Genomic DNA, 57,671 nt, shown 5'->3' on the forward strand with positions numbered 1-57,671 from the left:
CAGTCAGAATCAAAAGGTAATAAAATCCAGACTGGTTTACCTAATGCTCCTGCCAAATGTGCCACTGCTGTATCTATACTAATTACTAAATCTAATTGTTTTATTGCTGCTGCTGTATCAGCTAAATTCTTAAAAGATGAACCATTATTATATACTTTAGTTTGAGAGTTCAGCCATTCTAAATCTGCTGGCAATACTTCCTTTTGTAAAATATAAAAATTAGCTTTACCTATACTGAGAATTTCCTCTAAATATTCAACTGGGCAAGAGCGTTTTTGGCTAGTGTTAATGTTACTCTTTGTTTGCCAACATATGCCGATTTTGAGATTTTTTTCTGGAGCAGGTGGCATCTGAAAGTCAGTAGATTCAGGAACAGATAAATAAGGAATTTCAGCAGGTATAGTTTCTAAGGTAGTTGCCAAAATTTGAGGTAGACTCATTAATGGAATTTGCAGGTGAAAATCTGGTAAAGTTTCACCTTTAACAAATAATTCATCTATTCCTGAGACAGTAGTAAATAATAATTTTAGTCCTGCTTGATTACATTCAACAATTACCCGCCCTCCTAGTTTTTTCACTAGAGGAATATAGCGGATAAATTGAATGGAATCTCCCAAACCTTGTTCAGTATAAACTAACAAAGTTTTGCCCTGAAAATTTGAGCCCTCCCACAAAGTTTGAGAGAAATTACGAGAGCTAATATCTTTCTTTTGCCAGCGCCATTCATATTCATTAAATCCTTGAATAAAATTTCCTTGTTTCAGCAAGATACTTGCCAGACCAAAGTGAGCATTTGCATGATTTTTATCTAATTTAAGAGCTTGTTGATAATATTTTTGAGATTCTATAAGCTTTCCTAGCTCTAAAAATATGTTCCCTAAACCGTTATATGCTTCAGCATAATTTGGCTTAAGTTCAAGGGCTTTTTGATAATATTCAATGGCAGCTTCAAGTTGAGATTCTGTAAGTTTTCCTAGCTCTAAAAATATGTTCCCTAAACCGTTATATGCTTCAGCATAATTTGGCTTAAGTTCAACGGCTTTTTGATAATGTTCAATGGCAGCTTCAAGTTGCTGGCTATCCTTCAGTGCTAGACCAAGATTACTATGAATTTCGGGATTATTTGGATTTAGTTTCACAGCTTTACTGAGGTAGGAAACTGCTTCTTTTGGTTTCCCTTCTAAACCAGCAATAACCCCTAATAAATTCAGCAACTGCCAATTTTCTGTATCTCTTTCTAAGATTTGATGGCAGAATTTTTTCGCTAATTTTAAATTTCCTTTTTGATAATTCTTTACTGCGGACTTAAAAATATTTTCTAATGTCTTATTTTCCATAAATTTAGCCTACTTATAAAATTGTTGATTCAAATTAGTTAGAGTAGCGGAATTAAATTTTTAAATTTGTAGCTATTATTATAGTAGTCCTATTTTGGTTATGTAAAAAATAACGTTGAAAAACGCAACAGCTCTGAAAGACAATATACAAACGGAGTAACAGCTTCAGAGTTTTTATCTATTTTTTGAGTTTTTACAGCCTATTTAGAATTGCTATAGAGTCTTTCCAGATGGACAATTAATAATGTTGATTTAATCAACTATCTCCTGTCGTTAAGTTTTGCAGAATTACCCCATACCTAAGAACTATAATTTAAGACTTAAAACCTACTATACTTTAAAAATATGTCGCAACCTACTCAAGGCATTCCCAATATTCCCGATCTTACTCATCCCCAAGAATTAATTGAATTTGGCAATCACATTCTGAAAGTATCTCTGATATTAATTATTCTCATTGGTTTCTTTGGTTTAAGTATAGCTATTATCAGTTTTACTCTCCGTAATCAAGAATCAGAAGCAAACATTTTTATTAATGAATTAGTGTCTCAATATTAAAATTTACTTAAAAAGTTGCCACATCTAATTCTAGTTTTAATTTTGTTAGTGGGAGGATTTTTTCTTGGTTCAACTCTTAGTAATCGTTATCATCATTGGGAACAAGCAAAAATCGTAAAAATTGTTGCTGGTGTAGCAGGCGATCGCCTCGAAAAAATGGCTCCAAAAGTTCGTTATATAGTAGAAGAACCATATACATATTATCAGTAGATTAATAATAAACAGGTGGAACTTCAAAGTACGAGAAATTTCGATAAATATCTCAGAATAAATTCCTCAGAAATTGAAGTAAATATTAACCAAGCTAAAGACGTTCAAAATCTCAAGGCTATTTATGTTGTAGATTTTTCCGCAGAATATCAAATTACTAACAAACTTCAAGATATCCAGGATTTTTTCTTTGAAATTCGTCCTCCTTATGGCTATTCTTTACTTCAAAACTTTCCCCTTGAACAAAACAATCAAAGATTAATTCCTACTAACCCTGGAAATTATAGTTTTCCCTTTAATTTATCCCCTGAAAAAACCATCAATTTCAAAGTAAACTATCAAGCTCAAGGCAGACCCCGTTGGATTTATAATGCCAATAATCAACTATTATCAAACTTCCGATTAACAGCATTAGCAAATTTTCTCAAAGCAGACTTTGCTAGTAGCATTGTTCCCACTGAAACTATCGAATCAATCAAATCAAATTAGGGTCGTAAATTTACTTGGATATTTGATGATAATGTTTCTGTCAAAAATCCTTTTGGAGTTTTTACCGCCACAGACCCAGTTAAAAATACAGGCATTTTACCCCGTCTATTAATATTAGCTCCCCTATTATTTTTATGGTGGTTAATTCTCTTATATTTTTCCCTACCTTTGAGTTGATCCAAAAATTGGGTTTAAAGCCTCCCCTTTTAAGGGGATAATAAATAAAAAATTTCATGATTAGTCAATCCTCTTCTTTTCAAGGAGAGGTAATTCTAAATTCTAAATTCTTAATTCTAAATTCTTGAAGAGACCTGGCAATATTAGGCGGAATTTTCTTTGCTTGTTTATTGACTTTGACTTACTGTACTCGCTTAATTGATGCAAAATTTGTCTGGAGTTTAATGTCTCCTATTATTAATTGATAATTGATAATTGATAATTAGGGCTTACCGATCTAATCTAAAAGCATTGACATATAAATACTTTAGCCTTTTTGTGGTCGAAAAAAGTACCTGGTTTTAAGCTCTTGATGCTCAAAAAATTAGTATTTTAGGCAATAGTTGAGCAGAAAAATCATTCTTACAATTCTTACTCCTACCTACTCTACATTCCCCGTTCCTCCTGTCTCCTGTCTCCAGTATAGCTGTCTCCTACCCCACCAATTAGTTTCCTATAGTGGATTAACTTTAAGTATTGCCGGATTACTTTCTGTTATTTGGTTAGTAACTCGTTATTGGTATCGGTGGGATATAATTAATAATTAATAATTAATAATTAATAATTAATAATTAATAATTAACAATTAATAATTAACAATTAACAATTAACAATTAACAATTACTTCTTCTTTTTCTTCTTTACCTGTTGAGAATACTCAGCTTTTTCACCCTTAATATAATCTCCGAAGGCAATGGTTTATTTTATTAATTGATAATTGATAATTGATAATTGATAATTGATAATTGATAATTAGGGCTTACCGATCTAATCTAAAAGCATTGACATATAAATATTTTAGCCTTTTTATGGTCGAAAAAAGTACCTGGTTTTAAGCTCTTGATGCTCAAAAAATTAGTATTTTAGGCAATAGTTGAGCAGAAAAATCATTCTTACAATTCTTACTCCTACCTACTCTACATTCCCCGTTCCTCCTGTCTCCTGTTTCCTGTCTCCAGTATCGCTGTCTCCTACCCCACCAAAAAGACTTTCCATACGCAAACCCTAATTACCTCTGGTTAAAACCGTTACCGAATTGAATATAAGGAAATATTATTTCTTCTCTTGGTCGATTGGATATAACTCCGAGACCCGCTCTTATCAGAGCCGCTCCGAATGGCGCCATCCATCGACCGCTTTTTTACCCTTAAAAGGATCAGCTTTAAACCAGAATTATTGAATTATTAATTATTCGGTAAACCCAAAGGTTAATATCTACAGGAAATTTAAGTTTTTTCTTGCTTAATAGCCTTTCTCTCTCTTCCCTATTCCCTCTTCCCTCTTCCTTCTTCCTTCTTTCTTCTTACTTTAATTGATAACTAATTCCTGCATCTTTCATTCTTTTTAATGCTGCATAAATCCGTTCTTCTTCCACTGTTAACGCAATACGAAAAAACCCTTCTCCAGAAGCACCATATCCATTTCCAGGAGGCACGATAATGCCACATTTGTCTAGCAAAAAGTTAACAAATTCTTGAGATGTATAATTTTTCGGAACCGGAACCCATACATATAAACTTGCTAAATTAGGTTGAATCGGCCACCCTAAAGATTGTAAACCTTCTATTAGAATATCTCTTCGCCTTTGATAAACAGCTACTAAACTTTGCAACTCTTCTTCAGTAGTAGAAAAAGCAGCGATCGCCGCTTTTTGAATTGCTTTAAATACTCCAGAATCTACATTAGATTTAACTTGACTTAATCCCTTAATTCCCAAACTATTTCCTACCACAAAACCAATCCGCCATCCTGTCATATTGTAAGACTTAGATAAACTATGAAATTCAATTGCTACATCTTTTGCACCAGGAATTTGTAATACACTAGGAGGTTTATAACCGTCATAAGCCATTTCAGAATAAGCATGGTCGTGACATAGTAATATGTCATAATGGCGACAAAAATTTACTAATTCCTCAAAAAAATCTAAAGTAGCTGTGGCACCAGTTGGATTATTAGGATAATTCACCCACAATAATTTTGCTTTTTGAGCCACTTCTTGAGGAATAGTCTTTAAATTTGGCAACCAATTTTCAGTCTGGAGGTGCATTGGATAGGGTTGACCCTCCGCAAAAATTGTTGAGGTGCGATAAACTGGATAACCAGGGTCAGGAATTATGGTATAATCCCCTGGATCTACAAAAGCTAGGAAAGTATTGTGAATTGACTCTTTAGAACCTATTGAAGAAATTACTTCTGTTTCTGGATTTAAATCTTCAATGGCAAACCGACGTTTCATCCAATCTGCTGCTGCTTGTCTATATTCTTTTATACCTTTGTAGGGAGGATAATGATGATTGGTGGAGTCTTTAATTGCCTCATGCATTGCCTGAATAATATGTTTTGGTGTTGGTTGGTCTGGATCTCCTACACCCAAATTGATGATGTCAACTCCTCTTTCAATTAATTCATTCCGTTTACGGTCAATTTCGGCAAAGAGATAAGGTGGTATTCGTTCTAACCTTTTGGCAAGCTGCATAGTAATTTCTATAGACTCCTAAACTAAATTAATTTACAATAGCAAAGTGTATCTTATCAAATTAAAAAGGAGTCAGGAGTTTTTCAAAGTCAAAAGTAAAATTTTTTAAATGTTCAGATTTTTCCGTTGTAGTTTTAGTTAAAATCCCGGTCTAAAAAATTATTATCTAGTAAAAGCTTTTAGCAATTCAGCATTCAGCATTCAGCATTTTTTCACAGGATGCTCCCCAAACAACTTATATTTCTTCTACTGAAACCAAGAACAATACAATTTCAAAGAAATGTCTACCCAAGATGTTAGCTGAAAGCTATTTAATAGTGAATTATTCTAGTTATTAATATCTTGATAATTTCACTGTAGTTAACGCACTTGCTCTGCCAACGCTATATTCACAAACCAAAGAAAAACCATCATTTTGTGAAGCTCAAAAAAAACGGCAAGGTATTTCCTCTTGCATCTTCAAAAAGCGAGTGTGTAATTCCGAGGAGACCTCGGAATGAAAGACACACTCAAGACAAATCGTGATACCATTTAACCATTGGGTGTAACTCGCACCTATGCATGACTTTTTATTCAACCCAAAAACAGCATTTCGCCACTGAATATATATAGAGATACAGAGATACTCACACCATCAAAGCACCAGAAAATTTTCATCTTGTGAAGCACTCAGATAAACAAGTAGCAGACGCACAATTTACCCGCCCCATCAACACATTCATATATTTACTCATGTAGAAGCCATCGCTATATTCACAAACCAAAGAAAAACCATCATTTTGTGAAGCTCAAAAAAAACGGCAAGGTATTTCCTCTTGCATCTTCAAAAAGCGAGTGTGTAATTCCGAGGTCTCCTCGGAATGAAAGACACACTCAAGACAAATCGTGATACCATTTAACCATTGGGTGTAACTCGCACCTATGCATGACTTTTTATTCAACCCAAAAACAGCATTTCGCCACTGAATATATATAGAGATACAGAGATACTCACACCATCAAAGCACCAGAAAATTTTCATCTTGTGAAGCACTCAGATAAACAAGTAGCAGACGCACAATTTACCCGCCCCATCAACACATTCATATATTTACTCATGTAGAAGCCATCGCTATATTCACAAACCAAAGAAAAACCATCATTTTGTGAAGCTCAAAAAAAACGGCAAGGTATTTCCTCTTGCATCTTCAAAAAGCGAGTGTGTAATTCCGAGGTCTCCTCGGAATGAAAGACACACTCAAGACAAATCGTGATACCATTTAACCATTGGGTGTAACTCGCCCCTACGCATGACTTTTTATTCAACCCAAAAACAGCATTTCGCCACTGAATATATATAGAGATACAGAGATACTCACACCATCAAAGCACCAGAAAATTTTCATCCTGTGAAGCACTCAGATAAACAAGTAGCAGACGCACAATTTACCCGCCCCATCAACACATTCATATATTTACTCATGTAGAAGCCAACGCTATATTCACAAACCAAAGAAAAACCATCATTTTGTGAAGCTCAAAAAAAACGGCAAGGTATTTCCTCTTGCATCTTCAAAAAGCGAGTGTGTAATTCCGAGGTCTCCTCGGAATGAAAGACACACTCAAGACAAATCGTGATACCATTTAACCATTGGGTGTAACTCGCCCCTACGCATGACTTTTTATTCAACCCAAAAACAGCATTTCGCCACTGAATATATATAGAGATACAGAGATACTCACACCATCAAAGCACCAGAAAATTTTCATCCTGTGAAGCACTCAGATAAACAAGTAGCAGACGCACAATTTACCCGCCCCATCAACACATTCATATATTTACTCATGTAGAAGCCATCGCTATATTCACAAACCAAAGAAAAGTTATCATTTTGTGAAGCTCAAAAAAAGCGGCAAGGTATTTTCTCTTGCATCCTCAAAAAGCGAGTGTGTAATTCCGAGGTCTCCTCGGAATTACACACTCAAGACAAATCGTGATACCATGTAATCATTGGGTATTACTCGCCCCTACGCATGACTTTTTATTCAACTACAGAAAAACTTATATTTTGCGTTGATACTTAATCCAAAAATCATTACCACTCAGCAACGCCCAAATCAATACTTTTGACTTTAAAATGCATGACTTTTAACTTCCGCGTAGCAGCACTAGCTATTTGTAGCAAATATTTATCAATTTGCTATAAGAACTCCATAAGCAATTTCCCTTTTCCTAGATCATGCTGCACAAACAACATAGCTGCCTTCTTCAATGAATTTGACTAAAGTTATCAAAATAACATGGGTCTAAAACCCCGCTTTTAAGGTGAAATATTTTTGGAGAGTTGCTCAAATCCCCGTTACAAAAATAACTGTCTTGAGTGTGTCTTACATTCTGAGGGGACCTCAGAATTACACACTCGCTTCTGACTTCTGACTTCGTTAAAGCACTACACATTAAGGTGTTTGACATGAATAGAAACTGTTTGCGCAGCATTCCGTAGGAAAACCCTTTTGTATTTCCCTGTTGCCTTGCACGCAGCACTATAAAAGTAATTAAACATTTTAATTAAAACTTATAAAGTTTAGATATTGTGTTAATAATGTAGAAAAGAAAGCCTGAAAAGAATAAATAAATAATCAACACTAAAAATCTAAATCTAAACCTAAGAAACTTCACTTGTGCCTCTTAAATTTATCTCCAACCAAATCAAAAAAATCTACTTCAAAAATTCTATATCAAATATCAAAGTTATATACAAAACCCAGATTTATGCACCCTAAAAAAATAGATCATTATAATTAAACTTCATCACTAGATTCAGATACAATCTCAACTAAATAATTGTACCAATTAATATTCACTTTCCAAAGACCAAAGCTATTTATCAAAAGTTCATATATACTACCAAAAACCAACAATTGATAGATATTTAGATATCAGTTAAATATCTGAAATTTTCAACCAAAATAAAGTTAAAACGATTTGCAGTTTATACACTGGGAACAAGCTGAACTCTGCCTGCATCCATCTCCTCCATTAATAATTCTAAAGCTTCATAATCTACATCAGAAATATAGCCAAGTCGTGTCAACTCAAAGTTGATTTGATTTTCGATTTCAGGAGTCAGTCTGCGAAAATAAAGAGCTTTAGATACAAGTTTCTGAATCATACATTTTGGTTCCATTGCTAATAGAAAAACCCTACATAATTAAATTCTCTGCTAAATGCTTACTCTTGTAGGTGATCCAATCCCAGATAAAAGAGTGATATTAATCAAGTTGGACTATAAATTAGGAGTAACTTGTCGTCGTGAATCAGAATTTCAAAGTATAAGTTTTTGATGCTATCTTGAAATATGGGCATTGCTGATTTGAGGTACGATATCGTGTCAGGATAAGAGCGCGAGTAAAAAACTTCCTCCTTCTACTACTCTGTTTCTTCTTCTTTCTTCCCTCCTGACTCGGTTTTTCCCCTCCTGGGAGGAGTTAGGGGTGGGTTGACTCCTCAGTAATTAAGATTAATATCATACACGCGCTTCAGCAACGCCAAAATATGTGTGTCCAGAAAATACAAATTAGGTACAAATAGTGGTAGTAGCAGCAGAGAATTTACTAACATCAGAAATCTTAAAACCTGCTCGTTACCTTGGTAATGAGTTGGGAGCTTTCCATAAACCTTGGGACAACCCTCAAGTCCGCTGGGTACTAACCTATCCAGAAGTTTATGAAGTAGGAGCTTCTAATTTAGGACATATAATTCTTTATAACATCTTAAACTCTCAACCAAGACAACTATGCGATCGCGCATATTTACCAGCTCCAGACTTAGCACAGAAATTACGAGCTACAGACACCCCACTATTTGCTGTTGAATCAAGGCGACCGCTCACTGACTTTGATATTCTAGGATTTAGCCTCAGTTATGAATTAGGAGCCACAAATATTTTAGAAATGCTAAGTTTAGCAGGTATTCCCCTAACTTGGCAAGAACGAAAATTAACCTCCCACTCTCCTCAAGCACAACAAACCTATCCCTTAATTTTTGCAGGAGGCCAAACAGCAACTTCAAACCCAGAACCTTATGCAGACTTTTTTGACTTTATTGCTTTAGGAGATGGAGAAGAGTTACTACCAGAAATTGGACTAATCGTCGAACAAGGGAAAACTAATGGACTAACTAGAGAAGAATTACTCTTAGATTTAGCCCAAATTCCAGGGGTGTATGTGCCACAATTTTATGAAATGGCTAAAGATGGCTCTGTATTCCCCATTCGTGAGGACGTGCCAAAAAGAATATTGCGCCGAGTGGCCGCACCTATGCCAGCTTATTCTATAGGTTTAGTTCCTTATGTAGAAACAGTCCATGACCGACTGGTAATAGAAGTACGACGTGGTTGTACCAGAGGATGTCGCTTTTGTCAACCAGGTATGTTGACTCGACCAGCAAGAGATGTAGACCCAGAAGAAATAGTAGATACTATCGAAAAGGGTTTGAGAGTTACCGGACATAATGAGTTTTCTTTACTTTCCCTAAGTTGTTCTGATTATCTGGCATTACCAGCAGTGGGCACTGAAATTAGAAACCGCCTCAAAGATGAAAATATTTCTCTATCTTTACCCAGTCAAAGAGTTGATAGATTTGATAAAAATATTGCCAATATTATAGGTGGTACGAGGCAAAGTAGTCTGACCTTTGCTCCAGAAGCAGGCACCCAAAGAATGCGGGACATTATTAATAAGGGATTGACAAATGAAGAACTGTTGCGAGGAGTCAAAACCGCTTATGAACAAGGTTGGGATAAAGTTAAGCTCTATTTTATGATTGGTTTACCTGGTGAAACTGATGCGGATGTGTTAGGTATTGCAGAAACAGTTAATTGGTTACAACAAGAGTGCAGAGCTAAAGGTCGCAAGAAACTACAGGTGACTCTGACAATTTCCAACTTTACTCCAAAACCTCATACACCTTTTCAGTGGCATTCTGTCTCAGTAGCTGAATTTGAACGTAAGCAAGAATTACTGAAGACAGAATTTAGAAGAATGAAAGGTGTAAAGGTAAATTATACCGATGTTCGTATCTCAGCAATGGAAGACTTTCTGGGTAGAGGCGATCGCCGTCTAGCATCTGTAATTCGCCGTGCTTGGGAACGAGGAGCAGGAATGGACTCTTGGTGGGAAAGTTTGGATAGAGCTTTTGCTGCATGGAGTGAAGCTATTGCAGAATCAGACTTAAGTTGGAAATATCGCCAAGTAGAAAATGGTGAGTGGAATGTATTTAAAAATACAGAAAATTCTACTGAAATTAGTTCTGCTCAAAACTTATCATCTCTACTTGACCAACCTCTACCTTGGGACCATATAGAGACTGGAATTGATAAAAATTGGCTAAAAGAAGATTTGCATAGAGCTTTAGCAGCAATAACTGTTCCGGACTGCTTTTTTGCAACTTGTTCTCATTGTGGTGTATGTGGTCCAGATTTAGGTCATAATATTGTAGTTCCGCCTTTGCCTATTCCAGAATTTGATGGTCAGTTTGTGCCAAACCAGAATAAGGTACAACGTCTAAGAGTTTGGCTAGGAAAGTTGGGAGAAATGGCTTTGGTTAGTCATTTAGATTTAGCTCGACTATTTGCTCGTGCAGTTCGTCGCAGCTCTATACCCATTGCTTTTACCGGAGGATATCATCCAAGTCCACGAATTATTCCGGCTAGTGCTTTATCTCTTGGAACAACTAGCACAGGGGAAATTGTGGATTTTGAGTTGACAGAACCAATGGATGTGGTAGCATTTCAAAATAAACTGGGAGCTGCTTTACCAAAAGATATACCTATATATAGGGTTGAAGAAATAGAGGTAAAGAGTCCTTCTGTATCTCAGATATTGGAGAAAGCAGAATATATTCTGAAGGTCCGGAAAATAGCTGAATCTTCAGAAAATTTAACAGAAGATTTCTACAATCAAAGAACAGAAGAAAAGCTAAATTGGCAAGGTTGGGTAGAGGCAATTAATAATAGTGAATCAATTCTGTGGGAACAAACCACAAAATCGGGTAAAGTAAAAGTTATTAACTTACGCGATCGCTTATTTGAGTTGGAGTTTATAGAGTACCCAACCACTGATATTTTTTCTTTAGAAACGAAATGGGATGCTAAAATAGATGGCATTATTCGTTATGTAGGAAGTTATCAGAATGATGGAACTTTACTACGACCACAACATATAATTTATATGCTGGAACAAGTAAGCAAACAGGAATTTGAATTACTGCATTCTCACCGGAAAAAGTTATTTTTGAGGTGATGTAAATTAAATAAGAATCTTATAGATAGGTTTTTGTTTGTAAGTGTCAGATTTGAAAAAATTACTCGAAAAAGGAGGAAAAAAGTCAGAAAGTATAAGCTTGAAAATAAATTTCATAAATAACATCAATAAATGGAATTTTGGAAACCTTTACTATCTTACTTTGTACCTCTAAAAAATATTTGTTACCGAGATTAACTAATGAATTTATCTACCCTCCACTGTAGAGTTGACAGCAAAAATGTACCAGATAATTTATGACTAGCAAAGCTGACATAATGTATTTTTTTTGGTAGTGAAAAGTTCAGAAAGTTAATTCAAATTACAAAAATGTGAATCGAAAGCAATATAATTTTAGATTAATGTGGAAATGTATCTTCATAAACTTCAATAGTATGTAGATTTCAAAACTTTGACAAAAAAAATGTCAAATTGTGTCTCAAATAATAATTGATGACGCTGTTCATCTAAGGAAGATTTAAATAAAATAATGTGGAATTTAAATATTACAGCTTGATTAGTTGCAATAACCTATCCTGACAATAAAATTTAATTTATCTAGTTCTAAGTAAGTTCCTAAAAAATTAAATATTTTAAACTATAGCGCTATGCGCTAGGGAATAGGGAACAGCAAACTGTAAAATGGTTTTAGGATTGAAAAATGTACTGACCAATTCTTGTAGTGCTATATTGAATAGAACAGATCGAAAAATGAAGATTTGTAAAAAAATTGGATGATTTTTAGTGTTAAGAATTGAAAATACCGTAATATATAATAATTTGGTGGAACTATTCAAATTGGTAAGGGTAAACTGAAGCTTAACATACTCCCCGGCGTAAACGCGCGAGGATTCTCCTGAAACCAGGATTCTTAGTTTGCTGACGCAAGGCTACGCCAACAATGAGTCCACTTAAATGAAACACCTTGCGACATCTAATCCAGAGATGGTTCTCTCCCCAAGGGTTTGCTCTATTCTAAGAACCTGTTCCCCTATGACCTACGGTACAGTTCAAACCTTAAAAAAACTTTGGTGTTCTGGTACTTGTTGCTTAGAGCAATTCCTAAGTACAAGCATTACTGTACAAAACCCCATAACTCTTCTCTTGGTCAGCATTTCCTTGCGTCTGACGGCGACGCGGGGTCTGACCGCAGTTTTCAAGGTTCAAACGCTACAATTTACGTAGCTATAGGTTTTTAGAGCAGTTGAATACCTGATCCGCTTTTTTTAGCATAGCACAAAGTCCCCCTAAAAGAGGGAGGCTTTAAACCCAATTTTTCGGTAAACTACTCAACACCAGACCAAGCATTATCAAAAAAAAAGAAGAAAAGTTCACACAAGCATTGTAGTAAATATTCAAGATTACAAATAACCTAAATAACACCAAAGGTGACTTACATCTATAGCGCCACATTTTTATAAAGCAATTGAGGAAATTGAATGCCAAAGCAAATAATTATTGCCGAGCAACATAGAATTGCTGCGGTATTTTCTGAAGACCAAATACAAGAACTTGTCGTTGCTACAGGTAGCCATCAAGTTAGTGATATATACCTAGGAGTTGTAGAAAATGTACTACCTGGGATAGATGCAGCATTTGTAAATATTGGAGACCCCGAACGCAACGGATTTATTCATGTTAGCGACCTAGGGCCATTAAGATTAAAACGGTCTTCCGGTGCAATAACAGAACTACTGACACCCCAACAAAAAGTCCTAGTGCAAGTGATGAAAGAACCCACTGGTACAAAAGGACCACGCTTAACAGGCAACATAACTCTACCAGGCCGCTATTTAGTCCTCATGCCTTATGGACGGGGAGTCAACCTATCCCGACGTATTCGTTCTGAAAACGAAAGAAATCGCCTCAGAGCATTAGCGATTTTAATCAAACCAGCAGGTATGGGACTATTAGTCCGTACTGAAGCAGAAGGAATGGAAGAAGAAGCAATTCTAGAAGATTTAGAACTGTTGCAAAAACAGTGGGAAACAATCCAAATGGAGGGCAACTCCAACAGAGCACCTGCACTACTAAATCGTGATAGTGACTTTATTCAAAGAGTGCTGCGAGATATGTATAGCACAGATGTAAATCGGATTGTAGTAGACTCTAGTGAAGCAGTGAAGCGAGTCAAAAAACACCTGCTTAACTGGAGCGGGGGCAAACCACTACAAGTTTTAATAGACTATCATAGCGATCGTATCCCTATCCTAGAATATTTCCGGGTTAATGCAGCCATTCGAGAAGCTCTTAGACCTAGAGTCGACTTACCCTCTGGTGGTTACATTATTATTCAACCGACTGAAGCATTAACCGTGATAGATGTCAACTCCGGTTCTTTCACACGCTCCGCTACAGCTAGGGAAACAGTACTTTGGACAAATTGTGAAGCAGCTACAGAAATAGCCCGTCAGCTACGCCTGCGTAATATTGCTGGGGTCATTATTGTGGACTTTATTGATATGGACTCACGGCGAGACCAATTGCAAGTTCTTGAACACTTTAATCAAGTTCTCAAAGCTGATAAAGCAAGACCTCAAATAGCTCAGTTATCAGAATTGGGGTTAGTTGAGTTGACTCGTAAACGCCAAGGTCAAAATGTATATGAACTTTTTGGTCACACTTGTCCTAGCTGTAATGGATTGGGACATTTAGTTCGTTTACCAGGCGAATCAGAAATTCCCATGGAGGAAGTTAATTTGCCTGTGGTTAGTCGTACCCCAGAGGTCGAAGAAACTATGAGACCAACTATTGCTCCTCCAACTTTGGTAACAGCAACTCAAACTTCTACTGGGGAGACTACACAAGGATATCAAGAAGTAGAGTCTACTCATCATTCCTCAGATTTAGAATTGTTGAATCACCCTAGTTATCAAGAATCTAACCGACGGCGACGACGGCGACGAGTAGGAGTCGGTGAAACAATGCAAGATGAATCATTAGAATTGCAAGAAAGAGAAATGGGCACAGAGATGGAATATCCTATGCTTTCAGAAGGATATCCACTAACAACACCCAATAGACGTCCGGGAAGAGAGATAATTAGACCTATTACTGAACCTCCAGAAATAGTGACAGTAGAAATGACACCTGATGAGCAGGATGTCTATGCTTTGATGGGTATTTCTCCAATAACTCTTTTAGAAGAGGGAACAGTTAAAAATTCCAAATCAGTCATTATTTCTATTCAGGAACCTGGGGATAATAGTATTAGAGAAACAACAGAAAAAAAAGAAGATGTTGACCTTGAGTCAGTAGTAGAGTACGAAGAGGAGAATAACGATGAAGATCCACAATTAGAAGATCCACAATTAGAGGAGGTTGACTCATCAATGTCTTTAGAGGAAGAGGATCAAATTAATTTTGATAGTGAAGATGAACATGGTCAGTACGAGGCAGAATTGAGTGATTCAGATGTCGATCTAAGTTCAGATAGCAATGACTCTGATGACTCAGGGCCAATTCGCCGTCGTCGTCGTCGTTCTTCAGCAGCTACAGAAGAATAAACAGAATTTATATTCATAGCAGGTAAAAGGGAACAGTTTTTAACAACTAATAATTAGGGTTTGCTTATAGAAAGTATTTTTGCTGGGGTATGGGGTATGGGGTATGGGGTAGGCAGTAGGCAGTAGTTAGGACGTAGAATAAATGGGAATTACAGAGTCAGTGGCCAAAATGATAGTAAGAGTGATTTTTCGGCTGCGTGCTTCGGTGAAAATCCTCACTTTTTTAACCTGAGCTTCTCAAAAGCTCATACTTTTTCCAGACATAAATTGCCTAAAAGCAATATCAGTCAATGCTTTGATCTTTAATCAGCAAGCCCTAATTAATAATTAATAATTACTTCTCCTTGAAAAGAAAAAGATTGACGCAGAGCGTGAAAATTTTTCTCCTTTAAAGGAGAGTAAAATCTTTTCTCTGTCTCAGGTTCATCATCAATCTCTGTCAAACACCAACTCGTTCCTTGCTATATCTATAACCTCAGTTCTGTAATACCAATGTGAAAAAAAATGCTACGCTTAAGTGAAACTTCAATTATTAAGTAATTAACATATAATGAATAATTTTTTGATAATTATTAACCAGTTATTGTTAATTATTCCCATGTTTACTTCTCCCCCACTCCCCTACTCCCCCACTCCCCCACTCCCCTAGTCAAGAATAAATGGTATACCCTATAGAGCTAATTAAGTCTACATCTTTACCTCTCACTGCTGGTGTGGATGAAGTGGGACGTGGAGCATTATTTGGACCTGTAGTGGCAGCAGCAGTAATTTTGCCAGAAAAAGTTTTGGATGACTTGGCATCCCCCCTAGCTTCCCTTAATAAGGGAGGCGAAATAATAGATAGTAAAAAATTAACACAAAAGCGTCGTTGTCATTTGGCTAGTCAGATTCAAACTATAGCTTTGGACTGTCAAATTGGTATAGCTTCCGTGCGCGAGATTGACCGTTTGAATATTTTACAAGCTTCTCTATTGGCTATGAAGCGAGCTGTTCTCAGGTTGGAGTATCGGCCAAGTTTGGTTTTGGTTGATGGGAATCAGCAAATTAAAGATTTATCTATACCTCAGAAGGTCATTGTTAAGGGAGATAGTAAATGTTTGGCGATCGCTGCTGCAAGTATTGTGGCTAAAGTTTGGCGAGACACATTAATTATACGTCTGGCAAAGAAGTATCCTGTTTATGACTTGACTAATAACAAAGGTTATGGTACAAAAAAGCACAAGCAAGGAATATTAAATTATGGGCGATCGCCTCAACACCGTATGTCATTTAGTCCTTGCCAGCTTTCCCTATTTACTATTTAGGGTTTGCTGATTAATTCTCAAAGTATTGATAAATAAAGGCTAAAGCCTTTTTGGGGTTCAAGGGGGTGCCAGCTTTTCGGTGCAAAAAGCTCATGCATGCTAGTATTTTCGGCTGACTATGGTAGAAAAATCCCAAATTGACAAAACTTAGCTCCTACCTCCTCGCTCCCAAGCCATTTCTTCTGTCTTCCCCTCCAGGGAGGGGGAGGGGCGAGGGGTGGGTTGTCTCCTGTCTCCTGTCTCCTACCTCAGTAAAAAGACTTTATGAGCGCAAACCCTATTTAGTTCTAGAAATTATACACAACTAAAGCAAACATCAAGTCCCCCAGCATTTTTCTGGATAAATTTAATTTCACCTTCTTCAATGGCCTTTTGAATAGCTGTAGCTTTTTGAGTTTAATTTCTATTCTGGCAAAGTTTGAGCATTTTTTCCAAAGCAACATTTAAGAGTGGTTATTCCACTACTAATATAGGTCTTGCTACATTGCCTGATGAAAAATAAATTGTTATCAAGATACAATAATCAAGGAGATAGAGTCTTCAAAAATTTAAACAATAACGAACGACAGCAAATAGGAAAAAACCTATTTTAAGGGAATAGCAAATCAAAAAATTCAAGAAAAGATTAGATTTAAGACTATCACATGGTGGTATTTATTAAGAGTAATAAAGTTGCTCGTTGCATACAAAAAGTAAAGAATAATTGAAAAAATTGGGCATTAAAAGGGGATAATGATTTTGAAAATCATATTTACCACGTCAATTTTTTACATAAAAAGTAGCACAAATATCAGTGTGTTATCGGTATTTATAGTCTATAAATAATCATAATTTAACTGATACGGAAGCCAAATTAAATTGAATAAATCAAGCATAAATATTTGATGGAGTCAGATAATTAGCCAGGGTGATTCCCTACTGACTAATGTACATCGCCAATCCGACTGCTCCCCTAAATGACTACTGACTACTTGCCATTTATACTAAGTTTTGAAGTGCGGAATGTAGGTTAAAAATTTTAGACAAAATAGATGGTAAAATTTGAATCAAAAAGTCTCAATAAAGTGATGGTTAAAATTCAAAAAAAATTGTAAATAGAGGTAAGTAAAGATACAATAAAAAGAATTATCAAAAAGCTGAATATGAAATGGAAAATAATTAATATAGGAATAAGTAAGACTCCTAATCAATAGGAATAATCAGAAATAATAACTTTGAAAAGTTGCTAAAGATTAATGAAATTTCAGGAATCAGGGAAAAAGGGAAGATATGATTTAACGCAAAATAAATAAAGCGCGTCTATACTAAAAATCAGTATCAAGAAAAGAATACGATGATTGGTCCTAGTTCTGATGGTTTCTCTTATTTATTAGATAACAATCCTAATAACTTTACTGTATCCGTAAATTTACTGACTCCATACCCAGAAGGTCTACAAGCTCTAGATGGTAATGATACAGTAATAGGCTCATCAAATCCTGAACTAATTAATGGTAATAAAGGCAACGATAACATATTTGGTGGGGGTGGTTCGGATACTTTACGAGGAGGTAGAGATAATGATTTGATTTATGCTAATCAAGGTAACGATCTAATTTATGGAGAAATTGGTAACGATACAATTTATGGAGAAATTGGTAACGATACAATTTTTGGGGGTAAAGAAAACGATCTTTTATTAGGTGAAGATGGTAACGATCTAATATCTGGAGATTTAGGAAGAGATACATTAATTGGAGGAGCAGGCAATGACACATTTGTGCTACGAGAACCTGAAAATAATAGTATAGATACGGCAGATATTATTGATGATTTTGATGCTAATTTTGACAGAATAAAAATACCAGAAAACTTAACAGAAAATGACATCTTATTAACGGCAGATTCTTTATCGGGGGATACATTAATTCAGGTTCAGACAAATGGTTTAATTTTAGCAAGAGTTAAAGCAATATCTGACACACAACTTGTTGAAAGTCGTTTAATTTTTGGGAATAGTATAAGTATAAATGGAGTTCCACAAACAGCTAGTTCTATACAATCAAGCTTTAACAGTACTTTTGGATATGGTTTAGTTGATGCCTCAGCAGCAGTGGCCAATGCTATTGGAGCTGCCCCTTTTCCAGATATTCCAGATATTGGCGGAAATCAGTGGGGACTAGATTTAGTCAAAGCACCAGAAGTTTGGAATCAAGGTTTTCAGGGAGAGGGTATTGTAGTAGCTGTCATTGATAGTGGTGTGGATAATACCCATCCTGAATTAACAGGCCAAATGTGGAGTAATAGTGGTGAGATTCCCAACAATGGTATTGATGATGATGATAATGGTTATATAGATGATACCTGGGGTTGGGATTTTGTCAATAATGACAATGACCCAAGGGATGAAGAAAGTCATGGAACTCATATCGCAGGTACAATTGCTGCGAAGAGAGATGGAGTAGGAACAACTGGAGTAGCTCCAAATGCTAAAATTATGTCTCTCCGGGTACTAAATGATGAAGGAGTCGGTAGAGTTAGCGATGGAATATCAGCTATTCTCTATGCTGTTGACAATGGAGCAGATGTAATTAACTTTAGTTCTGGTGGGAGAAATTTAGTTAGGAACGAACTTGATGCTATTCGTTATGCTGCCGATCAAGGTGTTGTATTTGTTTCTGCGGCAGGTAATGGTGGTTTAAGTAGTCCTGATTATCCAGCAAGATTAGCTAATGAATATGGAATTGCAGTTGGGTCAGTAGATCGAAATGCCAGGTTTTCTTCTTTCTCTAATAAAGCTGGAGGTGAACTGGATTATGTCGTAGCCCCAGGAGGAGATGGTTTTCCTGAAGATGCAGGAGATATTTATGGACCTGTAGTTCCTTCAATAACAGGTAACTTATATAGTTTCTTTGCTGGTACTTCTATGGCAACACCCCATGTTGCAGGTGTAGCAGCTTTAATTAAACAAGCTAATCCTAGTTTATCTGCTGAGGCAATTGAGAATATAATTATTGATACTGCTAATTCTACGACTGTTAGTGTTTGACCTATGCCAGATGTAGAATATCACACCATAGCACTACGCAAATAGAGCGCGGAGATTCTTCTATTTGCTATAGATACTTTGATATTTTTGAGGGTAAAAATAGCTCAAACCAATACAGGACAAAGGAAATACATCAATAAGCTCAAAATTGCTCTTTGGGTGGCATGACCGAGGAAAACCTAGATAGATCGACAAATAAGCTAATTTTACGTTAAATTCTTGCTACGTAAGCTTTTGAGACTATTTTTCAGATGTTTTTTACTACAGTCTCCCTATTCTCAACTCCCAACTCCCTGCTCCCTATTGCCTTTTCACTCAAATTTATTGTCCTAACCAAAGAACGTACTGCTATACTTTCATGTTGCAATAGATTGAACTTGAATTTTAACTACTGACTATTTATTATTACCGATTGACTGGTGATATTAACTAAGTAGGTATAGTAAATATCTAATATGAAATATAAGAAAGAATGATACGAATAATTTAACTGGTTAAAAAACTTTACCCAGAAATGTCGATTTGACTAAAAACAGAGTTTTACTCTAATAAATGATATGTAGGCTATTCCTGGTGACTCATGACTTCTAATTTATGCCTCCTGACTCCTTGAAATAGCCTAAGTATTTGTAGCAAAAATTTTAGTATTTCATATAAATATGGGACTATCATAATCCTCATGGTTAATCTTGAGATTAATACAAATCTTTGATTTGTATTAAATATATGAATAGAGGCACCCAAGTATCCGAAGCGAGAGCCAAATAATTGTCCTTTTCCAAAATTAGTCATCTTTTTCGTAACTAAATTTGCCCTCTATTTCGCTATAAGCTTTATGATCAGGACTGTGTGTGGTGTGAAGTGAAGGAGTAAGATGACTGCCGATAGCCAATTCATCTCTGGCAAGGTAATTAGAGGGTTTACAGGACACGGTTTTCAACCTTTCCTCCCCAGAGATAGACAAAAAAGTCGATTTCTAGGGGGCCTAGAGGTAGGATTTTATAAACGATTATTTGATATCCTGTTTTCTCTGTCGGTTCTCATATTGTTTGCCCCTGTTTACCTGTTTATAGCTTTACTAATTGTCTTTAGCTCACCAGGATCTGTTTTTTATGTTCAAGAAAGAGTGGGTAAAAATCGAAAGCTTTTCCGTTGTTTGAAGTTTAGAACTATGGTGAAAAATGCAGATGAGATGTTAGGAGAAATCATGGAAACATATCCTCATCTGCGCCAAGAATTTCAAGAAAGTTTTAAATTAAAACATGACCCTAGGATTACATGGATAGGTAAATTTCTCAGGGTAACGAGTTTAGATGAATTTCCCCAATTTTGGAATGTTTTGAAAGGTGATATGAGCGTCGTAGGACCGAGGCCATTAGTGGTTGAAGAACTACCAAAATACGGTCATCACATGGATAAAATTCTGACAATCAGACCGGGAATTACAGGTTTATGGCAAGTTTCTGGTCGAAATGATATTCCCTACCCTAAGAGAGTTCAAATCGACCTTTTTTATGTAAACTTCAGAAATTTTTGGATAGATATATGGATCATGTTTAAAACAGTTGGTATTGTTGTTTTCCCAAAAAACAATGGTGCTTACTAAGGCTTGCCATTAATGACTAAGTGATTTAAAATTAACTGAAGTTCTTACAGGGTTAGAGGTTGATAGTATTTTTCCAACTATTATCTTTCTAACCCAAATTGATAAGTTTAAATAAAATCTGTTTTAGTTGCTTCAGAGAAATAGTATTTTTTAAGGAGTCAAGTTGATTAATATTAACTAAAAACTCTTGGTTATGAGAACTGTTTTAGGTTAGTCTATAAATCTGGGGATGGTAGAGAGTATAACCCTACTATATAAGCAAAAAAATAAATATATATTTATTGCTTTTGCACTGTAGCGATTGAACTAATTATTATGGACATTCCCCTGCCAATTTATTACCTTGTAAATATTAACTCCAATGACTGAAAAGAAACGAGCACTAATTACTGGTATTACAGGTCAAGATGGTTCATACTTGAGCGAACTTTTGTTAGAGAAGGACTATGAGGTTCATGGTATTATTAGACGTAGTTCTAGCTTCAATACAAATAGAATAGACCATATATATCAAGACCCTCACAATCCCAATGTTAGTTTATTTCTGCATTATGGAGATTTAACTGATGGAACTACTATACGTCGCATTCTTGAAGAAGTCAGACCAGTAGAAATATATAATTTGGGTGCCCAGTCCCATGTGAGAGTGAGCTTCGATTCTCCAGAGTATACCGTAGATACTGTAGCAATGGGTGCTCTACGTTTACTCGAAGCAATTCGAGACTACCAATATCGTACTGGAATAGAAGTCCGTTTCTATCAAGCTGGTTCTTCTGAAATGTTTGGCAAAGTTCAGGAAGTACCCCAGAAAGAAACTACACCTTTTTATCCTCGTAGTCCTTATTCTTGTGCTAAAGTTTATGCCCATTGGCAAACACTAAATTACAGAGAGTCATATAATCTCTTTGCTTGTAATGGCATATTGTTTAACCATGAAAGTCCACGTCGGGGGGAAACTTTTGTAACTCGCAAAATTACTCGTGCTGTAGCCAGAATTGTAGCGGGTAAACAGAAGAAACTCTATCTTGGTAATCTAGATTCTAAACGAGATTGGGGATATGCAAAGGATTATGTCCGAGCTATGTGGATGATGCTACAACAGGAGCAACCAGATGATTATGTGATTGCTACTAATGAAACTCATTCTATTAAGGAATTTCTAGAAATAGCATTTACTCATGTTAATCTAAATTGGCAAGATTATGTAGAGTTTGACCCTCGTTATTTACGTCCTGCAGAAGTAGATTTATTGATTGGTGATTGTACAAAGGCAAAAGAAAAACTAGGTTGGCAACCATCAGTTACATTTACAGAGTTAGTACATTTGATGGTTGATTCTGATATTAAAGCTTTGGAAAAATCTAGTATGGTTGGTAGTGGGTTTGATTAAAATTTTTTGCCTAAATCTAAGATTGTAATTACTGTTGAAGTTAATCCTTAATTATTTTGAAGTGATACTTAATTTAGCTAATTTTGTTTGCGCTATATAACTAAAAGTTGACAAAAAAATTGAGACTTGAAAATTAGCTGAAAAGTGGAAAAAAATTATGGGGTGTATCTATAAAGTAAGTCTGAGTTAAAGTAGTTAATAATTATAGATAAACATCCCTAATTTAAGCAATAGGAATGAACTCAAAAGTTGAACTAGCTAATTAATGAGGATGATATAGAATTACATTACTTAGAATTAATTATTTTGAAGTTGATGTGAAATAAAGCTAGGTATTCGATTTAAGATACTGAATATCCTGTAGGAATTATAGATAGTTTCCTATACCTAAAGATTGGAGATGTAATCAACTTGAAAGTTACTAAGAAAATACTGATAAGCTGCAAAAAAATCTCATAAAAATCCTGAATTTTCAGGAAAATATGACAAATTAAATTGAACTACTATAAAATGCAAAACGGTTGACAAACTTGAGAATAGAAAATCAGAAAGATTTAACTAAGTCAGAAGTTTTTTTTGTAACGGGGATTTGAGCAAACCTCCAAAAATATTTCGCCTTAAAAGGCAGGGTTTTAGACTCAATTATTTTGATAATATAAATTACATTCCTCTACGGTCAAATAGAGCAAATAGAGGATTTTTCTAATTACTTCATATCAGTCTAATTTCTGATAGATAATATTGTATCGCTTGTCTTTCCGAACTGACTGATTCTAATTAGGGCTTGCTGATTAAATCTAAAAGTATTGACATATCAAGACTTTAGCCTTTTTGAACTCGAAAAAAGTGCGCCTATTTCAGTCTAAAATGCTCAAAAATTCAATATTTTAGGCGCATAGTTGGGCAGAAAATCTTGGGACAATTCTTGCTCCTACCTCCTCGCTCCCAAGCCATTTATCCTGTCTCCTGTCTCCTGTCTCCTACTCCTACTAATAGACTTTTTCAGCAAACCCTAATTAGGGCTTGCTGATTAAATATCAAAGTCTTGATAGGTAAAGGTTTTACCCTTTTCAGGTACTAAGGGAGTACCAGCTTTTAGGTGGTAATGGTTCAAAAATCTAAGACTTTCGGCATTTCGAGGGGTAGAAAATCACTGTTACGATTCTTCTGACTACTTCTTCTATAATTCCCATTCCTCCTGACTTCTGGATTCTACCCCCTACCACTCATACTTTTTCAGCAAACCCTAATTACCTAGTGCAGGATGGGGGAAATAACTTACCAGTTATAAAATCCTAAAACAATTACAAATCAATACTTTTGACTTTATGTATGGGCGAATGGCCATTTATCCCTACGACTTTTAACTTCCGGGTAGCGGCACTAAACCCTGGACTTAATGTCTGATGAATATCAATCTCGGAGATTTTTTATGACTAAATTAGAGTTAGAAAACAAAAAAATTCTGGTGACAGGTGGATCGGGTTTTCTTGGACGCCAAGTTTTAGATCAACTTAATCAGGCAGGAGCTAATCCTAATAAGATTACTATACCGCGATCGCGTGATTATGACCTTTGTACCTTAGAAGCTTGCCAAAAAGTAGTTGATGGACAAGATATTGTAATTCATCTTGCTGCTCATGTAGGTGGTATTGGTTTGAATCAAGAAAAACCTGCTGAGTTATTTTATGACAATCTAATGATGGGGGTTCAATTAATTGATTCTGCTTATAAAGCAGGTGTAGAAAAATTTGTTTGTGTGGGTACAATATGCGCTTATCCTAAATTTACTCCCGTTCCATTTAAAGAAGAAGACCTTTGGATTGGTTATCCAGAAGAAACTAATGCTCCTTATGGTATTGCTAAGAAAGCTCTTTTAGTTCAATTGGAAGCTTATCGTCAACAATACGGTTTTAATGGAGTTTATCTATTACCTGTTAACTTGTATGGGCCTGAAGATAATTTTAATCCAAAGAGTTCTCATGTTATTCCTGCTTTGATTAGGAAAGTGCATGAAGCACAACTTAGAGGAGATAAAAAATTACCTGTTTGGGGTGATGGTAGTCCTAGTCGTGAATTTTTATACTCTACAGATGCGGCTAGAGGAATTGTGATGGCAACTCAATTTTACAATGAATCTGAACCTATTAATTTAGGAACTAATTATGAAGTAAAGATTCGTGATTTAGTAGAATTAATTTGTGATTTAATGGAATTTCAAGGGGAAATAATTTGGGAAACTGATAAACCAAATGGTCAACCTAGAAGATGTTTGGATACACAAAAAGCAAAAGAAAAATTTGGTTTTGTTGCTAATGTAGATTTTAAGCAAGGACTGAAGAATACAATTGAATGGTATCGAAAAAATGCTGACTAAGTTTAAAGAATATAGATTTTATCTGTGATAATTAATTGACATAAGATAGAGCTGGAAGAAAATTATCTTTCAGCTTTTATATAATTCAAAACTTTTCTGGATAAAATTTACCATAGAGTTATTAAAAATATCAGGAAGTTATGTTGTAATACCAATTCACTTAAAAAATGTCACAATATAGTTAGTCAGTGATGAAGTCAAATAATAAGCAGAAATTACTGTAGAGTAGAGGTTTTAAGTACCTAAAATATCACTTCTGACTTCTGACTTTAGTGAAACTGTATAACGGGACTTTGATATTTTTTCTGCTAAAAATGGCTTCAAACTCAACGATAGCAAGGAAAATACGTTGCTCTGGCTAAAAATGTCTCAAACCTAGATATATCAATAAATAGGCTATTTTGACGTTAAAGCATTATATAGCAAGGGTTTAAAACTATTTTTAAGGCATTTTTTGCTAAAGTCCCGATAAGCGATCAAGCATCGCTCGAAGCAAAATTAAATCTAGTTTATAGCTTGGTAGTCCTGCGGAGCGTAGTGGTATACAGCAAACAGAAATACCAGGTACGGGAGCAAGATACTCCCACTGCCGTGCCTCGTAACAAAATTGTCGGACAATGCACGACCATTACAATGCAGTACCACCTATAGCTTTTATCAGTTGTATGAGATAAAAAATTGGGATTTAGAGGACAAAAAATAAACAATAAATTGCATATGTATCACTCAATAAAACACTGTTTTAAGCACTATACTAAAATAGCAGTTGTTGAATTATACTAAAACACATTTTTGAAAGTTTGATAGTTATGAAGCCATAGAATTTTGTAATTCAATAAAGTTATTCATAGCTTGACAAATTTTGATTATATAGGATTACATCAAAGCTAATTACTATCATAATCTATATGATATTCACTACAGAATAATTATGAAAAATTAAATATAATCAAAAAAAATTATTCTGAAACAAACCATCATATCTAGTAAATATCCCATTGCTGAATCAAGGTATGAAAATAAAAACTGAATAATCTCAAGTATTTGTCATTTAATAGTTTAGCGTTCGCGGTAGCGATGCAGAGCATTATCGCCAACAAATACAAATCATACCTAGACATCAGCAACACCGTAAATATTACATTGAGTAAGTATAGTCGCATAATAAAAAATTTATAATAAAGCATCAGAAATAAGCTGAGAGAAATGGTTAATAAGAATCTCCTAGAAAAGATTAGTAAACTCCTAGCTCTTGCCAATTCACCTAATGAACATGAAGCTGCATTAGCGGCTGAGAAGGCAGCAGAATTATTAGCTCAACATAATTTATGTGTAGCAGACTTAGGACAAGAAAAGGATGAAGATATTACTAAGGGTATTATTGATAGAACAGGTCGTTATGTTACCTGGAAAATGTGGATTTTAGCAGGAATTGCTAATGCTAATGGATGTCAAGCAATGCGTTCTACTTACAGTGGCGAAATGAGACTAGTAGGAACAGAAACTAATATTACAGTTTCTAAATCACTTTATAAATATTTAACTGCTGTAGTTGACAGTTTAGTAAAACAACATAGGGGTAAAGGAAGAACTTTTATTAATGCTTTTCGAGTTGGTTGTGCAACTAGATTAAGACAGAGATTAGAGCAAAGACGAAAATACATGGAGGAAAAAGGTATCGCTAGTAGTGACGATCAAAATTCGGCATCTGCTATGGTTGTACGCTCAATGTTTGAAAAATATTCTTTAGCTATTCAAGTATATTTAAAGCAAGAAGGTGTAAAATGTAAAATTCAGAAATCCACTGCCGTCAATAGTGATTTAGGTTTTTCTTTTGGATATGTTGCTGGGGAAAAAATAAATTTGAATTATTTAAATCACAATTTATACAAAGGCAAAAATCATCAAACAGTTAACTATAAATAATTAACAATTAACAATTAATAATTAATAATTACCGAATAATTAACTAATTAATAATTAAATAATTATGGTTTAAAGCCTCCCCTTTTAAGGGGAAAAAAGCGGTCGAGGGATGGCGAGGTCTCCTCGCTGTCCGACCATCGACCAAGAGAAGAAATAATATTTCCTTACATTCAATTCCGTAGCGGTTAAAACCCGAGGTAATTATCAATTATCCATTATCAATTATCCATTAATGAACTCTCCTGCAAAATCGATCTTATTGGCGAACATAATTTTTTTGATTTATTTATTATTGAAATCGGAGTCTTGAAAACTTAATTATTTGGTAAGTAGTACATCAACTATTAATCATTAGTTTTTTTACATCTTAAAACTGTCTGATTTTAAGGGTTGGTTGCTCCGCTGAAGTTGAGATTAGATAATATCCTCAAAGAAAACGTTAAATAGGCTTGATATTAGACGACGTAAGTGTTAAAGTTTATGGAAGAATATTTTAAGTAGATGGAGAAGATGGCTAAAACAACAACAGAAAAATTAAATACTTCAGAACAATCAAATACTCCACTGACTGGTAAAGCATTGTTGAAGAAAGTTAAAGAACTCTCGCACAAGTCAAAGAAAGATACTGCTATTGCTTGCGGATATTATTCAACTACAAAAGATAAGCAGAAACGAGTAAATCTTGCTAAGTTCTACGATGCAGTTTTACAGGCAAAGGGGCTAAATTTAGATGATAACAATGTTAAAGATGGAAGAGGACGTGCTGCTACTTACCGTGCTTGTGTTCATAGAAATGGACAGTTAGTAATAGGCGCTAACTATACACAAGAAATGGGATTAAAACCAGGAGATGAATTTATTATCCAGTTAGGGCATAAACATATTCATCTTAGGCAGATAAATATAGAAGTAGAAAAAGAAGATGAAAATAATGAGGAAGAATAGATAAATTTTGTAGTAATCGTAATGGTCTCTAAAATCTGCGATTATAATTATCTAGATATTCCAAAATGCTGCAAAAAACTAGAGTCATCTACAGTATTTGAAACCTAGTTTTTGGCAGCAAATAGACTTTGAAAGACAAGTTGACAAGTTTGAGTATTTTTCTCTTCAAAAATACCTAAATATGGATGAACCTATTTTTAACTTTGTCAGGTAGAATTTTGATCGGTTTTAAGTAAGTTAAGAGCCATTAGAGAAAACATAATTGTCTTAGGATTGAAACTGTTATTTACTCTCAGTTATAAGATAATAATGATGAGATAATCTAATTAAATTAGATGTACAATGCAAAAAAATTGAGTTTCTTTACATCTATTTAAAAGTTAAGTGGGTAAAAATAACAAAAATAGGGTTGAATTTACTTCGAGATTTAGGTGTAAATATCTGAAATAATCCCGAGATGAAGTAGAGGCAATAGTGATAAACTATAGTATTACTTTGGAGAAATGTTATAAGTTACCTTAGATGAAATTGAATAATTATTAAAAATAATCATAAATATAGCAATCCTATTTAACTTGTAATATTTTGGTGGTAGGGGCGAATGGCCATTCGCCCCTACAGGATTCAGGAGTCAGGAGTCATAATTTTAAAAGTTTTCAGTTCAAATTAGCTATTATAAAAATTCTCACAACCAATTTAGGATTGCTATAGTATCAATATAATTATCTTAAACGAGGTTGCAAATTATGGAATAATATTGCCAAAAATTAGTTTAGAGTTTGACTAAAAAAACCTAATATTAATAATACTAGCAATTCTCAAATTCAAAATCCAATTCAATCAAAAATCTAAAATAATTCGTCACTGTGCAACGCCATCTTAACCAATGAATAAAAATGGTTATAGTTATTTAAATATAGTTAAGCAAAATCTTATAATACTTCAAATTACTAAAAAAGCCTTCCAAACTAAAAATATGTTTTGTAATTATTTAAACTCATAACAAAGATGACAATTATATTGGAATTGTCATATAAAATTACGGCGTTGGTGAATAAATGTATGATTTGAAGTAGGAGTCAGCACTCAGCTATCAGCAGTCAGTTTTTCAAGGTTTTTAATGGGGGATTAAAACCCCAATTAACACGCACCACTAATTTTTTCAAATATAATGGGGGGACTTAAACCATCGAATTTTTAGCTGACAACTAAATGCTGGCAAGGGTCGCATTCCGGAACGGAAAAGCTGATAGCTAGTTAACAGGATTCATCAGGAGCGATTCAGTAGATAAAAAGGAGTTTTTCGGAGACTAAATAGGAAGAAATAGGTATAATTTGCAGTATTATTTTGGCTGAAAATTTACCTAATGTTGGATTTCATACCTCAAATCAGCAATGCCAAAATTACTTATAATTTGAATGAATATTTAAAAATCAGCAATAAAATAATTACGGCAAAAATTAATCAAAAAAATTATGTCCTTAACAGAACAAATTCTCTCGCAAATTCCGGGAACTCCTCTACAAGGTCTGCGGAAAGCTGACCAGGTTTGGCAAAACCTTCGAGAAGACAATATTTCTATTCCTACTACTGTGAAAAAAGAAACTCAATTATTAAACACTTTAGACTGGGATGTAGTAATTTGTGGTGGAACTCTGGGTATACTTATTGGAGCAACTTTAGTAAAAAAAGGTTGGCGGGTAGCTTTATTAGAACGAGGTATTCTCAAAGGTAGAAAACAAGAATGGAATATATCTCGCAAAGAACTAGAAACATTTATAGAATTAAACCTTCTCTCCTCAGAAGAATTAGAAACAGCGATCGCCACTGAATATAACCCTGCCCGAATTAGCTTTCCAGAGAGTAAGGATATTTGGGTAAAAGATGTCCTAAATATAGGTGTAGATCCACTTTACCTCCTAGAAACTCTCAAACAGCGTTTCCTTGAAGCAGGTGGTCAACTATTTGAAAATACAGCTTACGAAGCAGCAACAATTCATCCAGATGGGATAAATATCCAGGTTAGTAATGGCCAATCATTTAAAGCTCGACTGCTCCTGGATGCAATGGGGCATTTTTCTCCTATTGTAAAACAAGCACGTCAAGGCAAAAAACCTGATGCTGTCTGTCTAGTAGTTGGTACTTGTGCCACTGGATACCCAAAAAACGACACGGGAGACATTTTTGCCTCGTTCACTCCTATACAAAACCAATGTCAATACTTTTGGGAAGCATTTCCTGCTAGAGATGGACGAACTACTTATCTATTTACCTATTTAGATGCTCATCCAGATAGAATTTCCTTAGAATCATTCTTTGAAGAATACCTCCGCTTATTGCCTGAATATCAAAAAGTGGAGCTTAGTCAACTTACATTCCAACGTGCGTTATTTGGCTTTTTTCCTTGTTATCGTCAAAGTCCTCTTCAAACTCCTTGGAATCGTATTTTGCCAGTAGGAGATAGTAGCGGGAGTCAATCTCCTCTTAGTTTTGGCGGTTTTGGAGCTATGGTACGTCACTTGAAACGTCTAACCGGGGGTATTGATGAAGCTCTGCAAACTGACAACCTTTCTTCAAATGCTCTAGCACTTTTGCAACCTTATCAGCCTAGTATATCAGTCACTTGGTTGTTTCAACGTTCTATGAGTGTAGGGGTAGACCAAAAAGTTGAACCAAATCAAATCAATCAACTATTGGCAGGTGTATTTCAGGTAATGGATCGACTAGGGGAATTTGTACTTACACCTTTTCTGCAAGATGTCGTGCAGTTTCCTGCTTTAGCACAAACTTTATTTATGACTTCTTTGAAGCAACCAGGTTTAGTCATTAAAATTATTCCTCAAGTTGGCATTGGAAATTTATTAGATTGGATGAAACATTATTTGAATTTGGGAATTTTTAGTTTATTATCTCCTATAGGAGATAAATTGGGGTTTTTAGTGACAAAAATTCCTCTGGAGCAAAATTATTATTATCGCCGTTTGATTGAACAATGGCAATATGGTTCTGGTGGGGATTATAGTTGAAGTCAGAAGTTAGAGGCTAGAAGTTACCGAATTAAGTCTGAAATCAAAAATGAAATACTTAAAGAATCCGATAATTTATTCTAAATTCGGTTGCCATACCCCCCTTAATCAATCAAAGAAAATTCAACCAATGATAATGAGTCAAGTTTCTAATTTCTTCTTTCATTTAACTCAGAACATTACGGAAGAAGGACGAGAGTTTGAAAGCCACGTCTTTTTAAAGCGTGGATGAAAAATGAACGGGCGATTTTCATCGCCTAAAAAAGTTGTCATTTTTGATCCTTTAATGTTAATTTTATAATAAAAACATAAAAGTGATAAAGATGTATGGATGTCAGCAAGAGCTAATTAAAAGTTCAGAAAATATCCCGTTTTTAGAATACTTATGTACCACGGTTAACCGACTTATTAATTGTGGGATTTATTTGGCTAGACAATGGTATTTTAAGTAGGGCTTGCTGATTAAATCTAAAAATATTTACAGATAAAGGTTTTAGCCTTTTTGGGGTCTAAAAAAGTGCCTGGTTTTCAGCTCTTCATGCTCAAAAAGGAGCGTATTTTAGGCTCATAGTTGGGCAGAAAAATCATTCTTACAGTTCTTACTCCTACCTCCTCGCTCCCGAACCTTTTCTCCTGTCTCCTGTCTCCTGTATCCTGTCTCCTACCCTCACCCATAAGACTTTTTGCTGCAAACCCTAAGTAGGGATACATCACGGGAAAACACGACTTAGAGAAGCAATTAAAGTCAAATCATAATTATCAATTTCTTCATTCTCAAGCAGCACAGCAAACCTTGAGAGGAGTAACAGAGTCTTTTAAGTCCTACAAGGAGCTTTCCTACAAACACTATCTAGGAAAACTGAAAAATAAACCTCAACTTCCCAAATATCGAAAAAAGGGAGGACTAGGAGTTATAACTTATCCAAAACAAGCTTTGAGACTGAAAGGAAACCAGGTGAGAGTACCTCTGGGGAAAAAAGTTAAAGCTGCTTTTAAGATTGATAGTTTTTGGCTAAATTTTCCCAACAATCTTGAGTTTAAAAAAATTCGAGAAATAAGGATTCTACCTCGTAATGGTTGCTTTTATGTTGAGTGGGTTTATCAGTTAGAAATCGATCAACCTGAACTTGACAGGGATAAAGTTCTCGGTATTGACCACGGAGTTGGTCATTTCAGTTATCAGTTATCAGTTATCAGTTATCAGTGAACCTCCGACTGAAGTCGGAGGCTTGAAATACTGAACTAAATATTTTTTTCATCCCCTTAAAAGGGGAGGCACATACCCTCATTTTTTGGTAATTGGTTAACTTGCGTTAGCAATGTAGGAACAAGCTTGATTGTAGATGGCAAACATTTAAAATCGGTTAACCAGTGGTATAACAAACAAATAGCAACAATTAAAGAGAACAAACCTCAAGGATTCTGGTCAAAAAAGTTAGCCAATATAACTGAAAAACGCAACAGACAAATGCGCGATGCTGTGAATAAAGCGGCCAGATTAGTTATAAATAACTGCTTAGAAAATGGTATTGGTAGGATTGTTTTTGGATGGAATAAGGGGCAAAAAAATGCTATTAACATTGGAGCCAAAAACAATCAAAAATTTGTGCAAATTCCCACAGCTAAACTCAAAGAACGAATTAGTCAGTTATGCGAATTGTACGGCATAGAGTTTATTCAAACTGAAGAATCTTACACCTCGCAAGCAAGTTTTTTAGATGATGATTTCCTGCCCAACAGGGCGTGAAAAACCCGAGAGGTGGAAGCCGTCAGGAAAACGAGTACAGAGAGGTTTATATCAAACCAAAAACGGTTTGTTAGTAAATGCTGATGTGAATGGAGCAGCTAATATTCTCAAAAAAGTAGCGACAACTTTGGAGTTTACTCTCGAAGGAGTCAGTAGAGGTAGTTTGATAATGCCTTTAAGAATCCAGTTTTGGATTGCTTAAGAATCTCCGTATCTTTAGAGCGGGGAGTATCAATATGAAAAGAGTTTCAGGAATTTCTCATAGTCTGCTCAGTTGATTAGCTTAAGTTAAAGATATCGATCCTGCAATCCCAAAATCCTTTTGAGAAAAAGTTTAAGATGAAACGTCGATATTTTGTCCTGTCTTCAATTAGTTTCGGGTTGGTCATAGGGTGTGCCTCCCTACAAACGAAAGATTCCCCTCAGCCATCAGTGGAACTATCCACCGATCCTGTACCACCTGCTGTTGCCGTATCGCCCAACAAGACTGATGAATCTCAAATCGCCAATGTCACAGAGCCGATTTTTGCGGAAAACGGAGTTGCCATTCGAGGTACTGACCCAGTTGCGTATTTTCAAGTAGGTAAACCTGTCCAAGGAAATAAACAATTTACTCACAACTGGATGGGTGTCAATTGGTGGTTTTCCAGTGCCAAAAATCGCGACTTGTTTGCAGCAAACCCAGGAAAATATGCTCCCCAGTATGGAGGTTTCTGTGCTTTTGCCGTTGCCAATGGATACACTGCTCCTATCGTTCCAGAAGCCTGGAGCATTGTCGAAGGGAGGCTATATCTCAATTTCAGTTTAAGGGTTCGCGATCGCTGGGAACGCGATATTCCAGGCAATATTGCCAGCGCCAATGAAAACTGGCCTGCTGCAGCCGCCAACTTTCGGGGGTGAGGGGTGAAGCTCTAGTCCCGCTACCCGGAAGTTAAAAGTCATGCATTTAAAAGCGAGTGCTAATTGGCGAGGTTTCCTACGGCGCGTCTACTGTGCGGAAATAGTTCCGCACACATCGCCTCCAGAATGTAATACCATTTCTCCATGAAGTTGCGCTTAATAAAAGATAACAGCTATTAGTAAAATTCAAGTATTGGTAAGAATTATTAAGCGCATTGTTACAGAGAAATGGTATAAGACGCACATCTGACAGTCAATCAATACTTCTGACTTCTGACTTCTGACTTCTGACTTCCGCGTAGCGGCACTAGGATATTTATTAGAATTTCCTACGGAATTCTCCGCAAACAGAATCCAGAATTCAGGAGTCAGAATGAATGGATTTAATGCCAGTTTTCAGGTCGTAAATTATCTTTTTTGTCAAATATAAATTTCCTACAAAATCTTTTTATTGCACTTATTATTTGTAACATTCTTTTTTGAAATTGGTATAAGAATATTATATATTTGTCGTAACCAAAATACAAAAAATAAAATGAATGACTTGCCAAAATTAAATTTTGAACTTTCTTCACTTATCTCCGACAAAACACGAATAGAAAATCAGATATGGCATAAAGAAGCAAGCAAAGATACAGTATGGATTAATGAAAATTATTCTGAAAAAAATCAGAATATAGATCGAGAAATAAATCCTATGAAAGGAGGACTTAATCAGGTTGAGCGAGAAATTGACAGATGTAAAAAACTGATTAAAGAAGCTGAACTTAAAGAAGAAGAAAAGCGAGAACAAAAAAGGCAAGAGCAAAGGCGAGAACAAACAGAAAGGCGAAAAAAAGAAAGAATAAATAGATTAAATAAAATAACAGAAGATAGAAAAATAACCTCAAAAAACCTTACGATAGGCGAAATTTGGGAAAGAATAACGTTAACGATGACTTGGCAAGTAAAAACTTTTTTCATCATTTTACTTGTTTGTATTCTAACAGGGTTTATTTATGGATTTATGCAATCTCCCGACATCGTAGCTACATTTCCTCGCAGCATTATAAGTCTTTCAGAAAATTTGTTCTTTATTTCATTGATCTGTTTCTTATTATACCTATTTTATTTTTTCTTCTACTCGGCAATAAATCTAATAAAAGCAGTTGTAGCAACAGTGGTTTTGTATGTAATATCTTTTTGGGTGTCAATTACATTATTAGTACCACTAGATTCAATAAATTCTTCAGTTCTTAATTTATTGGGTAATAACCCTCAAATATTCTCTCAAAGGATTATAACTGGAATAATTTTTATTAGCGTAACAAGATTTTTTTATATTCTAGGAAAAAATAAAAACACAAGAAATAGCAGATTTTTTGGGCTATAGTTACACATATACCTATGATTTTGATAATGTGTTGCTTTACGGGTATTTACAGCTCTTTTTACCAAGAAGAAAGTTCTGCTGATGTTCTTTCTATGCTTCACATGGCAATATTTATCTATTATTTTCACATCAACACGATAACTTTTGTCATGTGTTACTTCGATAACTATTCTATTTTTGATATTCCAGAAGATATTTTACGTTTTCATACCATAATTGGAGGTTCTTATGGTATTGCAGTTGCAATGTCAAATATAAATTACAAAAAATATGACGACGCATTCAAACGAATTTACACAATAATTGTCGTCATACAAGTGTTATTTCTGATAATGTTTTATCTTATATAATTGCTTTGCTTCTTAAGTAGGGTTTGCTGAATAAATATCAAATTATTGACTGATATTAGTTTGAGCAATTTTAGGTATGGGAAAAGTACCAGCTTTTCGATGGAAACAGCTGCAAAAAGCTAGTATTTTGGAATAATTATGACATAAAAATTGAGGGACAATTCTTACTTCTACCTCCTCGCTCATTCCCCATTTATCCTGTATCCTGTCTCCTGTATAGCTGTCTCCTACCCTCACCCATCAGACTTTTTCAGCAAACCCTAAGTAGACCTCTCCAAAAATTACAAATTTGCTACCCTGGAATCAAGGTTTGATAACGTTTTCTGAAGAGGTCTAGTTCATAACAGAGAATTTAATACCAGTTTAATGAAGTTAAGGAAAATATGGATTTAATATTGCAGGGTATTTCATATTAGTAAAATACATCCGTGACAGGCAAAATACCTGTGCTACAAAGTTTCATATTTAATAAAGTTCAGTACAAATATGGATTTAATATTGCAGGGTTTTTAATACTTAGGAGCCGTGTAATAATAACCTGAACAGTTTTGTTAATGGAAGCTAGATTTCACAATCTATTTCAGATAAAATTTGTACAACTTATTTTTACAGGGCTACTTAGTAAGATACAACTGTGACAGGCAAGATGCCTGTGCTATAAATACACTACTTATTAATTAAAATCTCAACAACTTTATTAAGTGCCACAGAATGAGAAGCCTTAAAAAGAACACAATCGCCTGGTTGTAAAAACTCCTGCAAATGTGTTGCTAATTTCTGATGAACATCATTAGAAGTAATATTTTCTACCTCTATAAACTGCAAACCAGCAGCACCAATAGCCATTGCTTGTGCTTCTTCAAAATCTGCCAAAATAAATAAACCATCAATATTCAAATCTCGCACAACATTACCAACTTGTTGATGAAACAAAACTGATTTATCTCCTAACTCTTTCATAGTTCCTAACACAGCAACATGACGTTTTCCCGGAGTTTCAACTAACAAATTTAGAGCAGCAATCATCGACTCTAATCCAGCATTATAAGTTTCATCTAAAATTACAATATCATTATCTAAATTGTATCTTTTTGCCCTACCTTCAGGCAATTCAATCGATAAATTATTAATCAAAGGTTGGAAGAGATTTTTAGTAGAAATACTTCTACCATTAATTACCTTAAAAACAGCCAATGCTGCCAAATAATTAGAAGCATTATGAAGTCCCGGCAAAGGCAAAGCTAAATCCACACCTGCAACATTTATAGTCTGAGAATCAATTAATCTTCCTTGTAAATCACCTCCCTGTAAACCATAAGTAAAAGTTTCTCCCGACCAAAACTTAGCAGCAGTTTCCATTAAGCGTCGGTTATCATAATTCAAAATAGCAATACTATTAGAAGACATTTCTGCAAGTAATTCACACTTAGCTCGAGCGATCGCTTCAACAGAACCCAAACGACCAATATGAGCAGTACCAACATTAGTAATTAAGCCAATTGTCGGATTGGCAATATGTGTTAATTCTGCTATCTCCCCTGGTCCTCGCATTGCCATTTCCACCACAGCATAATTATCATCAGAGGAAAGTCCTAGTAGAGTTTTAGGCACACCTATTTCATTATTATAGTTAGCTTCAGTTTTCAGAACTTGACCCTGAGTAGTCAAGACTTGAGCAATTAATTCCTTAGTAGTAGTTTTACCCACTGAACCTGTTACCGCAATTACAGGAATAGCAAACCGATCTCGCCACCAACGAGCAATTTTTTGGTAAGCTTCTAAAGTATTTTCTACTTGTAATATAGTTACGCTATTTGACTCTTGTGTAACTCTATTCTTTAAGGTATATTCTTCCTCAACAATGATACAAGAAGCCCCTTTTTCCATTGCCTGTTTCACAAATTTATGGCCATCAAACTTTTCACCTCGTAATGCCACAAATCCTTCACCAGATTGTAAGTTACGAGTGTCTGTATTTATGCCTATAATTAATTTTTTTTCAGGAATCTGAAAATTTGTAAGTGTTGTAGCAGCTAAGATTTCAATTAATTGAGATAAGGTAATGTGACAGACCATAACGATTGGCAGTCCTACTCAAATATATGTAATAATTATATTAGAGTATTTGTTATTGTTGAAGTCAATTTATTTTCTGAGAGTTAACTGAGTAACCAGGAAAAAATAAAAAGTGTAAATAATTCTCAAGATCAAAAAAAAATTTTTTGAAGTTTGGTAAACTTTGTCATAACTCAGAACTGACATAAGAAAAAATAACTAAAACCTTTTGCACAAAAATTAAAAAAATTTAGACTATCTTTATCTTAATGTATATGACAATCAGTGGCGAAAAACTTGTACGGATTTGGAAGTAGATGCTACCGATAAATTAGTCAAATCAAAATTGTCCAATGAAGGAGAGTTTTTAATAAAGCAAAATCTTTACTGAAACTTCACACAAATTCAGTAAATTTTTAAGATAATGAAAATTATGGGTTTTAGTCAACTGTAGAATACCGATGTTAGGTATACCATATCTAAGTAGTCTTAATACTGAGTTATAAATACAAATTATATTTACTTTACCACAGTAAATATCAACCTAATTTGGAATTAAATATACAGTTTTATAAAAACTAGAGATGCTAATTAATCGTAAGACTAGCTCTGGAATATAAAAATCTTAAAGCAAGTGGGAAAGATGCCAAATGAAAAATCTTATGGACGAATATAATAAATACAAATCTCAAGATGAACAAGATATCTATAACCATTTTATCCAATTGATAGACCTAGAGTCTTCAACAGAAGTAATTGAAAGATTTAGAATTTTATTTATTAATGGTTCGGGATATCCTGACAGAGAAATATCTCAAGCACTAGACAGAATTACAGCATTGCCAGAAATTGAAGAAGATTTTAATTTTATCTTAAATCGCTGCTGTCATATAGTTATCAATAGAAAACAACCCTATAACTATAAAAAGGATGTTTTAGTAGAATTAATGAAGCTTTTCGAGCGAGTCGAAAATAAACAAGCACGCCGCCACTACTACGGTTCTCGTAATAGTAAGAAATTATTGGAACTGGTTCAAGGGTTCACAACAAGTGAGCAATATCTCTCCTTAAAACGCTTAACAGAATTAATCAACCAAGAAACAGGAAGTTACAAAAACACTAATAGTGCTCTAGCTCAACCTTTAAGAACTCTAATTCCACGCTATCCTTACCTATACCAACATTGTTTAGTTACCCCAGATAGTAGTTATGAACACCAACAAGTTATCAGAAAAATTCAACGACAGAAACAGAGAAAATTTGAAATAGACTTATCCAAATATGTAACTCATAAAATTAGACAGAGAGTAGTAAGCACTGCCTCTGAAAGAGGAGCTACGCTTTCAAACTTGACAGTAGCTCGTTGGGAAGGCACCAACAATATTCAAAATCCTACTCTTTTAAGCGATCGGGAAGTATTATCAGCAATTAAACTATTTGTAGGTAAAGTTGAAAATGGTAATAACTATCGAGATAATGCAAAAAGTTTCCTAACCCATGTCAGACAACCTCAATCCTATCATTCTTTTAAAGAAAGTTTCTATGAATATTTAAGTACATCTTTTGATGTAGATTCCAAATCTATTAAGCATCAGTTTCAAGATAAACTATATAAGCAGCTAAAAAATACTATGTCTCACAGTAATGACAAACAGTTTAACGACTTTTTGCTGATGAGAACTTGTAATCAAATGTTAGGATTTCTAATTGTAGAAAGCACCCAAAAACCACAACACTTTATATTTCTTAATCTAATGGCCAACCTGGGTCCAATCAAAACAATTGGCCTTTTACTGAAAATAGTTTTGGTCTGCTATAGAGTCAAACCATACCTAGAAAAACGATTTTCTATACTATTTAACCATTACGAATCACATACTAGAGAAACAGTTATGTGGTTAGTGAAAGCTCTAGAAAATATGCACGTTGCTTTAAGTACTAACTTTGGTAGAGTTGATTTATCCTTCATTCGTTAGAATATTTTCAAGCTTCCCAAATCTAGAATAAGCTAAGTTAACATCAGGAATAATATTGCAATGTTAAAATAAAGCTCAGAGTAAAGTTTTCAAGTATCATTTACATGATGGACTTATAGTTAATCTACATATATAAAAAAATCAATAAAAAATACGGTAAACATTAAAAGATTAAATATGTTGCCTAATTTAGCTATCGTATTATAAATAATAAATAATTAGATAACCCCTTAGCTTGTAGCTGTGGGTAGTTAAACACTAAGCATAGGTTAAGTAAAGACAAGAATAAAAAGTAATGACCCAAGTGTTACTAGGTGAAAACGAAGGTATAGAGTCGGCCCTCCGGCGATTCAAACGTCAAGTTTCTAGAGCAGGTATCCTTGCAGATGTGAAAAAACGTCGGTACTTTGAAACTTCTCAGGAAAAACGAAAGAGAAAGGCAGTAGCAGCACGACGTCAAAAACGATTTTATTAAAGCAAAAAATTTACTTCATAGGCTAATTTATAGTTCAGATAATTTAGTACAGGAGTTTTGTAGCTATCTTCAACAATTAATAATTAATAATTAATAATTAATAATTAACAATTACCTCTCCTTGAAAATAAGAGGATTGACACTTAAGGAAAATTTTTTCTTCTCTTACTCGATTGGAGGCCAGCGAGGAGACCTTACCATCCCACCCTACGGGAAACTACGCTAACGACCCCTTTCTTCTCCTTTAAATAAAGGAGAGGATTTATATCATGTTCGGATAATCAGTTATAAAAAACTTTATCCCTTTTACCCTTTTCTTCCCTTCTGCCTTCTTCAATGAAGTTGAAATGAAAAACTAGAATAGAGTATTAGTTATTAAATGAAAACCATCCAAACATGAATCTAGATCGAGAACTAGACAATACAATATTAAGCTTTGCAGATATTCAAGCAGAACTTAACATTCGCAACGCTAAAGATGTTTTAAAAGAAATCGTAGATAATATAGATTTAACTCCCGAAGAAAGAACAGGATTAGACTCAGAAATTTCTGGTTTAGAATCAATGTTAGAAAAACTGGAAAAAGCTTCTATACATATTGCCGTATTTGGTATGGTAGGAAGAGGTAAATCTTCAGTTCTCAATGCTTTGTTAGGTGAAAAAGTATTTGAAACAGGTCCAATTCACGGTGTGACTAAAATTACAGAAATCAAGCAATGGCAATTAGGGACAGATAACTTAGAAGAAACAGAATCCTCATCTGATACCTCTCTAGTTTCTTACAGAATATCCCAAATTGAACTTATCGATACTCCCGGTATTGATGAAGTAGACGGAGAAACTCGCGAACTAATGGCCCGACAGGTGGCAAAGCAAGCAGACTTACTCTTATTTATTGTGGCAGGAGATATTACCCAAGTAGAATATGAAGCTCTTTCCCAATTACGAGATGCTGGTAAACCGATGTTGTTGGTATTTAATAAAATAGACCAGTATCCAGAAGCAGATAGACTAGCTATATACAATAAAATTCGAGATGAGCGAGTCCGTGAGCTACTATCTCCCAACGAAATAGTCATGGCAGCAGCTTACCCACTTGTAGCTAAGGCATTACGACAACCCGACGGTAATATTACCGTAAAGATGGAGCGGGGAGAACCCCAGATAGAAGATTTAAAGCTAAAAATATTAGAAATATTAGACCAAGAAGGTAAATCTCTGGTAGCTCTCAATAGTATGCTCTACGCTGATAATGTCAATGAGCAGTTGGTGCGCCGGAAAATAGAAATTCGCGAACAAAGTGCTAATCAAGTAATCTGGAAAGCTGTAATGGCCAAGGCAATGGCGATCGCTCTTAATCCTGTTACTGTGGTAGATATTCTCAGTGGAGCTGTAATTGATGTAGCTATGATATTGACTTTATCAAAATTGTATGGAATTCAAATGAGCCAAAGTGGAGCAATAGATTTACTACAAAAGATAGCCATTAGTATGGGTGGCATTACAGCTAGTGAATTAGTGGCAAATCTGGGACTAAGTTCTGTGAAAGGATTATTGGGTTTAGCTGCACCTGCTACTGGTGGGTTATCTCTAGCGCCTTATTTGTCCGTAGCAGTGACTCAAGCAGCAGTAGGAGGTTTATCATCTTATGGAATTGGACAAGTAACCAAAACTTATCTTGCTAATGGTGCATCTTGGGGAGAAGAAGGTCCAAAAGCTGTAGTGAGTCATATTTTAGAATCTTTGGATGAAACTTCAATTATTAGTCGTATTAAGGAAGAGTTAATTAATAAGTTGAAAATCAAAAATTTCAGTTTAGAAAAAGACAACAGGTAAGACTTAGATTGAGCATAATGGTCATTAATGGTACTCAAATGTTTGGTCTTGCTGATGCGTGGGTATGATTTGTATTTGTTGGCAATTGCTAAACTATTGAATAACAAATATTTGAAATTGTTCAGTTTTTATTTTCATACCTTGATTCAGAAATGCCAAATTTTTTAACGAACAGGTTCAAATATTAAGTCGCGTCTTAAATCTTGTTGAGGTTTTTCTGTAGATATAGAAGTTCTCACGATATATTTTCTTGTAGCTAAAGTACTAATTTTTCTACCAATAAAACCTCCAGCTACACCACCTATTACTCTGAGAGTCAATCCTGTAATAGGATCTAAAACTTGCAATCCTTCGTCCGTTATTTTAAAGATAATATTTGCCAAAGCTTCAACTCCATAATTCTCAGCTAGAGCTGTAGCTCCTTCCTCTGCTATAACTGGTAATTCTGCCGCTCCTAAATAACCACCAGCAGCCCATCCAAGTGCATCAGCTATTGCTAAAATATTGTCTATTTCATCCTCATCATTTCCGTCTACAAAAACTCTCTTGACTTTATATATTGTAAAAAGTTCAGTTAACTTGTTGTTCACATATTTATCAAGTGTAGGATAATTTATGGTAAATCTTCTATGTTTTTTAATTAGGGTTTGCTGATTAAATATAAAAGCATTGACATATCAAGATTTTAGCATTTTTTAGTTAAAAAAAGTCCAAGCTTTTAGGTCGTAATGGTTCAAAAAATTAGCATTTTAGGTGCATAGTTGTGCAGAATAATCCCTTGATTATTCTTCCTCCTACCTCCTCTATAATTCCCATTTATCCTGTCTCCTGTCTCCTGTCTCCTGTCTCCTACCCTTACCCATAAGACTTTTTCAGCAAACCCTAATTAGTTGTTCTAATTCATAGAAAAAACTAGCTCTGTTAATGTATTGTGAGCCATTTAATACATAATAATCAATCATCGCTTTTTTTCTTCCCACTACTACTTTTTGAATATTCACTAGACGAAAAAATAATCCAAGCAATCCTACTGAAAATCCTATACCTATACTTTCCATCAAATTACTAAGAAAACTTCCGCTTATAGTCAAACTGAAATCTTGAGTAGCATATGAGCTAGAAATTTTAATAGCAAAAGTATTAATAAAAACAGCTACCGTAATCATAAACAAGGAAGTTAAAGGTGTTTTTCTGGTTATTAAACTTCTAATAAATTAGTAATTCGCAAAAGTATGTAGTAATCCTATATGATTTGTAAATTTTCTCCATAAATATCCTTCTGACCAACAAAGTAACCAATAATCAGAACTACAACAGCAGCAAAGATTTTAGGAACAATAGGCTAAGATTTTTTCTTTGATTTTATCGAAAACTTATTCTGAGAATGCTTTTGATCTTTTTCTTTCCTCTTCCTTTGAAACTTTTGCCTCTGCTCGATAACTTCCGGAGGCGGACCGTAATCTCCTCTTGAAAAATAAATTCGTTCTACTTGATGTTGTGGCTCAACCTCAATCCACAGACGAGCCCCGCCTGCCTGATTTCTGTTTGGCTGATGTGGCTGATAAACGATTTGGCAAGGTCCGTTAATTTTTAGGGCGTGGCAATAATTTTTTTTATCTCCCACTTTTACAGCAATTGCGGGATGAGAAGTTTTATTGTCTCGGTTATAGTCAATAGTCTTTCGTAAAACATGAATAAAGGTATTGCCTGTACGTTCAGCCTTATTCCAAGTTCCTTCAGGACCTCGACGACCAGGTGTAATTTCTGGTACTCCTCGGTTGTTGAGGGGAATCATCCATAATCTTTTAACTTTGTAGGCTCCTACTACTCTATTTTGTTGTAGTAGTATCCGCAGTCTACCTGTTGATATATTGAGTAAAAATGCTGCTTCTGTTGTACGAACTTCTGTAGTCATAAAAACTAGATCGTTTTAGTAATAGGATAAAAAATATCTTGTGAGGACGCAACTTGAAAAGTACCTCAAAAATATCATATCATACGAAATCCGATTACGAAATGGTCTATTATTTTATAATCAAATGGCCGAATTAGTAGATGCTTTAAGATATGCCGAATCTATTAAGTCATATAGTGAATGTAACGAGGCAGTATTGCGGGAAAATCTTCAAGGAGCAATTAATAGTGGAGAAAGCCTTCTAAATATTCGTCCAACTCCACGAACTCCTCCTCCTGAAATCTATGTCGTGCCTTGTTGTAGGGGAAGCAGGAAATAGTAACAGGAAATAGTAAAGAGTCTACAGAATAAGTTATACAAGCCGATCAGTTATCTGTGAATTTTTGAGATAAATCCTTAAATGTTTTTGTGACTTTGTAGATATAGTTCAACTTTAAACTTAGGGAGAACGGGTTATAGAATTTTTGAATTTCCCATTCTCCCAAATCAAGAATTTTGGTAAAACTCTGATTGAATATTAATTCTTATTTTTGAACTGCTCTAACCATTCTTGAATTTTAGAAGAAGCAATATCTCGTCCTCCTAAACCAAAAGCTAAAGCAATAGCTACTGCCATTGCTCCCATGAAAAGTCCGAAAGCTAGATTCACAATGCTAGGAGCAATTCCCATTTGTTGCAAGGCCATAGCTGAGACTAATACAATAATCCCAATTCGAGCTAGCTGGCCCAAAAGTCGAGCTTGAGCATTACCAGAGCTGGTGATTAAATTATAAGCAACATTAGCCAAGTATAGACCTATAGCCAATACTACTAAACCATAAAGAACCCGACCACCAATAAAAATTACAACATTGACAATTAAGGTCAGAGCTTCCAACTCCATAACTTGGGTAGCTGAAACTGTGGCAAAAAGAATAATGCCCACAAAAGCTACAATACCAGCAATTTCTGAAGGGGTCCGCGCAGTAGGTTTAGTTCCAGGAGTATCGGTTTCACCTTGAATTACAGTGGCATTTGGATCGGAAGCTGGCCGTGTAGATGGGGGGGTTGAACTCAAACCAAGCCAATTGAACAGGTTATTGAAACCAATGCTAGTCAGAAGGTTGGTAATTAAATCGCTAACAAATCTACCAACAAAATAAGCAACTACTAAAATCACAGTAGCAGCAAAGATTTTCGGGATAAACGTCAGAATATCATTGAGCATCGCCACTGCTGGAGTAGTAATGGCCTCAATATCCAGAGCGCTTAGAGCAGCGATCGCTACAGGAATCAAAATCAATACATAAACTACTGTACCAATAATTGAAGAAAGATTTTGACTGCCAGTGGTTTGACTCATACCAAACCTACTACCCATTTGGTCTACACCTGTAGCAGCTAGAAGATTAGTAACAACTTTCTTCACCACAGTAGCAAGTAACCAACCTACTCCAGCTAGAATAACAGCCTTGAGAATTCTGGGAAGAGATTGCAAGATTTGGTCAACCATGTTCTGAACAGGTTGTAGAGCAATCTGTAGTTGCAAAGCTTCCAGAATTACAGGCAAGAATAGCAAGAAAATCAACCAATAGATAGCATTAGCAATAGTATCGCTAATTTCTACTTGATTTTCTGTTTGTCCATCACTAACTTCCTGGTTGAGACGGTCATCTAAGCCAAATGTCTTCAGCCCTCTGCCAACTGCTAATTTAGCTATAGTTGCTGCTAACCAGGCAATACCTAGCCAAATTAGGGCAGCCGCTATACTAGGCAAGAAGCTAGTTATTTCTGTGAGGAAGGCATTGAGAGGTTCAGAAACTGCCGTGAGGTTGAGCTTATCGAAGAAAGCTATCAGAACAAAGATCATGATGATCCAAAAAATCAAAGAGGAGATCCATTTCTCCACTGGTAATTTCTGAGCTTGTTCCTCACTACCTGTTACCCAACCAGCAATTTTGTTATCAATATTGGTCTTCTTGAATAGTCCTCCAAGGAAGCTGGAGATAATCGAAGCCACTATCCAGCCTACAACTAGAATTGCAATTGCTGTTACTATGTCCAAAATTAAGATTTTGTTAAAATTTTGGGACACTATATCTACAGGATTTGCTTCAGTTTGTGCCAAAATATTTGAGGCTAACATTAAATTAGCCTGAATTGGCTCACTAATTGATTGTGTAATAATTTGCCAAGTGCCATTCATGGTTTTCTTGGGTTAATGTGACCTTTACTTTTACTTTAAATTAGCAACCTAATGAGATTACCAATATATGCCTTATAGCTTGAAGGTAACTATGTCATTTAGTCAAGTTTTTGAGCAATCTATTTTAATTCGTGCCAGTGCCACTATTGTAGAGGATTGTATTACTAATAACATTCTCATGCACAAGTGGTTAAATCCAATGTTACGTTGTGAACCTGTGGGCAAATGGGATACATTTGTGGGAAGTCGTAGTAGATTTATCATAAATATTCCCTTTTTATATCCATCTTTAGATAGTGTTGTGGCAGAACGAGAACCTGGTTTAATTGTCTGGGAGTTTAAGGGCTTTTTTCGAGGTCGAGATCGCTGGGAATGTCAACCAGAAGCTGAAGGTACTTGTTTATTAAATCGTTTTGAATTTGAGATACCGAATCCTGTAATTCAATTCGGTTTTAATAAGTTTGCTGCCTCATGGACAAAAGCAGATATGGAAGCTCAACTGCGACGTTTGAAGAGAGTAGCAGAAGAACAATACTATCATAAATGTTGAAATGGGACTCCAGTTATAATCGCTCTTATTTAACTGTGAGACGAGGCCTATAAACGGAGCGGGAAACCCACACAGACAGCCCCTAATAAATTTCAACCAGAAAAATAATTGAACAATACGGGCGCACATTTTTAGCGTTATAATGGTATTAATAGCCGTGGGACACATGGCCCGATAAAAACGCACCGCCTGCCCTGAGGTTTTCGAGGGCGTAAAGACGGAGCAAGAAAGTTTGTGGAGATGGTAGTAGCGGGAGTGGAACTGAGTTTATTTGATTTGTTGCCTAGTTAAGAATCTATCTTTAGCTGGCGCACAACTTTCCTAAGGTCATGCTACCGCAAACGTTAACTAGCTATCAGCTTGGAGGTTCCGGAATGCGACCCTTGCCAGTATTTAGCTGGAGCGCTAAAAATTCGAGGGTAATAGTCCCCCACGCTTATTTGAAAAAATTAGTGGTGCTCCTTTTCTGGGGGTTTGTAGACGCGGAGCGGCTTCTATTGAGTATCCCCCATTATACACCTTGAAAAGCTAACTGCTCATAGCTGAGTGCTGACTGCTACTTCAACGCTCCGCGACATATTTGCGCAGCATTCCGCACCGAAAACGCGTAGTGTTGCGCCAGCAAAACAAGAATCTCACGTTATAATCGCGAGATTTAACGGTGAGAGTGTCAAAAATAGATAATTTAGGTGCAGGTACTTCTTATTTTTTATCTCCACTTGAGTAATTCATTCAAGCAGTTAAAATAAAAAAAGTACCACCTTAAGTTACTTATATTTGTGTTTCAGATCTTGGGATTTTATACAACAAAAGGAAAAATAAGAAAGAATACAAAGTAAACTCCCTCACGGGGTGACAAGCGCCTCAAAAGTATTGTTGGATAACTATTTCAAGGACTATACCTCTGTATAAAATCAAGATTTTTCCTGTTTGATAATGATCATCATTTTTAGACAAGGGGTTGGTTTACAAAGCAAACCAACCCCTTGTCCTTAATTTTAGTTGATTTTTATCTCAATTATTGATAGTAGACATCAGTCACATTTTATGGTCAAAAAAATTGGTCCACTTATATCAATAGACCGACCCAAATGCAATTTTTGGGTACGTATGTATGGTGATCTGTGGGGGATTGCTGGGGATTATTTAGTTGATATTGTTAACAGATAATTAACCTGAATCCTCAAAAAAAGTTCTGATGATCACAGGGGATTAAAAGCTCTGTCAATCTTAGATAATATTTAACTATTTACACCCAACGTCTTACCTTTCATATGATGATTAAACAATTTTAAATTAACTTACATAAATGTTCTAGGATGCATTTGGTTGAACAATGAACCAATGTAATTTGTGGTATGGATTCACGATCGCGAACCCACACCCTCACTAATAATGATGATCCCACTCCCATAAAAACCCTCAATTTTTGACAGAGTGGATATCCTGGAAACCCTGATCAAACAATAGTTTTGAAGTGCTTGTCACCCCTTGAGGTAAACTCCTTATTTTCAATTTTATCTTCTTACTTTCTGCGCATAACTCGGGTGAAATTTCTCAAAAATTCTGACAACAAATTGGTTTTCAACAATTAATAATTATACTAGTCACCATGACTGTATTTGACATATCAAAAGCTTAAAATTCAGACAACGAAAATTTTGATTTCTGCCTTCTGCTTTCTTAAAAGAAGAGGCTTTCAACCTTAATTATTCAGTGAAAAATATTAATTTTAGCTGAAATAATTTAGAATTAACCTTCTTCTTTCTTGCTTTTTTTACCTTCCTAACCTGTAGACTACTCACAGAATAATTTTTGTACCTGTGGCTGGGATTTTAGAAAATCTAGTCCTCTTTTAGCAAAATCAATAGTCTCTACAAAAAATGTTTCAATACCTTTAGCATCAATCACAATTTTATCTGTCCATTTAAACTCTTGCACCATTTCTAAAAATGATATTTCTCCATCACTAATCATTCGATTAACTGTATCAATAATATCGTTAGTTACTTGAGATACGTTACTATCTGGAGAAAAATAACGACTAAATTCTTCCACACCAAGTTTGCCATAACGCGATTCTAATAATGTATTTACAAAATCAGCTTCAACTTCTAATTTATAATTTAAAATTTCCCGAACTGTATCAATATTTTCCTGAGTAGCATTTGCAGTTAAAAACAGTGATTTTAATTGCTCGGACTGTTCTCCTGTCTCAGCAAAAGTTACTAGGTCGGCAATAGCTATAGGTATATTCAAACCGTCATAGGTAATTTTAATTTCATCTATAGCATCTGCTGGTTGAGCAGTAAAGATTAAAACACTACTAATAATTGCTAAAAACCCGGCAAAAAAAAGGTAGAAAAACTTTGATATTCCTTGCCTAAAATCACCAAACTTTTTGGATTTATTGTTCGACTCCCCTGAATTTAAAATATTTTTCATTCTGCTATTCCTCAAAAATTAATAACTACATTTATTCAATGTATTTTCACTCTTGTATATAAGGTCTGAAATATGAGAGATGGGGTTCCCCAAATTTGCCATATTCAGTTATAAATCTTGACTCATCCTAGCCAGTAATTGTCTAATTATATCTGCATCCTCTGCTTGAGGAAGATTTACTAGATAACTCTCTAAATCTTGACGAGCTTCTGCCCAATAATTTAACTGATAATATAATACGCCTCGGTCTCGCTTTTCTACAATTGCATCAGGAAATAATAATAAAATTCGGTCGATAGCTGCAATAGCTTTTAACCCCTCATTTCGGTTCAAATAAATTCCTTTAAGATTTGTCAACATTCGTGCTAAAAATTGTTTTTTACTTACCTTTGCCAAAAACTGAGGTTGTAGCTCTACTGCTCGACCATAAATACTGGCCAATCTTTCTTGACAATCTTGAGGAAAAAGAATTTCACCTCGATTAAAAGCATCTACATATATGCCAGCTTCTTCAAAATCAGGTCGAATTAAAAAATGTCCTGGCATTCCAATACCAACCATCGGAAAATTAATTCTATTAGCAATTTCTAGATAAACTAGGGATAAAGTAATTGGAATGCCAGTGCGTCTTTCTATTACTTGATTCAGAAAACTATTCCGTGGATCGTAATAGTCAATTGTATTTCCAGCAAAACCTAAATCATCATAGAGATAGTTATTAATACCTTTAATAATTTGTAGAGGGTAAAGTGTTTCTGGTAGTTTTTCTCGAACTTCATCTGCCATGGTATCTAGAGCATTTAGATATTCATAGGGGTCAAATTTTGGTTCGTATTCTAAAGCTAAAAAAAGAGCAGCTTTAGCTAAATCTATTTTTTCATCAGGTTGATTAATTACTGAATAAAATAACTGTTGATATTGGGAATAATTCATATTAGACCTAATTATAATTAAAATTATTTTTGACTTGGAAATGTAGGTTATAATTTTATCACTACATCATCTATAGGACGACATAATTATGAAATCGTCACTTGATATCAACTTACCTGAAGAATTAGAACCTTACCATGAAGCGATCGCTAATAGCATTAAACCTTATTTAAAAATTGATATTAAACCTAATTCTACCCAATGGTGGGAAAGTAAATTTGGAGGACTTCCCTATTTACCTCGAACAATTGATTATCCCACTAATAAAAATGGTGAATATTTAAAGTTATTAGCCCAACTTAACTTTTCAGAAATGCCTAGGTTAGAGAATTTTCCTGCTCAAGGAATTTTACAATTTTATATAGATGCTAATCACGATATATATGGTTTAGATTATGATGATCAAACTAATCAAGATGGCTTCAGAATTATATATTTTGATCTAATTGTCGAAAACGTTAATAATTTAGTAACAGATTTTGATTTTTTAGAAGAGCATCAGGGAACTACTTTTTATAGTCCTATAGAGGGTGAATTTAGCTTAAGTTTTATCCATTCGTATGCACCAATATATTGGTTGGATGGAGCTTTCGATCAGCATTTTCCTAATTTTAATCGTGATTTCCTAGATATTTACGACGAATGGTATTGTCAGTGTTTGTTGATTGATGAAAGTGTGCATCAGGTAGGGGGTAATCCTTATTTTATTCAAGGAGATCCTCGTTATTTCTATCCTGAACATGAGGATTATATTTTGTTATTACAAATTGATTCAGATTATGATGATGAAATACATAATATCTGTTGGGGAGATGTAGGAATTGGTAATTTTTTCATTAAACCGTCTCAATTAAAAGTGTTAGATTTTTCTCAAGTTCTTTATAATTGGGGTTGTCATTAAAAACGAAGAAAAAAGAAGGAATAAGGAAAAATAAATAAAGAAAATAGATGAATCTATAGACAGTTAAATATTTTTTTGTGGCAGTTCTGTAAATTACAATTTCTTGCTTTGGATTTGGAAACCAAACGCCTACGAAAAATATTAAAACTTCCTTCTTCCTTTGATTTTGGAAACCAAAATTCTACAAAAAAATATTACAAATTTATGATTTATTCTGCGCTATTGCGGTGGGTTGGGAAGGTAAACCCCTAGGATAAAATGTTCCTTATTTCTTTCCTTTTTCCTTCTTCCTTAATTCTACGAAAAAAATATTACAAATTTATGATTTATTCTGCGCTATTGCGGTGGGTTGGGAAGGTAAACCCCTAGGATAAAATGTTCCTTATTTCTTTCCTTTTTCCTTCTTCCTTAATTCTAGAAAAAAATATTACAAATTTCTGATTTATTTTGCGCTATTGCGGTGGATTGGGAAAGCAAACCCCTAGGATAAAATGTTCCTTATTTCTTTCCTTCTTCCTTCTTCCCTCTTCCTTCTTCCTTCAAATACCATGACTTTTTCCAATTACCCAATGTCGGCGAAAGAAACGAGCTAAAGCTGATTCTTCTAAAGATAAATAAATTGGTCTGCCATGAGGACAAGTACGAGGGTTACGAGTAAGTTGCCATTGATTTAATAAATTTTGCATTTCTGGCAAGCTTAAAGGAGTTCCATTTCTAATAGCACTACGACAAGAAGTAGCTACTTTAGCAGATTCTAAATCACCACCATTACTCAGTTCAATTAAAGCTTCAGCACAGTCATTTCTTTTAGCTAAAATTGCCGGAGCACTACGAGCTGCCCAAAGAAAATCTCCAAAAGTTTCTACTTCTATATTTAAGCGTTGAAGTTGTTCTATTTGACCATAAGATAAATTATGTAAAATAATTGGTGGCTCTAAAGAAATTATTTCCCAAGCATCACATAATTTTTCATATAAAACTCTTTCATGGGCAATATGTTGCTCGATCAACCAAATGCCACTCGGATGTTCAGCCACTATATAAGTATTATGTAATTGAGCGATCGCTTTGAGTTCTATCAATCCAAATTCTTGATTTTTTTCTGCTGTATTATCTGGAGAAACTTGTATCGACCGACGAGTTTGATAATTCCCTGTATTTTCAGATACTTTTAATATTTTTTCTACCCTTTCTGATAAAGGAAATTCTGGCATTACTTCCATACTAAATTGTAATGCCTTAGCAATTGCTAACTCGATTTGTTGTTGCCAAAAACTCAGGTTATGAAGATAAACTTCTGTTTTTGCCGGATGACGATTCCAATTTATTTGATGAGGAAAAATTTGGAAATGAATAAAACATATAGGATAGCGATCGCGAGGGCAAGTCCGCGCCAAAGAACTAATAATTTTTTGTTCTAATTCTGGCACTTTTACCACTCTTCCATTAATAGCAACTTTCACCCAATCTGGTCGTCTCCGATGACATCTATCTGGCAAACCTAAGACTAATTCTAATGATTGTCTATCCAAAAATTGAGAATCTTGATATTGGGAAAAATTTGATATATTTAATTTTTCCGCTTCTTGTTCATCAATTTCTTGTTGAATATACTGTAAATCGCCCAATCTTACCGTCGATAAAATTTGAGGTAACATTTGTTTTGCCGTAGCGCCAGGACTAATTTGTATCCATAACTTACTACCCTGCCAAACTTGCCAAGTAACATCAGGATAACAAAGCGCTATTTGCTGAATAACTAATTGTATACCTCGCATTTGTTGTGCCGAAGAAGGCATTCCTTGACGGCGTACAGGCCATTTTCCAAAAAGATTAGAAACCTTAACAATAGTACCAGGAGCAACAGCAACTCTTTCAACTTCAACAGCTTTTCCTTGCTCGTTATAAACAACACGCCAACCTTCATTTTCATTCTCTAAAAGAGGCGACTTAGGGCGACTTAATATTTCTAAATTTGAGAGATTAGCTAAACTATGAAGTGCCTCTCCACGAAATCCCAAACTGGTAATTTTTGTTAGGTCTTGAAAATTAGTAATTTTGCTCGTACTATGAGGATTAGCTGCTTGTTTTAAATTAGCTAAATTCATACCCATTCCATTGTCAGAAATTTGTACTCGCCACTGTTCAGAAATGATAGAAATTATGATGCGAGTTGCACCAGCATCCAGAGAATTTTCTACTAATTCTCGTACTACTGCCGCTAAAGAATCAATCACTTCTCCAGCAGCAATTAAATTGACAACTTCTTTAGGTAAGGTTTGAATTTTAGATTGCATTTATATAAAAGCAGTAACAAATAGCTATAATTAATCATAGCTAAGGACTTTTAAGGAAAATAGTCATAATGTCAGCTCGCGATTATTATCATAATACTGTCAAAGCTGCTATTCAAAAAGACGGATGGACAATCACTCACGATCCATATCGTCTTAAACTAGCGAGGGGCAAAAATTTATTTGTTGATTTAGGTGCAGAACGTCTAATTGCGGCAGAAAAAGGACTAGAAAAAATTGCTATTGAAGTCAAAAGCTTTCGGAGTGCTTCAGAAATGAAAGATTTAGAACAAGCTCTTGGTCAATTTGTATTGTATGAACATATTTTAAATCGTTACGAACCTGAGCGAAAATTATACTTAGCTATTCCTGAATAAGTACGTCAATCAGTGTTTGAAGAAGAAGCGGGAATAATATTAATAGAAGATCGAATATTACGTCTTGTTAGCTTTAATCCCACTAAAGAGGTAATTGTCAAATGGATACCCTAAATATTGAACTCAAGCAAGCAATTATTAAGGTTTTACAAGAGTATATTGAATATCTCGGAAATGACCCAGAAACTCAATGTCAATTAGTCATAGATGAAACTGGAAACCATTACTTACTTATAGAAATAGGTTGGCAAAATAGTAGACGAATTTATGGAACTCTGATTCATCTCGACATTATCAATCAAAAAATTTGGATACAACATGATGGCACAGAGGAGGGTATTGCCAATGAACTTGTTAATTTAGGTATACCTCATCAGCAAATTGTACTTGCTTTCAAAACAGTTGAGCGACGTAAAATTACTGATTTTGCTGTTTATTAATAGATATTCGATAATCTACTTGAAACTACTATAAAAAAATTGTTAAATCTTATTCTGAAATGGCTACAAAGTAAGAGTTTAGAGAACTCTTAACTAAGAGTGATAACTTTGCTATATTTACCTAAAATAAAGTAAATTTACTACCTTAGCAAAACAATCTTTAAGTTAATCAGGACTTACGCAGTACCGCCACATTTAGTGTATAAATTGGTCATTTTTGCGGATATAACTACTATAATTAGCGCCGTTGCGTAAGTCCTGTTAATATTAAAATTATAGGGTCTTGCAAGTCGGCAAACTATCAAGACCTGAAACTTACTACTTCTCGTCGTTAGCTTCTTTTAGCTTGCGACCATCAACAGTGACTTCCCCGGTCACTGCTTTATCTTTAGCCTCCATTTTCAAATTAATCTTGCCTTGATAGTTGAAAATTATCGCAAGGCAAGAAGCTAAAACCACAATTGCTCCCACTCCTACAAAAATTTGAACATCAGGGCGATTAAAAAATAATGTCAAAGGTGGTAAAACCTTTAGCGCTAAATCAGACGTTTTCAGATTAAATCGAGGTTCATAATCTGGCGGTCTCTCCTTGTGGGGAACTAAATCCAGAACATTAATCTCAAGAATTTGTCTCCCAAGGAAGTTTCGACTTTCTTGACGGTGGAAAACTCCATTCCAATCATCATCAACCTGGAAGGAGAAAAGACAATTACCTATCAGAAGTTTCTCATCTTTTAAGTAACCATCTTTCCCCAATTTATCAATACACCTGTCAAAAGATGAACGAGATTTAAAGGAAATCTCTTCAAAACGCTGGTGAACCAATTTGTTAATAAGAATCTTCTTTCTCATATCTTTATAAGCCATGTGATTGCAATATAAATAGGACAAACTCACGAAAAAATCAGGCTTTCAGACACGGCGATCGCTAGTTTGTACATTATTTATGATCTGTTCTTCACCCAAACATTCTTGAAGGTAGCGTCGATCATTTGCTTATCCCAAGCCGTTTTCACCCTTAGAGCATGTTTTCAAACTCGTTGTATCCTAATTGCCCCTGATGACAGCTTCGCCAGTTCAACCCCAATATAACAATCAACTCAAAGGGGAAATTGTCAGAAAAAATTTGTAGAGCTGGACTCCCCAAATTAAAAATGTCCTTTCAATAGGTTTTAGAAAAGGTATAATATAAAGTTTGACAAAAAAATTGTCAATAAAAGTATATTAATGATAATAGGTAGTAAAATCCAGGTCAGTGCCCAAACACAAATCCAGTTGCAGGTAACCCTAGCCCGGAATGATCCTTATTGCTGGTCGGAGAGGATCTTATTACTAGCCGCTACAATTATGACCTGATTTCACCGCAATCTTCTTGAAGGTAACCTCGATCATTTGCTTATTCCAAGTCGTTTTCACCTTTAGTTTAGCCACCTTACGTCATACAGGTTAAAGGTTTCAGCTAGCAACTATCTAAAAAGATGGTGAACCACAATCACTAGAAAAATGGAGAAAAATGGAATAAGATTACGAAAGAGTAAGGTTTCAATGTAAGGTGATTACTTATAGATGCGTTAATAGACCTGTCAAAAGGAGATCGAACTATGCAAAAACTTAGTCAAAAAGGAATTAATGTAATTGAAGAAACTATCAAAGAAAAAAAAATAACTTACAAAGAACTTGCCAGATATATGTTTTTGGAAGAAAGACAGCTACGAAGATACTTAAAGGGAGAAAATAATATTGATATTGATCGTCTTGTACATCTTTTGCAAAGACTAGACTTATTGAACAAGTATACTCCTCTCAATATTCACTCAATAATCACTGATAATTATCAAAAAAAAGATAGTGACTTAATACCAGATAATTTTGAGTTGATTACAGAATGGATTGCTGTCAACCATAGTAAATATGAGATCATGCTTAATAAGGTTGATGAGCTAACTGAAGCAGTAATTAAGACTCATGTTTGTGAATTTAAGCCTAATTCCTTAGAGTTAGGTGATTCTGAATTAGAGACAATATCTAGAATCGACGAAGAAAGTGGGACATTAAATTTTAAGTTATGTTTTTTTTCTAATCAATATTCTAAAAATACTTATCTTCTTCTAAGATATCATAAACGTATAAAAGATGAGGCTACTCTTAGAGTTCTTCAGTATATAAATAAATATATTTACGATGAAAAAGTTTTTGCTGATTCTGATTTAGCAGAGTGTCTTTGTCCAATAGAAATATCACCATCACAAGTATCAGGATTAGCTACTTATTGTAAAATAAACAGCCTTGAGGATAAAGGTACACTTATTGAATATTATAAATTTGCCTTAGACGTATCTCATTATACAGGTGAAACAGTTCAAGAGCTTATTAGCTTTGCATATCAATATGGTAAGCTTCAGAAGTCTATTTCTTCTTTACCACAAGATTTGGATATAACTGAATTAAGCAGAAATCGTCCTGCCATAACTTTTCATAAACAAAGAATTGAAGCTAAAGTCAAAAGCTTGCTTGAACGCATAAAAGAAATCCGTGATGATGATATTATGATGAATAAACCATCAATAAAAATAAGTCAAAATGATGAATCTTTTTTCATATTTATCTGGAATGAAATTAAAGAATATATTGAAAAACGTCCGATAAATAATATTCCATTACTTCATGATTGCCATCCCCATAATACTTTTTTTAGAAATGGTCAGTGTCTTTTAATATATGATTATGAGGCTGTATCAACAACATGGAGTCCACTGGAAGCTATAGCATTTGTCATGCACAGATTTATTCGTGAGTTTTATGTCAAAAAATTTATGAACGGAGAAAATGTTTACCCTTTACGTGAAGAAATTTATAATTATGCAGAAAAATTTCTTCAAGAATATCAGAAAGGGGAAGGACCAATACCTGTAGATTTTACAAATAATGATAATTTACTTAAAAATATTCATTTAGGAATCAAGCTAACAAACTTTTCCAAGCTTGTTTCTATTATGAGATATCTAATCACAGACATAAAAGATCCGGCTGGACGACCTTCAAATATGCTAAAAAATGAGTATCGTAAATTTTGCATTTTTCTTAGAGAAGCTGATCGGTATTTTAAGTTTATATAGCAAGATGCTAATCCCGCAAAACACATATTTTATTCTTCGGGGGAGTAGCAATTGTGCAAGAAACCCCGTTAAAGTATTTGTGATCGCTGTACTAATTAAGTCTCTCTGACAAAAGAAGTCTGAAACCCTTGATTTATCGTTCTAAATTTCTGTACCAAATAAACTAAAGTTAGATTGGTACACTTATTAATATACAAAAACCTCACAAATGCTGAAGCCTATAACTCATTCATAGTGAGTATTTCAGCCTTAGCGTGGTTTTCTGTACAGTTGCTGATACTGTTGATGAACTTAACAAAAGAGATGTATTCGCGATTTATCTTCGCGAATCTAGCTCTTCACTCCGATCTCTTTCACGGTGACAAAAACTCCGTTCTCTATCTACTTTCAAGATTGATTATTAAGTCAATTATTGAAACATGATTTCATTATTGGCTCTGCCTCTAATAATCGCTAGTACCAAGCTCCGAAATCTATGCTATGACTATAAAAATGGGCGATTAACTGAAAATTATTATTCATTCTATTTGCTTATTGTCACCACCTTTGATGGTGTGTTGTCACCCTTTGATATCGCTCGCTAATCAGGAGCTAACTGGGCAAAAGAAGAAACACGAGTTTGAGCCAATGGTACACCTTGAAACCAAGCTTCGAGGCGAATCATATTCATTGCAGTTGCGGTCAATATATGTTGTAAATGAACTTTCTCCAAACCTACATAACGGCATTTGCGCAAACCTAAACCACGAACACCTTGAGAAATTGTACCTTCGACTCCGGCACGTTGATTGTACTGTTTTAACCATCTTTTGTTTGTTTGCTGTTTTCGTCTTTTGACAATAGCCAGATGTTCCTCTTTTGGACGCAGAGTAATTTCTCTAGGCTCGGTTGCCGAGCGTGTACATAGATGACGAAATAGGCATTCTCGACAAGCCTTTCTGGGAAATTTAACTCCAATAACTGTATTATCCCATTGATCTTTGTGAACACTCCATTTCTTGGTACTTTTTACTCCTTGAGGACAAGTAACCTGCTGCGTTTTCCAATTGATTTTGAATTGATTAATATCGTAAGCATTTTTGTCTTTTGATTGCCAACTTACATTCTCACGAACTGGTCCGATT

At 34.9% G+C, this 57,671-nt stretch carries 43 protein-coding genes (1 of these 43 running past the window's edge); 28 read left to right on the forward strand and 15 right to left on the reverse strand.

Going from position 1 to position 57,671, the window contains the following annotated elements:
• Positions 1–1,337: tetratricopeptide repeat protein (locus F6K23_RS18950; RefSeq protein ID WP_293158704.1), on the reverse strand; the 1,337-nt coding region annotated here is incomplete at its 3' end.
• Between the two features lie 345 nt (positions 1,338–1,682).
• On the opposite strand from F6K23_RS18950, the gene F6K23_RS18955 reads away from it, so the two are divergent.
• Genes F6K23_RS18955 through F6K23_RS18965 form a run of 3 tightly spaced genes read left to right on the forward strand, consistent with a single transcriptional unit; the run spans position 1,683 to position 2,594 of the window.
• On the forward strand, positions 1,683–1,895 hold the full coding sequence (locus tag F6K23_RS18955; RefSeq protein WP_293158706.1) for a hypothetical protein: 213 nt from the start codon (positions 1,683–1,685) through the stop codon (positions 1,893–1,895).
• Between the two features lie 15 nt (positions 1,896–1,910).
• The gene (locus F6K23_RS18960) at positions 1,911–2,105 is read left to right on the forward strand and encodes a hypothetical protein (RefSeq protein WP_293158708.1); all 195 of its coding nucleotides are present in this window, start codon (positions 1,911–1,913) and stop codon (positions 2,103–2,105) included.
• A gap of 15 nt (positions 2,106–2,120) precedes the next feature.
• Entirely contained in the window at positions 2,121–2,594 is a 474-nt protein-coding gene (locus F6K23_RS18965) for a hypothetical protein (RefSeq protein ID WP_293158710.1), read from the forward strand.
• Here the strand turns inward: F6K23_RS18965 and F6K23_RS18970 are convergent.
• The 3 genes from F6K23_RS18970 to F6K23_RS18980 all read right to left on the reverse strand — a co-directional run bounded on the left by F6K23_RS18970 (position 2,591) and on the right by F6K23_RS18980 (position 8,441).
• Complete coding sequence (locus F6K23_RS18970; protein ID WP_293158712.1) at positions 2,591–2,776, reverse strand: hypothetical protein; 186 nt, start codon at positions 2,774–2,776, stop codon at positions 2,591–2,593. The two genes, F6K23_RS18965 and F6K23_RS18970, sit on opposite strands and share 4 nt — an antisense overlap.
• Before the next feature lie 1,337 nt (positions 2,777–4,113).
• Positions 4,114–5,289 carry a pyridoxal phosphate-dependent aminotransferase gene (locus F6K23_RS18975; protein ID WP_293158714.1) on the reverse strand — a complete coding sequence of 392 codons (1,176 nt, stop codon included), beginning with the start codon at positions 5,287–5,289 and terminating at the stop codon, positions 4,114–4,116.
• A gap of 2,972 nt (positions 5,290–8,261) precedes the next feature.
• A complete protein-coding gene (locus F6K23_RS18980; protein WP_367267750.1) occupies positions 8,262–8,441 on the reverse strand; it encodes a hypothetical protein in 180 nt (59 codons plus the stop codon).
• Between the two features lie 418 nt (positions 8,442–8,859).
• Between F6K23_RS18980 and F6K23_RS18985 the strand changes: the two genes are divergently transcribed.
• The 16 genes from F6K23_RS18985 to F6K23_RS19055 all read left to right on the forward strand — a co-directional run bounded on the left by F6K23_RS18985 (position 8,860) and on the right by F6K23_RS19055 (position 35,049).
• Complete coding sequence (locus F6K23_RS18985; protein WP_293158718.1) at positions 8,860–11,571, forward strand: TIGR03960 family B12-binding radical SAM protein; 2,712 nt, start codon at positions 8,860–8,862, stop codon at positions 11,569–11,571.
• 1,439 nt (positions 11,572–13,010) lie between these two features.
• Positions 13,011–15,077: an Rne/Rng family ribonuclease gene (locus F6K23_RS18990; RefSeq protein ID WP_293158720.1), complete on the forward strand. Its 2,067-nt coding sequence runs from the start codon at positions 13,011–13,013 to the stop codon at positions 15,075–15,077.
• A gap of 659 nt (positions 15,078–15,736) precedes the next feature.
• The gene (locus F6K23_RS18995) at positions 15,737–16,381 is read left to right on the forward strand and encodes a ribonuclease HII (RefSeq protein ID WP_293158722.1); all 645 of its coding nucleotides are present in this window, start codon (positions 15,737–15,739) and stop codon (positions 16,379–16,381) included.
• Positions 16,382–17,714: 1,333 nt separating this feature from the next.
• Positions 17,715–19,409, forward strand: a complete 1,695-nt coding sequence (locus tag F6K23_RS19000) for a S8 family serine peptidase (protein WP_293158724.1) — start codon at positions 17,715–17,717, stop codon at positions 19,407–19,409.
• 874 nt (positions 19,410–20,283) lie between these two features.
• Positions 20,284–21,015: a sugar transferase gene (locus F6K23_RS19005; protein WP_293158726.1), complete on the forward strand. Its 732-nt coding sequence runs from the start codon at positions 20,284–20,286 to the stop codon at positions 21,013–21,015.
• Positions 21,016–21,376: 361 nt separating this feature from the next.
• Positions 21,377–22,405: a GDP-mannose 4,6-dehydratase gene (gmd, locus tag F6K23_RS19010; protein WP_293158728.1), complete on the forward strand. Its 1,029-nt coding sequence runs from the start codon at positions 21,377–21,379 to the stop codon at positions 22,403–22,405.
• Positions 22,406–23,837: 1,432 nt separating this feature from the next.
• A complete protein-coding gene (locus tag F6K23_RS19015) occupies positions 23,838–24,782 on the forward strand; it encodes a GDP-L-fucose synthase (RefSeq protein ID WP_293158730.1) in 945 nt (314 codons plus the stop codon).
• A 1,206-nt stretch (positions 24,783–25,988) separates the two neighbouring features.
• The gene (locus tag F6K23_RS19020) at positions 25,989–26,708 is read left to right on the forward strand and encodes a DUF2786 domain-containing protein (RefSeq protein WP_293158732.1); all 720 of its coding nucleotides are present in this window, start codon (positions 25,989–25,991) and stop codon (positions 26,706–26,708) included.
• 510 nt (positions 26,709–27,218) lie between these two features.
• On the forward strand, positions 27,219–27,653 hold the full coding sequence (locus F6K23_RS19025; RefSeq protein WP_287524110.1) for an AbrB family transcriptional regulator: 435 nt from the start codon (positions 27,219–27,221) through the stop codon (positions 27,651–27,653).
• A 1,476-nt stretch (positions 27,654–29,129) separates the two neighbouring features.
• The gene (locus F6K23_RS19030; protein ID WP_293158736.1) at positions 29,130–30,680 is read left to right on the forward strand and encodes an NAD(P)/FAD-dependent oxidoreductase; all 1,551 of its coding nucleotides are present in this window, start codon (positions 29,130–29,132) and stop codon (positions 30,678–30,680) included.
• 793 nt (positions 30,681–31,473) lie between these two features.
• Positions 31,474–31,887 (forward strand): hypothetical protein, encoded by a 414-nt coding sequence (locus F6K23_RS19035; protein ID WP_293158738.1) that lies wholly within the window; start codon positions 31,474–31,476, stop codon positions 31,885–31,887.
• Between the two features lie 126 nt (positions 31,888–32,013).
• A complete protein-coding gene (locus tag F6K23_RS41930) occupies positions 32,014–32,427 on the forward strand; it encodes an IS200/IS605 family accessory protein TnpB-related protein (RefSeq protein ID WP_367267751.1) in 414 nt (137 codons plus the stop codon).
• Positions 32,399–32,629: a hypothetical protein gene (locus F6K23_RS41935; RefSeq protein WP_367267752.1), complete on the forward strand. Its 231-nt coding sequence runs from the start codon at positions 32,399–32,401 to the stop codon at positions 32,627–32,629. Before F6K23_RS41930 ends, F6K23_RS41935 begins: the two co-directional genes overlap by 29 nt.
• A 137-nt stretch (positions 32,630–32,766) precedes the next feature.
• Positions 32,767–33,327 carry a YHS domain-containing (seleno)protein gene (locus tag F6K23_RS19045; RefSeq protein WP_293158740.1) on the forward strand — a complete coding sequence of 187 codons (561 nt, stop codon included), beginning with the start codon at positions 32,767–32,769 and terminating at the stop codon, positions 33,325–33,327.
• A gap of 535 nt (positions 33,328–33,862) precedes the next feature.
• A complete protein-coding gene (locus F6K23_RS19050; protein WP_293158742.1) occupies positions 33,863–34,699 on the forward strand; it encodes a hypothetical protein in 837 nt (278 codons plus the stop codon).
• A 26-nt stretch (positions 34,700–34,725) separates the two neighbouring features.
• Entirely contained in the window at positions 34,726–35,049 is a 324-nt protein-coding gene (locus tag F6K23_RS19055; RefSeq protein ID WP_293158744.1) for a hypothetical protein, read from the forward strand.
• A gap of 666 nt (positions 35,050–35,715) precedes the next feature.
• Here the strand turns inward: F6K23_RS19055 and murF are convergent.
• A complete protein-coding gene (murF, locus tag F6K23_RS19060) occupies positions 35,716–37,125 on the reverse strand; it encodes a UDP-N-acetylmuramoyl-tripeptide--D-alanyl-D-alanine ligase (protein ID WP_293158746.1) in 1,410 nt (469 codons plus the stop codon).
• A 629-nt stretch (positions 37,126–37,754) separates the two neighbouring features.
• On the opposite strand from murF, the gene F6K23_RS19065 reads away from it, so the two are divergent.
• The 3 genes from F6K23_RS19065 to F6K23_RS19075 all read left to right on the forward strand — a co-directional run bounded on the left by F6K23_RS19065 (position 37,755) and on the right by F6K23_RS19075 (position 41,391).
• Positions 37,755–39,080 (forward strand): hypothetical protein, encoded by a 1,326-nt coding sequence (locus tag F6K23_RS19065; protein WP_293158748.1) that lies wholly within the window; start codon positions 37,755–37,757, stop codon positions 39,078–39,080.
• Between the two features lie 295 nt (positions 39,081–39,375).
• Complete coding sequence (gene rpsU / locus F6K23_RS19070) at positions 39,376–39,555, forward strand: 30S ribosomal protein S21 (protein WP_293158750.1); 180 nt, start codon at positions 39,376–39,378, stop codon at positions 39,553–39,555.
• A 396-nt stretch (positions 39,556–39,951) separates the two neighbouring features.
• Positions 39,952–41,391: a GTP-binding protein gene (locus F6K23_RS19075; RefSeq protein WP_293158752.1), complete on the forward strand. Its 1,440-nt coding sequence runs from the start codon at positions 39,952–39,954 to the stop codon at positions 41,389–41,391.
• A 164-nt stretch (positions 41,392–41,555) separates the two neighbouring features.
• Here F6K23_RS19075 and F6K23_RS19080 read toward each other — a convergent pair whose 3' ends face one another.
• From F6K23_RS19080 to F6K23_RS19090, 4 genes are all read right to left on the reverse strand, one after another.
• The gene (locus F6K23_RS19080; protein ID WP_293158754.1) at positions 41,556–41,981 is read right to left on the reverse strand and encodes a hypothetical protein; all 426 of its coding nucleotides are present in this window, start codon (positions 41,979–41,981) and stop codon (positions 41,556–41,558) included.
• Positions 41,982–42,263: 282 nt separating this feature from the next.
• Positions 42,264–42,557, reverse strand: a complete 294-nt coding sequence (locus F6K23_RS19085) for a hypothetical protein (protein WP_293158756.1) — start codon at positions 42,555–42,557, stop codon at positions 42,264–42,266.
• Positions 42,558–42,634: 77 nt separating this feature from the next.
• Positions 42,635–42,730: a hypothetical protein gene (locus tag F6K23_RS41940; RefSeq protein ID WP_367267755.1), complete on the reverse strand. Its 96-nt coding sequence runs from the start codon at positions 42,728–42,730 to the stop codon at positions 42,635–42,637.
• A 3-nt stretch (positions 42,731–42,733) separates the two neighbouring features.
• The gene (locus tag F6K23_RS19090) at positions 42,734–43,306 is read right to left on the reverse strand and encodes a DNA-binding protein (RefSeq protein WP_293158758.1); all 573 of its coding nucleotides are present in this window, start codon (positions 43,304–43,306) and stop codon (positions 42,734–42,736) included.
• Positions 43,307–43,430: 124 nt separating this feature from the next.
• On the opposite strand from F6K23_RS19090, the gene F6K23_RS19095 reads away from it, so the two are divergent.
• Positions 43,431–43,625, forward strand: a complete 195-nt coding sequence (locus F6K23_RS19095; RefSeq protein WP_293158760.1) for a hypothetical protein — start codon at positions 43,431–43,433, stop codon at positions 43,623–43,625.
• A gap of 198 nt (positions 43,626–43,823) precedes the next feature.
• On the opposite strand, the gene F6K23_RS19100 is transcribed toward F6K23_RS19095, so the two are convergent.
• Positions 43,824–45,491 (reverse strand): mechanosensitive ion channel, encoded by a 1,668-nt coding sequence (locus F6K23_RS19100; RefSeq protein ID WP_293158762.1) that lies wholly within the window; start codon positions 45,489–45,491, stop codon positions 43,824–43,826.
• 91 nt (positions 45,492–45,582) lie between these two features.
• Here F6K23_RS19100 and F6K23_RS19105 point away from each other — a divergent pair, with 91 nt between their 5' ends.
• Positions 45,583–46,041, forward strand: a complete 459-nt coding sequence (locus tag F6K23_RS19105; protein ID WP_293158764.1) for an SRPBCC family protein — start codon at positions 45,583–45,585, stop codon at positions 46,039–46,041.
• 1,797 nt (positions 46,042–47,838) lie between these two features.
• Here the strand turns inward: F6K23_RS19105 and F6K23_RS19110 are convergent.
• Positions 47,839–48,486, reverse strand: a complete 648-nt coding sequence (locus tag F6K23_RS19110) for an alpha/beta hydrolase (protein ID WP_293158766.1) — start codon at positions 48,484–48,486, stop codon at positions 47,839–47,841.
• A gap of 108 nt (positions 48,487–48,594) precedes the next feature.
• The gene (locus F6K23_RS19115) at positions 48,595–49,419 is read right to left on the reverse strand and encodes a SirB1 family protein (protein WP_293158768.1); all 825 of its coding nucleotides are present in this window, start codon (positions 49,417–49,419) and stop codon (positions 48,595–48,597) included.
• 88 nt (positions 49,420–49,507) lie between these two features.
• On the opposite strand from F6K23_RS19115, the gene F6K23_RS19120 reads away from it, so the two are divergent.
• Positions 49,508–50,320, forward strand: a complete 813-nt coding sequence (locus tag F6K23_RS19120; RefSeq protein ID WP_293158770.1) for a YwqG family protein — start codon at positions 49,508–49,510, stop codon at positions 50,318–50,320.
• 539 nt (positions 50,321–50,859) lie between these two features.
• Here F6K23_RS19120 and mutL read toward each other — a convergent pair.
• The gene (mutL, locus tag F6K23_RS19125; protein WP_293158772.1) at positions 50,860–52,617 is read right to left on the reverse strand and encodes a DNA mismatch repair endonuclease MutL; all 1,758 of its coding nucleotides are present in this window, start codon (positions 52,615–52,617) and stop codon (positions 50,860–50,862) included.
• Positions 52,618–52,685: 68 nt separating this feature from the next.
• Here mutL and F6K23_RS19130 point away from each other — a divergent pair, with 68 nt between their 5' ends.
• Both F6K23_RS19130 and F6K23_RS19135 read left to right on the forward strand, forming a co-directional pair.
• Positions 52,686–52,991: an element excision factor XisH family protein gene (locus F6K23_RS19130; protein WP_367267753.1), complete on the forward strand. Its 306-nt coding sequence runs from the start codon at positions 52,686–52,688 to the stop codon at positions 52,989–52,991.
• A gap of 101 nt (positions 52,992–53,092) precedes the next feature.
• Complete coding sequence (locus F6K23_RS19135) at positions 53,093–53,431, forward strand: XisI protein (protein WP_293158774.1); 339 nt, start codon at positions 53,093–53,095, stop codon at positions 53,429–53,431.
• 318 nt (positions 53,432–53,749) lie between these two features.
• On the opposite strand, the gene F6K23_RS19140 is transcribed toward F6K23_RS19135, so the two are convergent.
• Positions 53,750–54,256 (reverse strand): hypothetical protein, encoded by a 507-nt coding sequence (locus F6K23_RS19140; RefSeq protein ID WP_293158776.1) that lies wholly within the window; start codon positions 54,254–54,256, stop codon positions 53,750–53,752.
• 776 nt (positions 54,257–55,032) lie between these two features.
• On the opposite strand from F6K23_RS19140, the gene F6K23_RS19145 reads away from it, so the two are divergent.
• Positions 55,033–56,547 (forward strand): hypothetical protein, encoded by a 1,515-nt coding sequence (locus F6K23_RS19145; RefSeq protein WP_293158778.1) that lies wholly within the window; start codon positions 55,033–55,035, stop codon positions 56,545–56,547.
• A 580-nt stretch (positions 56,548–57,127) separates the two neighbouring features.
• Here F6K23_RS19145 and F6K23_RS19150 read toward each other — a convergent pair.
• A protein-coding gene (locus tag F6K23_RS19150) for an IS1182 family transposase (protein WP_293158780.1) crosses the window boundary here: on the reverse strand, positions 57,128–57,671 show its final stretch. Its footprint extends 1,109 nt past the window's final position; the window shows 544 of its 1,653 coding nt (coding positions 1,110–1,653); its start codon lies beyond the right edge, outside the window; the stop codon is at positions 57,128–57,130.

It is taken from the genome of Okeania sp. SIO2C9 (genome assembly GCF_010672455.1).
GTDB lineage: Bacteria > Cyanobacteriota > Cyanobacteriia > Cyanobacteriales > Microcoleaceae > Okeania.

Excerpts from the sequence above, each read along its gene's own strand:
- F6K23_RS18955 (WP_293158706.1), top strand. The coding sequence starts at position 1,683 with ATGTCGCAACCTACTCAAGGCATTCCCAATATTCCCGATCTTACTCAT.
- F6K23_RS18975 (WP_293158714.1), bottom strand. The coding sequence starts at position 5,289 with ATGCAGCTTGCCAAAAGGTTAGAACGAATACCACCTTATCTCTTTGCC.
- F6K23_RS18980 (WP_367267750.1), bottom strand. The coding sequence starts at position 8,441 with ATGATTCAGAAACTTGTATCTAAAGCTCTTTATTTTCGCAGACTGACT.
- F6K23_RS18990 (WP_293158720.1), top strand. The coding sequence starts at position 13,011 with ATGCCAAAGCAAATAATTATTGCCGAGCAACATAGAATTGCTGCGGTA.
- F6K23_RS18995 (WP_293158722.1), top strand. The coding sequence starts at position 15,737 with ATGGTATACCCTATAGAGCTAATTAAGTCTACATCTTTACCTCTCACT.
- F6K23_RS19000 (WP_293158724.1), top strand. The coding sequence starts at position 17,715 with ATGATTGGTCCTAGTTCTGATGGTTTCTCTTATTTATTAGATAACAAT.
- F6K23_RS19005 (WP_293158726.1), top strand. The coding sequence starts at position 20,284 with ATGACTGCCGATAGCCAATTCATCTCTGGCAAGGTAATTAGAGGGTTT.
- gmd (WP_293158728.1), top strand. The coding sequence starts at position 21,377 with ATGACTGAAAAGAAACGAGCACTAATTACTGGTATTACAGGTCAAGAT.
- F6K23_RS19015 (WP_293158730.1), top strand. The coding sequence starts at position 23,838 with ATGACTAAATTAGAGTTAGAAAACAAAAAAATTCTGGTGACAGGTGGA.
- F6K23_RS19020 (WP_293158732.1), top strand. The coding sequence starts at position 25,989 with ATGGTTAATAAGAATCTCCTAGAAAAGATTAGTAAACTCCTAGCTCTT.
- F6K23_RS19025 (WP_287524110.1), top strand. The coding sequence starts at position 27,219 with ATGGCTAAAACAACAACAGAAAAATTAAATACTTCAGAACAATCAAAT.
- F6K23_RS19030 (WP_293158736.1), top strand. The coding sequence starts at position 29,130 with ATGTCCTTAACAGAACAAATTCTCTCGCAAATTCCGGGAACTCCTCTA.
- F6K23_RS41935 (WP_367267752.1), top strand. The coding sequence starts at position 32,399 with ATGATGATTTCCTGCCCAACAGGGCGTGAAAAACCCGAGAGGTGGAAG.
- F6K23_RS19045 (WP_293158740.1), top strand. The coding sequence starts at position 32,767 with ATGAAACGTCGATATTTTGTCCTGTCTTCAATTAGTTTCGGGTTGGTC.
- F6K23_RS19050 (WP_293158742.1), top strand. The coding sequence starts at position 33,863 with ATGAATGACTTGCCAAAATTAAATTTTGAACTTTCTTCACTTATCTCC.
- F6K23_RS19055 (WP_293158744.1), top strand. The coding sequence starts at position 34,726 with ATGTGTTGCTTTACGGGTATTTACAGCTCTTTTTACCAAGAAGAAAGT.
- murF (WP_293158746.1), bottom strand. The coding sequence starts at position 37,125 with ATGGTCTGTCACATTACCTTATCTCAATTAATTGAAATCTTAGCTGCT.
- F6K23_RS19065 (WP_293158748.1), top strand. The coding sequence starts at position 37,755 with ATGAAAAATCTTATGGACGAATATAATAAATACAAATCTCAAGATGAA.
- rpsU (WP_293158750.1), top strand. The coding sequence starts at position 39,376 with ATGACCCAAGTGTTACTAGGTGAAAACGAAGGTATAGAGTCGGCCCTC.
- F6K23_RS19075 (WP_293158752.1), top strand. The coding sequence starts at position 39,952 with ATGAATCTAGATCGAGAACTAGACAATACAATATTAAGCTTTGCAGAT.
- F6K23_RS19085 (WP_293158756.1), bottom strand. The coding sequence starts at position 42,557 with ATGATTACGGTAGCTGTTTTTATTAATACTTTTGCTATTAAAATTTCT.
- F6K23_RS19090 (WP_293158758.1), bottom strand. The coding sequence starts at position 43,306 with ATGACTACAGAAGTTCGTACAACAGAAGCAGCATTTTTACTCAATATA.
- F6K23_RS19095 (WP_293158760.1), top strand. The coding sequence starts at position 43,431 with ATGGCCGAATTAGTAGATGCTTTAAGATATGCCGAATCTATTAAGTCA.
- F6K23_RS19100 (WP_293158762.1), bottom strand. The coding sequence starts at position 45,491 with ATGAATGGCACTTGGCAAATTATTACACAATCAATTAGTGAGCCAATT.
- F6K23_RS19105 (WP_293158764.1), top strand. The coding sequence starts at position 45,583 with ATGTCATTTAGTCAAGTTTTTGAGCAATCTATTTTAATTCGTGCCAGT.
- F6K23_RS19110 (WP_293158766.1), bottom strand. The coding sequence starts at position 48,486 with ATGAAAAATATTTTAAATTCAGGGGAGTCGAACAATAAATCCAAAAAG.
- F6K23_RS19115 (WP_293158768.1), bottom strand. The coding sequence starts at position 49,419 with ATGAATTATTCCCAATATCAACAGTTATTTTATTCAGTAATTAATCAA.
- F6K23_RS19120 (WP_293158770.1), top strand. The coding sequence starts at position 49,508 with ATGAAATCGTCACTTGATATCAACTTACCTGAAGAATTAGAACCTTAC.
- mutL (WP_293158772.1), bottom strand. The coding sequence starts at position 52,617 with ATGCAATCTAAAATTCAAACCTTACCTAAAGAAGTTGTCAATTTAATT.
- F6K23_RS19130 (WP_367267753.1), top strand. The coding sequence starts at position 52,686 with ATGTCAGCTCGCGATTATTATCATAATACTGTCAAAGCTGCTATTCAA.
- F6K23_RS19135 (WP_293158774.1), top strand. The coding sequence starts at position 53,093 with ATGGATACCCTAAATATTGAACTCAAGCAAGCAATTATTAAGGTTTTA.
- F6K23_RS19145 (WP_293158778.1), top strand. The coding sequence starts at position 55,033 with ATGCAAAAACTTAGTCAAAAAGGAATTAATGTAATTGAAGAAACTATC.